The 56,907-nt window shown below is 64.7% G+C and carries 50 protein-coding genes (2 of these 50 only partly in view); 23 read left to right on the forward strand and 27 right to left on the reverse strand.

Translation table 11 applies throughout. The annotated features are described in order from the left end of the window. The 3 genes from aroC to ACIPHN_RS06740 all read right to left on the reverse strand — a co-directional run. Nucleotides 1-1,010: the 5' portion of a chorismate synthase gene (aroC, locus tag ACIPHN_RS06730; protein WP_400434498.1), read on the reverse strand. The gene continues 79 nt to the left of window position 1, outside the view; 1,010 of the gene's 1,089 nt are visible here — the first part of the coding sequence; its start codon is at nt 1,008-1,010; the stop codon falls past the left edge of the window. Nucleotides 1,011-1,103: 93 nt separating this feature from the next. Beyond that, nucleotides 1,104-2,993: an MFS transporter gene (locus ACIPHN_RS06735; RefSeq protein ID WP_400434500.1), complete on the reverse strand. Its 1,890-nt coding sequence runs from the start codon at nt 2,991-2,993 to the stop codon at nt 1,104-1,106. A 168-nt stretch (nt 2,994-3,161) separates the two neighbouring features. Further along, nucleotides 3,162-3,623, reverse strand: coding sequence for a CBS domain-containing protein (locus ACIPHN_RS06740; protein WP_400434502.1), 462 nt, complete (start codon nt 3,621-3,623; stop codon nt 3,162-3,164). 299 nt (nt 3,624-3,922) lie between these two features. Between ACIPHN_RS06740 and ACIPHN_RS06745 the strand changes: the two genes are divergently transcribed. Further along, the gene (locus tag ACIPHN_RS06745) at nt 3,923-4,243 is read left to right on the forward strand and encodes an Mpo1-like protein (protein ID WP_400434504.1); all 321 of its coding nucleotides are present in this window, start codon (nt 3,923-3,925) and stop codon (nt 4,241-4,243) included. A gap of 22 nt (nt 4,244-4,265) precedes the next feature. Here ACIPHN_RS06745 and ACIPHN_RS06750 read toward each other — a convergent pair whose 3' ends face one another. Continuing rightward, nucleotides 4,266-5,642, reverse strand: a complete 1,377-nt coding sequence (locus tag ACIPHN_RS06750) for a YihY family inner membrane protein (RefSeq protein ID WP_400434506.1) — start codon at nt 5,640-5,642, stop codon at nt 4,266-4,268. A gap of 246 nt (nt 5,643-5,888) precedes the next feature. Between ACIPHN_RS06750 and wrbA the strand changes: the two genes are divergently transcribed. The 3 genes from wrbA (at nt 5,889) to ACIPHN_RS06765 (ending at nt 8,383) form a co-directional block, all read left to right on the forward strand. After that, nucleotides 5,889-6,515, forward strand: a complete 627-nt coding sequence (gene wrbA, locus ACIPHN_RS06755; protein WP_400434508.1) for an NAD(P)H:quinone oxidoreductase — start codon at nt 5,889-5,891, stop codon at nt 6,513-6,515. Beyond that, nucleotides 6,512-6,904, forward strand: a complete 393-nt coding sequence (locus tag ACIPHN_RS06760; protein WP_400434510.1) for a DUF2069 domain-containing protein — start codon at nt 6,512-6,514, stop codon at nt 6,902-6,904. Before wrbA ends, ACIPHN_RS06760 begins: the two co-directional genes overlap by 4 nt. 72 nt (nt 6,905-6,976) lie before the next feature. Next, entirely contained in the window at nt 6,977-8,383 is a 1,407-nt protein-coding gene (locus ACIPHN_RS06765) for an FAD-binding oxidoreductase (protein WP_400434675.1), read from the forward strand. A gap of 216 nt (nt 8,384-8,599) precedes the next feature. Here ACIPHN_RS06765 and ACIPHN_RS06770 read toward each other — a convergent pair whose 3' ends face one another. Further along, nucleotides 8,600-10,687, reverse strand: a complete 2,088-nt coding sequence (locus ACIPHN_RS06770; protein ID WP_400434512.1) for a putative bifunctional diguanylate cyclase/phosphodiesterase — start codon at nt 10,685-10,687, stop codon at nt 8,600-8,602. A 331-nt stretch (nt 10,688-11,018) separates the two neighbouring features. On the opposite strand from ACIPHN_RS06770, the gene ACIPHN_RS06775 reads away from it, so the two are divergent. Then, nucleotides 11,019-12,347, forward strand: coding sequence for a phospholipase A (locus ACIPHN_RS06775; RefSeq protein ID WP_400434514.1), 1,329 nt, complete (start codon nt 11,019-11,021; stop codon nt 12,345-12,347). Nucleotides 12,348-12,433: 86 nt separating this feature from the next. On the opposite strand, the gene gorA is transcribed toward ACIPHN_RS06775, so the two are convergent. Beyond that, nucleotides 12,434-13,801, reverse strand: a complete 1,368-nt coding sequence (gorA, locus tag ACIPHN_RS06780) for a glutathione-disulfide reductase (RefSeq protein ID WP_400434516.1) — start codon at nt 13,799-13,801, stop codon at nt 12,434-12,436. A gap of 60 nt (nt 13,802-13,861) precedes the next feature. Then, nucleotides 13,862-15,535: an ABC transporter permease gene (locus tag ACIPHN_RS06785; RefSeq protein WP_400434518.1), complete on the reverse strand. Its 1,674-nt coding sequence runs from the start codon at nt 15,533-15,535 to the stop codon at nt 13,862-13,864. Nucleotides 15,536-15,631: 96 nt separating this feature from the next. Here ACIPHN_RS06785 and ACIPHN_RS06790 point away from each other — a divergent pair, with 96 nt between their 5' ends. Next, nucleotides 15,632-16,786, forward strand: coding sequence for an ABC transporter ATP-binding protein (locus ACIPHN_RS06790; protein ID WP_400434520.1), 1,155 nt, complete (start codon nt 15,632-15,634; stop codon nt 16,784-16,786). Between the two features lie 58 nt (nt 16,787-16,844). Here the strand turns inward: ACIPHN_RS06790 and ACIPHN_RS06795 are convergent, their stop codons facing one another. The 7 genes from ACIPHN_RS06795 to ACIPHN_RS06825 form a co-directional block, all read right to left on the reverse strand. Continuing rightward, entirely contained in the window at nt 16,845-17,075 is a 231-nt protein-coding gene (locus tag ACIPHN_RS06795; RefSeq protein WP_400434522.1) for a hypothetical protein, read from the reverse strand. 152 nt (nt 17,076-17,227) lie between these two features. Continuing rightward, nucleotides 17,228-18,619, reverse strand: a complete 1,392-nt coding sequence (locus ACIPHN_RS06800) for a TAXI family TRAP transporter solute-binding subunit (protein WP_400434524.1) — start codon at nt 18,617-18,619, stop codon at nt 17,228-17,230. 88 nt (nt 18,620-18,707) lie between these two features. Continuing rightward, nucleotides 18,708-19,151 carry a cyanase gene (cynS, locus tag ACIPHN_RS06805; protein WP_400434526.1) on the reverse strand — a complete coding sequence of 148 codons (444 nt, stop codon included), beginning with the start codon at nt 19,149-19,151 and terminating at the stop codon, nt 18,708-18,710. A 118-nt stretch (nt 19,152-19,269) separates the two neighbouring features. After that, nucleotides 19,270-20,031 carry an SDR family NAD(P)-dependent oxidoreductase gene (locus ACIPHN_RS06810; RefSeq protein WP_400434528.1) on the reverse strand — a complete coding sequence of 254 codons (762 nt, stop codon included), beginning with the start codon at nt 20,029-20,031 and terminating at the stop codon, nt 19,270-19,272. Between the two features lie 196 nt (nt 20,032-20,227). Then, nucleotides 20,228-20,947, reverse strand: coding sequence for a FadR/GntR family transcriptional regulator (locus ACIPHN_RS06815; protein ID WP_400434530.1), 720 nt, complete (start codon nt 20,945-20,947; stop codon nt 20,228-20,230). 230 nt (nt 20,948-21,177) lie between these two features. Continuing rightward, nucleotides 21,178-22,506, reverse strand: coding sequence for an MFS transporter (locus tag ACIPHN_RS06820; RefSeq protein ID WP_400434532.1), 1,329 nt, complete (start codon nt 22,504-22,506; stop codon nt 21,178-21,180). A gap of 75 nt (nt 22,507-22,581) precedes the next feature. Continuing rightward, nucleotides 22,582-23,784, reverse strand: coding sequence for a M20 aminoacylase family protein (locus tag ACIPHN_RS06825; protein ID WP_400434534.1), 1,203 nt, complete (start codon nt 23,782-23,784; stop codon nt 22,582-22,584). A 316-nt stretch (nt 23,785-24,100) separates the two neighbouring features. On the opposite strand from ACIPHN_RS06825, the gene ACIPHN_RS06830 reads away from it, so the two are divergent. The 4 genes from ACIPHN_RS06830 (at nt 24,101) to ACIPHN_RS06845 (ending at nt 28,532) form a co-directional block, all read left to right on the forward strand. Further along, complete coding sequence (locus ACIPHN_RS06830; protein ID WP_400434536.1) at nt 24,101-25,090, forward strand: LysR family transcriptional regulator; 990 nt, start codon at nt 24,101-24,103, stop codon at nt 25,088-25,090. Nucleotides 25,091-25,185: 95 nt separating this feature from the next. Continuing rightward, complete coding sequence (locus ACIPHN_RS06835; protein ID WP_400434538.1) at nt 25,186-26,091, forward strand: LysR family transcriptional regulator; 906 nt, start codon at nt 25,186-25,188, stop codon at nt 26,089-26,091. A gap of 216 nt (nt 26,092-26,307) precedes the next feature. Beyond that, nucleotides 26,308-27,123, forward strand: a complete 816-nt coding sequence (locus ACIPHN_RS06840; protein ID WP_400434540.1) for a putative hydro-lyase — start codon at nt 26,308-26,310, stop codon at nt 27,121-27,123. A gap of 164 nt (nt 27,124-27,287) precedes the next feature. Next, nucleotides 27,288-28,532 (forward strand): MFS transporter, encoded by a 1,245-nt coding sequence (locus tag ACIPHN_RS06845; protein ID WP_400434542.1) that lies wholly within the window; start codon nt 27,288-27,290, stop codon nt 28,530-28,532. A 90-nt stretch (nt 28,533-28,622) separates the two neighbouring features. Here the strand turns inward: ACIPHN_RS06845 and ACIPHN_RS06850 are convergent, their stop codons facing one another. After that, nucleotides 28,623-29,576 (reverse strand): aldo/keto reductase, encoded by a 954-nt coding sequence (locus ACIPHN_RS06850; RefSeq protein ID WP_400434544.1) that lies wholly within the window; start codon nt 29,574-29,576, stop codon nt 28,623-28,625. A 154-nt stretch (nt 29,577-29,730) separates the two neighbouring features. Here ACIPHN_RS06850 and ACIPHN_RS06855 point away from each other — a divergent pair, with 154 nt between their 5' ends. From ACIPHN_RS06855 to ACIPHN_RS06865, 3 genes are all read left to right on the forward strand, one after another. Further along, on the forward strand, nt 29,731-30,516 hold the full coding sequence (locus tag ACIPHN_RS06855) for a GntR family transcriptional regulator (RefSeq protein WP_400434546.1): 786 nt from the start codon (nt 29,731-29,733) through the stop codon (nt 30,514-30,516). 215 nt (nt 30,517-30,731) lie between these two features. Continuing rightward, nucleotides 30,732-32,006 (forward strand): oxalate/formate MFS antiporter, encoded by a 1,275-nt coding sequence (oxlT, locus tag ACIPHN_RS06860; protein ID WP_400434548.1) that lies wholly within the window; start codon nt 30,732-30,734, stop codon nt 32,004-32,006. A 256-nt stretch (nt 32,007-32,262) separates the two neighbouring features. Beyond that, the gene (locus ACIPHN_RS06865) at nt 32,263-33,945 is read left to right on the forward strand and encodes a Na+/H+ antiporter (RefSeq protein ID WP_400434550.1); all 1,683 of its coding nucleotides are present in this window, start codon (nt 32,263-32,265) and stop codon (nt 33,943-33,945) included. 98 nt (nt 33,946-34,043) lie between these two features. Here ACIPHN_RS06865 and ACIPHN_RS06870 read toward each other — a convergent pair whose 3' ends face one another. The 6 genes from ACIPHN_RS06870 to ACIPHN_RS06895 form a co-directional block, all read right to left on the reverse strand. Beyond that, nucleotides 34,044-34,313: a hypothetical protein gene (locus tag ACIPHN_RS06870; protein WP_400434552.1), complete on the reverse strand. Its 270-nt coding sequence runs from the start codon at nt 34,311-34,313 to the stop codon at nt 34,044-34,046. 232 nt (nt 34,314-34,545) lie between these two features. After that, nucleotides 34,546-35,352 (reverse strand): ABC transporter substrate-binding protein, encoded by an 807-nt coding sequence (locus ACIPHN_RS06875; protein WP_400434554.1) that lies wholly within the window; start codon nt 35,350-35,352, stop codon nt 34,546-34,548. 25 nt (nt 35,353-35,377) lie between these two features. Further along, nucleotides 35,378-36,151, reverse strand: coding sequence for an ABC transporter permease (locus tag ACIPHN_RS06880; protein ID WP_400434555.1), 774 nt, complete (start codon nt 36,149-36,151; stop codon nt 35,378-35,380). Nucleotides 36,152-36,223: 72 nt separating this feature from the next. Next, nucleotides 36,224-37,225 carry an ABC transporter substrate-binding protein gene (locus ACIPHN_RS06885; RefSeq protein WP_400434557.1) on the reverse strand — a complete coding sequence of 334 codons (1,002 nt, stop codon included), beginning with the start codon at nt 37,223-37,225 and terminating at the stop codon, nt 36,224-36,226. Further along, on the reverse strand, nt 37,222-37,995 hold the full coding sequence (locus tag ACIPHN_RS06890; RefSeq protein WP_400434559.1) for an ABC transporter ATP-binding protein: 774 nt from the start codon (nt 37,993-37,995) through the stop codon (nt 37,222-37,224). The genes ACIPHN_RS06885 and ACIPHN_RS06890 overlap by 4 nt, the downstream gene beginning before the upstream one ends. Before the next feature lie 223 nt (nt 37,996-38,218). After that, a complete protein-coding gene (locus ACIPHN_RS06895; RefSeq protein ID WP_400434561.1) occupies nt 38,219-39,100 on the reverse strand; it encodes an NAD-dependent epimerase/dehydratase family protein in 882 nt (293 codons plus the stop codon). A 36-nt stretch (nt 39,101-39,136) separates the two neighbouring features. On the opposite strand from ACIPHN_RS06895, the gene ACIPHN_RS06900 reads away from it, so the two are divergent. The 3 genes from ACIPHN_RS06900 (at nt 39,137) to ACIPHN_RS06910 (ending at nt 42,343) form a co-directional block, all read left to right on the forward strand. Beyond that, nucleotides 39,137-40,186 (forward strand): CDP-6-deoxy-delta-3,4-glucoseen reductase, encoded by a 1,050-nt coding sequence (locus tag ACIPHN_RS06900; protein ID WP_400434563.1) that lies wholly within the window; start codon nt 39,137-39,139, stop codon nt 40,184-40,186. Between the two features lie 393 nt (nt 40,187-40,579). Next, nucleotides 40,580-41,782, forward strand: a complete 1,203-nt coding sequence (locus ACIPHN_RS06905; protein WP_400434565.1) for an acetylornithine transaminase — start codon at nt 40,580-40,582, stop codon at nt 41,780-41,782. Between the two features lie 27 nt (nt 41,783-41,809). Further along, nucleotides 41,810-42,343, forward strand: a complete 534-nt coding sequence (locus tag ACIPHN_RS06910) for a C40 family peptidase (protein ID WP_400434567.1) — start codon at nt 41,810-41,812, stop codon at nt 42,341-42,343. Here the strand turns inward: ACIPHN_RS06910 and ACIPHN_RS06915 are convergent. Together ACIPHN_RS06915 and ACIPHN_RS06920 are read right to left on the reverse strand one after the other, a co-directional pair. Then, nucleotides 42,340-43,101, reverse strand: a complete 762-nt coding sequence (locus ACIPHN_RS06915; protein WP_400434569.1) for a FadR/GntR family transcriptional regulator — start codon at nt 43,099-43,101, stop codon at nt 42,340-42,342. The genes ACIPHN_RS06910 and ACIPHN_RS06915 overlap by 4 nt on opposite strands. Before the next feature lie 10 nt (nt 43,102-43,111). Continuing rightward, nucleotides 43,112-44,173, reverse strand: coding sequence for an Ldh family oxidoreductase (locus ACIPHN_RS06920; RefSeq protein ID WP_400434571.1), 1,062 nt, complete (start codon nt 44,171-44,173; stop codon nt 43,112-43,114). Between the two features lie 572 nt (nt 44,174-44,745). Here ACIPHN_RS06920 and ACIPHN_RS06925 point away from each other — a divergent pair. The 7 genes from ACIPHN_RS06925 to ACIPHN_RS06955 all read left to right on the forward strand — a co-directional run bounded on the left by ACIPHN_RS06925 (nt 44,746) and on the right by ACIPHN_RS06955 (nt 52,721). After that, nucleotides 44,746-44,967: a hypothetical protein gene (locus ACIPHN_RS06925; protein WP_400434573.1), complete on the forward strand. Its 222-nt coding sequence runs from the start codon at nt 44,746-44,748 to the stop codon at nt 44,965-44,967. 118 nt (nt 44,968-45,085) lie between these two features. Beyond that, entirely contained in the window at nt 45,086-46,816 is a 1,731-nt protein-coding gene (locus ACIPHN_RS06930) for an IlvD/Edd family dehydratase (protein WP_400434575.1), read from the forward strand. A gap of 250 nt (nt 46,817-47,066) precedes the next feature. Beyond that, complete coding sequence (locus ACIPHN_RS06935; protein WP_400434577.1) at nt 47,067-48,026, forward strand: C-terminal binding protein; 960 nt, start codon at nt 47,067-47,069, stop codon at nt 48,024-48,026. A gap of 208 nt (nt 48,027-48,234) precedes the next feature. Further along, complete coding sequence (locus ACIPHN_RS06940; protein WP_400434579.1) at nt 48,235-49,320, forward strand: ABC transporter ATP-binding protein; 1,086 nt, start codon at nt 48,235-48,237, stop codon at nt 49,318-49,320. Between the two features lie 118 nt (nt 49,321-49,438). Beyond that, nucleotides 49,439-50,770 (forward strand): ABC transporter substrate-binding protein, encoded by a 1,332-nt coding sequence (locus tag ACIPHN_RS06945; protein WP_400434581.1) that lies wholly within the window; start codon nt 49,439-49,441, stop codon nt 50,768-50,770. 170 nt (nt 50,771-50,940) lie between these two features. Beyond that, nucleotides 50,941-51,840 carry a carbohydrate ABC transporter permease gene (locus tag ACIPHN_RS06950; RefSeq protein WP_400434583.1) on the forward strand — a complete coding sequence of 300 codons (900 nt, stop codon included), beginning with the start codon at nt 50,941-50,943 and terminating at the stop codon, nt 51,838-51,840. After that, on the forward strand, nt 51,840-52,721 hold the full coding sequence (locus tag ACIPHN_RS06955) for a carbohydrate ABC transporter permease (protein WP_400434585.1): 882 nt from the start codon (nt 51,840-51,842) through the stop codon (nt 52,719-52,721). Before ACIPHN_RS06950 ends, ACIPHN_RS06955 begins: the two co-directional genes overlap by 1 nt. Nucleotides 52,722-52,814: 93 nt before the next feature. On the opposite strand, the gene ACIPHN_RS06960 is transcribed toward ACIPHN_RS06955, so the two are convergent. From ACIPHN_RS06960 to ACIPHN_RS06975, 4 genes are all read right to left on the reverse strand, one after another. Further along, nucleotides 52,815-54,128 carry a c-type cytochrome gene (locus ACIPHN_RS06960; RefSeq protein ID WP_400434587.1) on the reverse strand — a complete coding sequence of 438 codons (1,314 nt, stop codon included), beginning with the start codon at nt 54,126-54,128 and terminating at the stop codon, nt 52,815-52,817. A gap of 11 nt (nt 54,129-54,139) precedes the next feature. Further along, nucleotides 54,140-55,921, reverse strand: a complete 1,782-nt coding sequence (locus ACIPHN_RS06965; protein WP_400434589.1) for a GMC family oxidoreductase — start codon at nt 55,919-55,921, stop codon at nt 54,140-54,142. Nucleotides 55,922-55,923: 2 nt separating this feature from the next. Beyond that, nucleotides 55,924-56,646 carry a gluconate 2-dehydrogenase subunit 3 family protein gene (locus ACIPHN_RS06970; RefSeq protein WP_400434591.1) on the reverse strand — a complete coding sequence of 241 codons (723 nt, stop codon included), beginning with the start codon at nt 56,644-56,646 and terminating at the stop codon, nt 55,924-55,926. Between the two features lie 188 nt (nt 56,647-56,834). Then, nucleotides 56,835-56,907, reverse strand: the final stretch of a protein-coding gene (locus ACIPHN_RS06975; protein WP_400434593.1) for a dienelactone hydrolase family protein. The gene runs 695 nt beyond the window's last position; only the last 73 of its 768 coding nucleotides appear in the window; its start codon lies beyond the right edge, outside the window — the gene reads right to left on this strand; its stop codon occupies nt 56,835-56,837.

Consider the following 56,907-nt stretch of genomic DNA (forward strand, 5'->3'; position numbering starts at 1 on the left):
GCCAGCATGGCTTCGGCAATCGGCGTGGCACGGATGCCCACGCAGGGATCGTGCCGGCCGAAGGTTTCCACCGCGATCGGTTGGCCGTTCTTGTCGATGGACGGGCGCGGCGTGCGGATGCTGGAGGTGGGCTTGATGGCGATCGAAGCCGTGATGTCCTGGCCGGTCGAGATGCCGCCCAGGACGCCGCCGGCATTGTTGCCCACGAAGCCTTCCGGGGTCAGTGCATCGCCATGCTCGCTTCCCTTCTGGGCCACCGAGCGGAAACCGGCACCGATCTCCACGCCCTTGACGGCGTTGATGCCCATCAGTGCATAGGCGATCTCGGCATCGAGCTTGTCGTAGAGCGGTTCGCCCAGGCCGACCGGCACGTTCTGCGCCACCACGTCGATGCGTGCGCCGATGGAGTCGCCATCCTTGCGCAGGGCGTCCATGTAGTCTTCCAGGCGCTCGATGATGCCGGCGTTGGCGGCGAAGAAGGGATTGTTGGGCACATGCTCCCAGGATTCGAAGGGAATCGCGATCTCGCCCAGCTGGCTCATGCAACCCTTGAAGGTGGTGCCGTACTTCTCGAACAGCCACTTCTTGGCGATGGCTGCCGCACCCACTACCGGGGCCGTCAGGCGTGCCGAGGAACGGCCGCCGCCGCGCGGATCGCGGATGCCGTACTTGTGCCAGTAGGTGTAGTCGGCGTGGCCGGGACGGAAGGTGTCGAGGATATTGCCGTAGTCCTTGCTGCGCTGGTCCTGGTTGCGGATCAGCAGTGCAATCGGGGTGCCGGTGGTCTTGCCCTCATAGACGCCGGAGAGGATCTCGACGGTATCGGGTTCCTGGCGCTGGGTCACATGACGCGAGGTGCCGGGGCGGCGGCGATCCAGTTCAGGCTGGATATCGGCCTCCGACAGGGTCATGCCCGGAGGGCAGCCATCGATCACGCAGCCGATGGCCGGGCCGTGGGATTCGCCGAAGGTGGTGACGGTGAAGAGCGTGCCGAAGGTATTGCCGGACATGATGGAATTCGCGAGAAAGACGGGAAAATGCGATTTTACCAGTCTCGGACGCCGCCGACGAGCCGTCGGCGGCGTCCGGCGTCTTGCTCCGCCCTACTTCCAGTCGCCGCGCAGCGCGCGCACTTTTTCCTGCAGGAGTTCGGGGCTGACATCGGCGGGCGCGATGGGCTCGCCCACCACCAGTTCCAGCCGCGAGAACAGGCCACGCCTGAAGGTGCGCGCCACCGGATTGCTGGGGTCGCGCGAGAACAGGCTGCCCCACAGGCCGCGCAATGCCAGCGGCAACACCGGCACCGGGCTGCGCTCGATGATCTTCTGCACGCCGCCCTTGAAGGGATTGAGTTCGCCGTCACGCGTGAGCTTGCCCTCGGGGAAGATGCACACCAGCTCGCCCTCGTGCAGCGCCTGGGCGATATCGATGAAGGCTTTCTCGGTCAGCCACGGATCCTCCTTGACCGGCGCGATGGGAATGGCGCGGGCATTGCGGAAGACCCAGGACAGCAGCGGGATCCTGAAGATCTGGTGATCCATCACGAAACGCACCGGACGCGGGCTGGCCGCCATGATGGCGATCGCATCCACGTAACTGACGTGGTTGCACACCAGCACGCCCGCGCCCTGGTCGCGGATGGCCTGGCCATTGACGATGCGGACCCGGTAGAAGGTATGGATCAGCAACCAGGCCAGGAAGCGGATCAGGAATTCCGGCACCAGCGAGAAGATGTACACCGCCACCACGCCATTCATGATGGCCGTGGCCAGGAAGATCTGCGGGATCGTCAGGCCGGCCTTGAGCAACACCATGGCCACCAGCGCCGAGACCACCATGAACAGCGCATTCATGATGTTCATGCCGGCGATGGTGCGCGACACGTGGGCCGGGTCGCAACGGGTCTGGATGAGCGCGAACAGCGGCACGATGTAGAGGCCGCCGAACAGGCCGATGCCCAGGCAATCGGCCAGGATGCGCCAGCTGCCGCCCTGGCCGAGGAAGCCGGCGATATCCTGCATCGTCCCCGGCGTCACGTAGGCCTGGCTGGCGAAGTACAGCTCCAGCCCGAAGACCGACAGGCCGATGGAGCCGAAGGGCACCAGGCCGATTTCCACCTTGTGGCCGGAAAGCCGCTCGCACAGCAGCGAGCCGACGCCGATGCCGACCGAGAACACCGCCAGCAGCAGCACGAAGACGCTGTGGTCGCCATGCAGGTAGTTCTTCGCATAGACAGGGAACTGCGCCAGCATGATGGCGCCATAGAACCAGAACCAGGAATTGCCCAGCAGCGACAGGAACACCGGCCGGTTGCGACGCGAGAAACCGAGGTTGCGCACGGTCTCGGTGAAGGGGTTCCAGTTGACCTTGAGTTCCGGCGCCGGGGCCGGCGAATGCGGAATGGCCAGGCTGGCCAGCCAGCCCAGCACGGCGATGCCCAGCGTCACGCCGGCCACCAGCTGCAGGCCCCAGGGCTTGTGTACCACCAGCACCGCGCCCAGGATCTCGCCCAGCAGGATGCCCACGAAGGTCCCCATCTCGATCAGGCCATTGCCGCCGATGAGCTCGTCGCGGCGCAGCTGCTGCGGCAGATAGGCATACTTGACCGGGCCGAACAGCGTCGAATGGATGCCCATGCCGATCACCGCCGCCACCAGCAGCCACAGGTGATGGGTCATCCAGCCATAGGCGGCGATGCCCATGATGGCGATTTCCAGCAACTTGACGAAGCGCGCCACGCGGCCCTTTTCCAGCTTGTCGGCCAACTGGCCCGAGGTCGCCGAGAACAGGAAGAAAGGCAGGATGAACAGACCAGGGATGAGGTTGTTGAGCAGCCCCGTTTCCATGCTGGTCCAGGACAGCGCGTCATAGGTGAGAATGGTCAGCAGGGCCGTCTTGAAGACGTTGTCGTTGAGCGCCCCCAGGAACTGGGTCCAGAAGAAGGGAGCGAAACGCCGTTGGGAGAAGAGCGTGAACTGGCTGTTCTTTTGCATGGGCAAATCAGGTCAATGGAAGGTAAGCCGCAGGGTACGCAATTTGGCGCCGGGCAACAATAGGGTCGACGGGCAACAAAAAACCGTTCCGGCGGGAACGGTTCTCTGGGAAGCTGGCCGGGTACCGCCTGCCATGGCGGAACAGTACCCGGATCACATCGTGCGGATTCAGCTGTTGCCTTCGCGCTCTTCCACCTCGGCCGGCCAGTCGCGGATGTAGGCCTTGAGCATCTTGTTCTCGAAGCCCTGCGCATCCAGCACCGCCTTGGCCACGTCGTAGAAGGACATCACGCCCAGCACGGTGCGCGCTTCCATCACCGGCACGTAGCGTGCGTGCTTTTCCAGCATGATGCGACGCACTTCGTTGAGATCGGTATCGGGCGTCACGGTGATGGGCGCGTCGTTCATGTGCTTGCGCACCGTCGAGCCGCCCAGCGCGCCGCCGTTCTTGTGCAGCGTCAGCAGCACTTCGCGGAAGGTCAGCATGCCGACCAGGTCGCCATATTCCATGACCACCAGCGAACCGATGTCTTTCTCGGCCATCGCAGTCACCGCCTCCTGAATCGGGGTTTCCGGCGTGACGGTGAAAAGAATGTTGCCTTTGACCTTGAGGATTTCAGAGACTTTCATGATGTCATCCTAAATTTGTATGAAGCTGTTTTGACTGTAGGCGATGATGCCGGGAAAATCCAATTCACGGGGGCAACAGCATAGCCGATTAACGATGAGCTTGCTGACGCCGGCCTGCAAGCACATGGTACGGGCAAGCATGCGGTTTCGGCAACCGCCAAACACGCTGCTTTGCACTATTTCCGGCGATCATCGCACACCTTCATATTCCATCACTTCACGATATGACGAGATGAACATTGAAGTTGGCCGCAGCGCTGACTAAGCTGAAAGGATCAGGACTTCCCGGAGGCACCGCCATGTCCGCTACCCTGCCCCATCGCCGCTACGCCAGCTTCAGCGATTTCTACCCAGCCTACCTGAGCGAACATTCGCATCGGGCCAACCGGCAGCTGCATTTCCTGGGATCCACGCTGGCTCTGCTGAGCCTGTTGCTGCTGCTGGTCACCCACCAGTGGTGGTGGATTGCGGTGGCCGTGTTCTGCGGCTACGGCTTCGCCTGGGTCGGACATTTCATGGTGGAAAGGAACCAGCCAGCCACCTTCCGCCACCCGCTCTACTCCTTCATGGGGGACTGGGTGATGTACTGGCAGATGCTGACCGGACAGGTCTCCTTCTAGGGACAGGCTCGCCTGCGGCCGCTCAGCGCTCCCACATGCGGCGGCGCTGCTCCAGCGGCACCGCGCCGTAGGGCAGGTCAGCCAGCGCTGCCTCGGCTTCCTGGCGGACCGGTTCGCGTACGCGGCAATAGTCTTCCAGCGACTGCGCCAGCATCGTATTGACCGCCTCGTCCACGCGCGTGACCAGCACATCCTCCTCGCCGGCCTGGGCCAGCACCGCCGGATCGAAGACGAACAAGCGATAGAGCTGCGCCAGCCGGATCGTGGCGGGGTTGGCCACCAGCGTCCAGCGGTCCATGTCATCGGTAATGCGGCGGTTCCAGCCGGCGCGACGCGACGTGTCGGGCTTGACCGAAGCCACCCAGCCGGTCTCGCCCATGCGGGCCAGCAGTTGCTGCAGCTCGCCCAGCCCCAGCTTGGTGGCGCGCCGCATCTCTTCCATGCTGACCACGGCCGATTCGTCGCCGGCACGGGCAGCGTGCAGGCACTTGAGCACCTTCACGGCATCGATGAATTCGGCCCCGGGCGAGGCCACGTGCCACCAGCGCTCGTAGCGCACCACCGGCAAGGCCGCCGCCAGCAGCGCGCCGAACAGGGTGATCATCCACATCATGTAGATCCACACCAGGAAGATCGGCAGCACCGCCACCGTGCCATAGACCATGGTGTAGGTGGGGAACTTGAGGATGTAGACGGCAAAGAGGCGCTTGGCGATTTCCAGCCCGATGCCGGCCAGCACCCCGCCGGCCAGCGCGTCACGCCAGTCCACGGTCTGGTTGGGCACGGTGCTGTAGAGCAGCGTGTAGGCCAGGGTCGAGAACATCAGCGAGACCAGGGTGTAGAAGCTCTCGCCCAGCCAGGGCAGGCTCCTGACCGCCCCGCCGGTGGCGGTGGACAGATAGGAAGTCACGCTGATGGACACCCCGATCAGCAGCGGCCCCAGGGTGATGATGGCCCAGTACACCAGCACCCGCTGCACCAGCGGACGGGACTTCTTGACGCGCCAGATCTGGTTGAACACGCTCTCGATGGTGGACATGGTCAGCACCGAGGTCAGGATCAGCAACACCCCGCCCACGGCCGAGATGCGCGCCGACTTGGCGGCGAACTGGTTCAGGTAGCCCAGGATGGTGTTGGCCACGCCCTTGGGCATGAGGTTCTCGACGAAATAGGCTTCCAGCGAGGCACGGAAGGTCGAGAACAGCGGAAAGGCCGTAAACAGCGCCAGCGCGATGGTCAGCATCGGCACCAGCGAAAGGATGGTGGTGAAGGTCAGGCTGCCGGCCACTTGCGGCAGGCGGTCCTCGCGCAGACGCCGGCCGGCGAAGCGCAGGAGATCGCTACACTGTTCACGGGTCAGGCCACGCATACGGGAAAAGGAAAAACGCAAAGGGGACATCGCTTCGACTTCGATTGCACACAGCGCAGGAAGACTGCTCCCGGCCGGCCAAGGTTCCAGCCGCCCCGGCATTTATCCGCGAGCGACAACTTTCCCGATTATCGCCCAAGCTGGCGACAAAAAGCCGCAAATCCGCGTGTGAATCCGTAAGTTTCGGATTCTTTCAATACATTGCGAAGGAAAAGACCATTGCCTGGCTCTTTTTCCTCATGTCGCCGAGGAAAAAAACGGAAATATAATGCCAGTATGACGACCACTTCTCCCGCCTCCCCCAACGCCACCATCCTGGTGCTGTATTACTCGCGCCATGGCGCCACCCGCAAGCTGGCCGAGCTGATCGCCCAGGGCGTGGAAAGCGTGCCCGGCTGCGACGCACGCCTGCGCACGGTGCCAGCGGTGTCGACCGTGACCGAAGCGGTAGAGCCGGACGTGCCGGCCTCCGGCGCCCCCTACGTGGAAGCCGCCGACCTGCAGGAATGCGACGGCCTGGCGCTGGGCTCGCCCACCCGTTTCGGCAACATGGCCGCGGCCATGAAATACTTCTGGGATGGCACCGCGCCGCAGTGGCTCTCCGGTGCATTGACGGGCAAGCCGGCCTGCGTGTTCACCTCCACCGGCAGCCTGCACGGCGGCCAGGAGTCCACGCTGCTGACCATGATGATCCCATTGCTGCACCACGGCATGCTGCTCTTGGGCCTGCCCTATTCGCATCCCGAACTGATGAATACCCACAGCGGCGGCACGCCCTACGGCGCCAGCCACTGGGCGGGCGTCAACGGCAACCAGCCGCTGTCGGACGACTCGCGGACCCTGGCCATCGCGCTGGGCAAAAGGCTGGCAGAGACCGCCATCAAACTACGGAGACCATCATGAACAGCAGTGCGCGCTATTTCCACCTGGGAGCCTGTTCCAGCCTGATCGCCCTGATCCTGCTTTGCCTGGCGTGGGAACTGGCGCTGGCGCCCTTGCGCCCGGGTGGTTCGTGGATGGTACTGAAGGTGCTGCCGCTGCTGCTGCCCTTGCGCGGCGTACTGAAACGCGATGTCTACACGCTGCAGTGGTCGTCCATGCTGATCCTGGTCTACCTGGCCGAGGGCCTGGTACGCGCCACCAGCGACGCCGTCCATACGTCGGTGCTGCTGGCCTGGGGCGAAGTGGCGCTGACCTGCGTGTACTTCCTGTGCGCCCTGCTCTACCTGCACCCGTTCAAGAAGGCCGCCAAGGAAATCGCCCGCCAGGCGATCCAGAAGGCGTCCCAGTAAGCGCTCCGCTCCCGGTTTCGCGCCATGCGCCCGCCTGGGCGCGTGGCATTGCCTGCCTCCTCCCTCATGCCCATGACCGAATTCCTGCAAGCCTGCCGCGCCGCCATCGGCGCCGCCCATGTCCTCACCGACACCGCTGACACCGCCGGCTACCTGACCGACCAGCGCGGCCGCTATACCGGCCGCGCCGTGGCCGTGCTGCGCCCGGCCGATACCGCCGAGGTGGCCGCCGTGGTGGCGCTGTGCGCGCAATACCAGGTACCTCTGGTGCCACAGGGCGGCAATACCGGCCTGGTGCTGGGCAGCGTGCCCGACCAGCAGGGCAATGCCGCCGTGCTGTCACTGCGCCGGTTGAATCGCATCCGCGCCGTCGATACGGTCAACAACACCATGACAGTGGAAGCCGGCTGCATCCTGCAACACATCCAGGAACAGGCCGCCAGCGCCGACCGGCTGTTCCCGCTGTCACTGGCGGCCGAGGGCAGTTGCACCATCGGCGGCAACCTCTCCACCAATGCCGGCGGCACCGGCGTGCTGCGCTACGGCAATACCCGCGAGCTTTGCCTGGGCCTGGAAGTGGTCACCGCCCAGGGCGATGTCATGAGCAGTCTCAAGGGCTTGCGCAAGGACAATACCGGTTACGACCTGCGTGACCTGTTCATCGGCGCCGAAGGCACCCTGGGCGTGATCACGGCCGCCGTGCTCAAGCTCTTCCCGCAGCCGCGCGCACAGGTCACCGCGCTGGTGGCACTGGATACCCCGGCGCAGGCGCTGCAGCTGCTGCAACAGGCCCAGCAACAATGCGGGCCGGCCCTGACCGGTTTCGAGCTGATGTCCGATATCTGCCTGCGGCTGGTCTGCAAGCACTTCCCCGACCAGCGCCTGCCGTTTGCCCAGCACCATCCGCAATACGTCCTGCTGGAGCTGTCGGACAGCGAATCGGAAGACCACGCCCGCGCCCTCTTCGAAAGCCTGATCGGCGCGGCACTGGAACAATCGCTGGTCAACGATGCCGTCATCGCCGCGTCGCTGGCGCAGTCGCGTGCCCTGTGGGAATTGCGCGAGAACATTTCCATGGCGCAGGCGCACGAAGGCAAGAACATCAAGCACGATATCTCGGTGCCGATCTCGCGCATCGCCGACTTCATCAGCGCCACCGATGCCCTGCTGCAAGCGGCCTCGCCGGGCTGCCGCATGGTCACCTTCGGCCACCTGGGCGATGGCAACCTGCACTACAACGTGTCGCCGCCGGAGGGCGTGGCCGATACCGACTTCATCGGCCAGCAGGCGGCCATCAACCTGGTGGTGCATGACAGCGTGGACCGCTTCGGCGGCTCGATCTCGGCCGAGCATGGCCTGGGAGCCCTGAAACGCGAGGAAATCACGCGCTACAAGTCCCCGGTGGAATTGCAGATGATGCGCGCCATCAAGCTGGCGCTGGATCCGCAACAATTGATGAATCCGGGCAAGGTGCTCTGAGCCGCCGGCCTGACCGACGACAACAAAAAGGGACGGATGCCATACCGGCCATCCGTCCCAACCTCCCCCTCAGGAGTCTGGCGCTATCGTCCCTTGCGGGGCCGATAGCCTATGACTTCATCTTTGCACCAAGTGCGAGGGGGCGATCCGGTGAATAAGCGGCCTTGGCAGTGCCAATTTGAGGGATACCCCTGGCCAGGCCCGCCGCGATGAGATTCAGGCGGCGCTCTTGTGCTGCGCGCGCACGGCCTGCAGGAACAGCTCCGGCGTCATCGGCCGGCCCAGCAGGAAGCCCTGCAGGGCGTCGCAACCCACCGAGGTCAGGAAGTGCTGCTGCTTCTCGGTTTCCACGCCCTCGGCCACGATGCGCAGGTTGAGGGTACGCCCCAGGGCCACGATGGCCGAGACGATGGCGGCATCTTCCGAGCCATCGGTAAGGTCGCGCACGAAACCGCGGTCGATCTTGAGCTCGTTGGCGGGCAGGCGCTTGAGGTAGAGCAGGCTGGAGTAGCCGGTACCGAAGTCGTCGATGGAAATCTCCACCCCCATGTCGGCAATCTGCTGCAGGGTCTGCAGGCTGGCGTGGGTATCGTGCATGGCGGTCGACTCGGTCACTTCCAGGGTCAGGCATTGCGGCGGCAGCTGGTGACGCTCCAGTGTCGAACGTATCGTGTTCAGCAGATGCGGATCGGCGAATTGCAGTGCCGACAGGTTCACCGACATCTTCCAGTCGGTATGTCCCAGATTGAGCCATTCGCGCATCTGGCGACAGGCCTCGTCCAGCACCCAGGCGCCGATTGGAATGATCAGGCCGGAGCGCTCGGCCAGACCGATGAATTCGTCCGGGCCGACCACGCCGCGCACCGGATGCTGCCAGCGCAGCAGCGCTTCGGCGCCCAGCACCGGACCATCCGGCAGGCTGAACTTGGGCTGGTAGACCAGGCGGAACTGCCCGCGCTCCAGTGCCACGCGCAAGTCCTGCAACCATTGCAGCTGGTTGTGGGCGTTGGCGTTCATGGAGGGTTCGAAGAAGTTGTAGCCATTGCGACCGCTGCGCTTGGTGTGATACATCGCCGCATCGGCATTGATCACCAGGTCGTGGCGGGTGCTGCCGTCTTCCGGATAGATGGCGATGCCCACGCTGGCCGAGACGCGCAACTCATGATCATCGACCATGAAGGGCAGATTGACCACCTCCACCACCTTCTCGGCCACGGCCATGGCGTCCTCCGCCTTGCACAGCTCCACCAGGATGACGAACTCGTCGCCGCCCAGGCGCGCCACGGTATCGTGGGCCCGCATGGCGTTGCTGAGGCGACGTCCGACCTCCATCAACAGGCGATCGCCGATATGGTGGCCCAGGGTATCGTTGATGGCCTTGAAGCCATCCAGGTCCATGAACATCAGGGCGAAATGTCCGCTGCTGCGCGCGGCCTTGTTGATGGCCTGGCTCAGGCGGTCTTCCAGCAGGGTGCGGTTGGGCAGCTTGGTGAGCTGGTCATGCAGCACCATCTGCGTCAGTTCCTCGTTGGCTTCGGCCAGCGAACGGGCCAGCTTGGCCGTGCGCGACTCCAGGCGGGCATCCAGCACCGAGGTCAGCAAGGCGATGGTCAGCACCGCCAGCGTCACCACGATGATCAGCACCGCCAGCCAACCCGGCCCGACACCCTCGTTGGCGGCCATGCAGATGGCCCCCTCGCGGAAATTGGCGGCGGCCATGCCGGTGTAGTGCATGCCGACGATGGCCACGCCCATCACCACCGAGGCACCGGCGCGGGCGGCCTTGACGTGGGGGGTGTTCTTGCGCAGGCTGAACGCGATCCACAGGGCCGCCGCCGAGGCCGCGATGGCGATGGCCACCGACGCCAGGAACAGCAGCGGATCGTAATCGATCCCCGGTCGCATGCGCATGGCCGCCATGCCGGTATAGTGCATCCCGGCGATGCCGATCCCCATGAGCACGGCGCTGCCCAGCAGGCGCCGCAGGGGCAGGTCGGGCTGGCTGACGATCCACAGCGCATAGCCCGACACGGCCACGGCGATGATCAGCGACAGGCCGGTGATCCAGGCGTCATAACCCAGTGCGATGGGCAGCCGGAACGCCAGCATGCCGATGAAGTGCATGGCCCAGATCCCCACGCCCATGGCCACGGCGCCCCCTGCCAGCCACAGGCGGGCGGCAGTCGAATGCTGGCTGCTGGTGGTGTTGATGCGCTCGGCCATGTCCAGCGCCGTGTAGGAGGCGAGGATGGCGACCAGCAGCGAGACGACGACCAGGGCAGTGTCGTAGGTTGCACTTAACATGACATTCGCAGATGCGTAGGAAGACCTCGGTTATTCAAAATGTGAGCCAGCGGATCGGCCCCGGCCGAACCCGCTTGCCATACCCGGCATGGAATCGGACTACAAACCGAGCTTATGGGGCGCCACATTCTGCCACAATCAGGAAATACCTGTTATCAGACAGACATGCCATCTGTTGCGTCCATGGTTTCGCCTGCGAGGACGGCAACTTTATCGGCCCGGACCGATCTGTTGGTGCAAGCACAGGACCAAGTCCTCACCCGGATCGGGACTCTGGCGCGGCATGCGCCGCCATGTGCAAGAACGAACAACAATCACGGACCAGGATGCCATGCCCAGCTTACTCCAACACCACCCTTGCCAGCGCGAATTTTTGTTCACTCCCCACCTGCCGCGCCTGTTTGCACTGTGCGCCATCGGCCTGTTGCTGCTGGCCTGCATGCCGGCCCACGCCGGCATTTCCCTGCTGCAGCCACCCAAGCGCGTGGATGCCAGCAAACCGCTGGAATTGACCCTGCTGGTCAGCCAGGACGAGGGGCCATCCCATACCTATGGGTTGCCGCGCAACCTGCTGGTGGCCGTCTCGGCCGACATGATCCCGCCCCGGCAACTGGCCTTGCAGCGGGTGGATGGCGACGACCAGCTCACCCTCGAACCGGGACAGTTCCGCAAGATTCGCTATCGCGGCAACTTGCCTGAGCGCCTGCGCGGCACGGTGCGTATCGAACCCATCGGCATCGATGCCTCCCCGGTCCTGGTGGCGGTGGTGCGCCCCGATCCATCCCTGGGCCCGTTGCCCGCCCCCTCCGGGCTGATCGATACGCCCCTGGCCGATTCATCCAGCCAGGTGGCTCCGGTAGCCCCCTCGGCCACGGTGCTCACGCCCGGCACCGATGCCTCGCCGCTGGAGAGTGCGCCGGCGGCGGAGGATATCCTGTCCAACAATCGTCGCCTGTCCTTCAACGAACCCATGTATTTCACGGTGGGCAATGGCGGCGGCCAGACCAATGCGCGCTTCCAGCTCAGTTTCAAGTTCCGCCTGTTCGTGCCGGAAGACCCGCGCTCGCGTAGCGTGCTGGACAATCTCTACTTCGGCTACACCCAGTTCTCGCTGTGGGACCTGTCGGCGCCGTCGGCGCCCTTCCGCGATACCAGCTATCGCCCCAGCCTCTACTACTACCTGCCCGACCTGGGTGTGCAAAATCGCCTGTTCAGCAGGATAGGCATCGCCACCGGCCTGGAGCATGAATCGAATGGCCGCGATGGTCCGCAGTCGCGCAGCATCAATACCTATTTCATCCAGCCCACGATGAACGTCGGCAACCTCAACGACTATCACCTGACGGTCGCGCCCAAGCTCTACACCTATCTCGGCCCCACCAGCGACAATCCGGATATCGCCGACTATCGCGGCCACCTGGATCTGAAACTGGCCTATGGCAAGCCTGACGGCGCGGAAGTGGCGGCCTTGCTGCGCAAGGGCAAGCTGGGTGGCAAGGGGAGCGTCGAGACCCGGCTCTCCTATCCGCTGTCGCGCCTGCTGCCCGGCACCGCCGGCTACCTGATGATGAGCTACTTCTACGGCTACGGTGAAAGCCTGCTGACCTACAACCAGAAGGACCCGGCGCAATTGCGCATCGGCTACGCCTTGTGGCGGTGATCCCGCGCACTCGCCCTGCCAAACAAAAACGGGGATGCCTGGCATCCCCGTTTTGCATCGTGCACTACCGCACTAACGCGCCCGCATCAGGCCACCGGCGTGCGCAGCGTCACGAACTCCTCGGCCGAGGTCGGATGGATGCCGATGGTGGCATCGAACTGAGCCTTGGTCGCGCCACACTGCAACGCCACGGCAAAGCCCTGGATCACCTCGCCGGCATCGCTGCCGACCATGTGTACACCCAGCACGCGATCGGTCCTGCCATCGACCACCAGCTTCATGAAGGTGCGACCGGTATTGCGCGAGAGCGTGTTCTTGAGCGGCTTGAAATCGGTCTTGAAGATCTTGACCTCGCCCACTTCCTTGCGCGCCTCTTCCTCGCTCAAGCCCACTGTGCCGATATTGGGATGGCTGAACACGGCCGTGGGGATATTGGCATAGGACATGCTGCGCTCGCCCCGTCCGAACAGGCGCGCCACCACCACCATCGCCTCGGCCAGCGCCACCGGCGTCAGTGCCACGCGGTCGATCACGTCGCCCACGGCCAGGATGGACGGCACGCTGCTCTCGAAATCGCCATTGACCTGGACCGCGCCGTTCTTTTCCAGCACGACACCGGCCTGCTCCAGTCCCAGACCAGTAGTGTTGGGGGTACGGCCGGTGGCAAAGAGGACGCACTCGGCCGGCAAGACCTCGCCATTGGTCAGGCGCACGCTCTTGACGCTGTCTTCCGACGCCTGTGCCGCTTCAATGGACTCGATGCTGGCGTTGAAGACCAGCCGGATACCCTGCTTGGCCATCTCGTCAGCCAGATGCACACCGAGGTCGGCATCCATGTTGCGCAACAGCCGCTCGCGCCGGTAGACCAGGGTCACCTCGCTGCCCAGGCCATTGAGGATGGAGGCCAGCTCCACCGCGATATACCCGCCGCCCAGCACCACGGCGCGCTTGGGCAAGGCCTTGAGGTGGAAGAAATCGTCGGAGGTGATGCCCAGCTCGCGACCGGGGACATCAGGCTTCTCGGGCCGGCCGCCGGTCGCCACCAGGATGTGGCGGGCGGTGAAGCGCTGGCCGTCGACGTTGACGGTATGGGCATCCTCCACCGTGGCAAAGCCGCGATGCAGGCTGACATTGGCGCCATCGAGCAGGCGCTGGTAGATGTCGTTCAGGTGCGCGATCTCGCGGTCCTTGTTGGCGATCAGCGTGCTCCAGTCGAAGCTGGGCTTGCCATTGAGGGTCCAGCCGTAACCGGCGGAATCGGCAAAGTCCTCGTGGAAATGTGCGCTGTAGGACATCAGCTTCTTGGGAATGCAACCCACATTGACGCAGGTCCCGCCCAGGTCGCCCTTCTCGGCCAGGCCTACGCGGGCGCCCGTCTGTCCGGCGAAGCGCGCCGCGCGCACGCCACCGGAACCACCGCCGATGGTGAAGAGATCGTAATCGTATTGGCTCATTGTTTCTCCATTTGCATTGCGCGTGACTATGGGGAGGTTGGGGACTACCGCATCCTGTCTTTATGCGGGCGGGACGCCACTTTGCAAGTCCCGGCCACGCTTGCCATCCAGCGCCCGCATGACCAGCAGCACCGGCGCTAAGCCCACCAGCACGATGGACAGCGCCGGCAAGGCCGCCTCGCCCAGCCGCTCATCGCGCGCCAGGTTATGTGCGATCACGGCCAGCGTGTCGGTATCGAAGGGGCGCAGTAGCAGGGTCGCCGGCAATTCCTTGACCACATCGACGAACACCATCAACGCCGCCACCGCCAGCGAACGCCACAGCAGCGGCATGTGGATGCGCCAGGCAATCGCTGCCGGCCTGCTGCCCAGGGTGCACGCGGCTTCATCGAGACTGGCCGGAATGCGGGTATAGCCGGACTCCACCGACTGCACCGCAACCGCCGTGAAGCGTACCAGATACGCATAGATCACGCCCAGCGAGCTGGCCGTGAGCAGCACACCCAGGCCCGCCCCCGGCCACAGCGATTGCAGCCAGGCCACCGGCAACAGGATGCCCACCGCGATCACCGAGCCGGGGATGGCATAGCCCATCCCGGCCAGGCGCGCGGTCAGGCGCAGCAACGCCCCCTGCAGACGCGGCAGGCGGGCGCTGCGCAAGGCCAGGCACAAGGCCAGCGCCAGTGCGATGGCCGCCAATGCGGCCATGCCACCGAAGCGGAAACTGTTCCACACCCAGCCAACATAACGGCCCAGGTCGAAAGCGGCAGCTTGCACGCCCTCGAAGCCGCTCGGCGCGCTGCGGCCCAGTTCACCCCACCACAGCTGTAACAGGATCGCCACCGGCAACAGGAAGCCCAGCAAGACCGGCAAACCACACACCAGCCAGGCCACCAGCGTCTGGCCACGCGAGAGCACTGGCAGGCGCGCCTGCGCGCCGTCATCGCTGCGCCCGCCGCGACTGGCGGCAAAGCGCATGCGGCCCTGCTCGCGGCGCTCCAGCCAGAGCAACACCGCCACGAAGAGCAATAATGCCGAGGCATACTGGGCTGCCGCCAGCCGGTCATCGAGCACCACCCAGGCCTTGTAGATGCCGGTGGTGAAGGTGGTCAGCCCGAAGTAGGCCGACACGCCATAGTCGGCCAGCGTCTCCATCAGTGCCAGCGCCGCCCCCGCCGCCAGGGCCGGACGCGCCAGCGGCAGGGCCACCCGCACGATACGCCCGGACAACGGCTCACCCAGCATGCGGGCCGCTTCCATCAGGTGCGTACCGCGCTCGCTGAGGGCATTGCGGGCCAGCAGATAGGCATAGGGATAGAGCGTGAGCACGAACATGCAGACCGCGCCCGGCAAACCCCGCACATCGAAGCGCAGGCCGGGAAACCAGCCGCGCAGCGTAGCCTGCACCCAGCCGGCGTATTGCAGGAAATCGGTATAGGCATAGGCCGACACATAGGCCGGCATCGCCATGGGTAGCAGCAAGGCCCAGGACAGCCAGCGCTTGCCGCGGAACGTGAACAGGCTCACCGTCACCGCCGTGGCGCCACCCACCACCACCACGCCCAGCGTCACCATCAGCGCCAGCCAGCCCGAGGTGGCCAGGTAACCGGGCAGCACGGTGTGCATCTGCTCGCGCAGGCTGGCGATGCCGGCCGCATCCAGGCCCAGCCAGGCGCCCAGGATACCCAGCAGGGGCAAGGCAATCAGGACAGCGAACAAACCAATGATGTGCATAGAAGAAGTCAGCAGAAGCAGCCAAAAGAAGGGGGATACGAACACATGCGCTACACTGCGCGAATGCGAATTGTAACCATTTCATCGAGCCTGCCCATGTTTCTGGAAGTCGAGCACGTCAGCATCCGCTATCCCCGTACCAGTGTCCCCGCCGTGGACGGGGTGTCGTTTGGCCTGCAGGCAGGCCAGCTTGGGGCGCTGATCGGCCCTTCCGGCAGCGGCAAGACCAGCCTGCTGCGCGCCGTGGCCGGGCTGGAGTCGCCGCAATCGGGGCAGATCAGGCTGGATGGACAAATGCTGGATGGCCGGGGGGCGAGAGTGCCGGCCGAGGCACGTCGCATCGGCATGGTGTTCCAGGATTTTGCGCTGTTCCCGCATCTGGACGTGGCGGCCAACATCGGCTTCGGCCTGCGCGCCTTGGCACGCGCGCAACGCGACCAGGTCGTGGCCGACATGCTGGACCTGGTCGGCCTGCCGGACGCCGCGCGCAAGTATCCGCACCAGCTGTCGGGCGGCCAGCAGCAGCGCATCGCCCTGGCGCGCGCACTGGCGCCGCAACCGCGCCTGTTGCTGCTGGACGAACCGTTTTCCAGCCTGGACGTGGAATTGCGCGAACGACTGGCCCACGATGTACGGGACATCCTCAAGCGCACCGGCACCACGGCGCTGATGGTCACCCACGACCAGATGGAAGCCTTCGCCGTAGCCGACGTGGTAGGCGTGATGCGGCAAGGCCGGCTGGAACAATGGGATAGCCCCACCGTCCTCTACCATCGCCCCGCCACCCACTTCACGGCGGACTTCATCGGCCATGGCGTGCTGCTGCAGGGGGAGGTGCAAGCCAGCGCCGACGCTGCATCGCAAGGGGAAATCGAGGTCAGGACCGCCGCCGGGCTCTTGCGCGGGCTGTCGCCGCAGAGCGGACGGGATGCCGGTGTGGCAGAGGTCGACGTACTGCTACGGGCCGATGACGTGACGCACGACGACGCCTCGCCCTTGCGTGCCCGTGTGGTACGCAAGTCGTTCCGGGGCGCACAATTCCTCTACACCCTGGCACTGGAGAACGGCCAGCAGCTGCTGTCGCTGTTGCCCTCGCAGCACGATCATGCGGTAGGCGAATGGATAGGAATCAGGCTAGAGCCGACGCATCTGGTGACGTTTCCGAGCATGGAATTGTCGTTGGCGGCGGCACCGTCCGTAACGGCAGCGACGGCGGCAACAACTCCGGTGACACCAGCCAGGGCCTGCTGATCCACGCCAGCCACCCGCCCCAGCGCATCCACCACCAGCCAGTCAAGGGCACGCCGCATCAGGCACGCGCCTTGGAGAGCACCAGCAGCCAGCGGCGGAACATCAGCACTTCGAGATGGCCGGGTTCGATGCCGGCGCTGCACTCGATGACCGGGTTGACCCGGTAGCGGCGCACATAGGTGTCGCGGCAGATGAAGATTTCGCGACGGCCCAGGCGAATGGACAGCGAAGACGGGCTGGAAGAAGCAACAGCGAAGCGAGCGTCGGAAGCAAGATCAAAATGTGTCATGGCAGCGATTCCTCTTCTTGTCGATAGGAGGCTTCACTTTAGCACAAACACTGTATGAATAAACAGTATTTTTTATACAGTGATTTGACTGCCATGGCGAGGATACAACAGCCCTCGCCACCCGTCCGCCCGCGTCAGCTCCGGCGTCGCATTCAGGCCACACCCTGCGCCAGGCGGGCGCGCACGAAGCCGATGTGCTCGCGCAACACATAGAACTGGTCGGCAAAGGCCAGCGGCATCTTCATGCGGTTCACGGCGGCTTCGATGTCATCGAGACGCCGCAGGATCTCCAGCTGGTCCTCCGGAGAGTCCCGGGTCAGGCCGCGCTCCAGCGCGATCAGTTCGCCATACCAGCGGTAGATGCGCGAGCGGATGCGCCAGCCATAGAGCATCGGCACCAGGCGGATCCCGGGGATGAGCAGCAGGATCACCGGCAGTACGATCACCACCGCACGGTCCACCAGGCTGGCCATCCAGAATGGCAGGGTACGGTAGAAGAAGGTCTTGCCGGACTTGTAGTAGCGGGCCGCGTCATCACTGATCGGATATTCGTGCTCCAGCGGCGCCGGGAACTCGCCAGCCTTCTGCATCACATTGGCCTTGCCATGCACCTCGCGGGCGGCGGCAATGAGCAGGTCCGAGAGCGCCGGGTGGAGGTCATCCCGCGCCACCAGCTCGGCCGTGGGCGCAATGAGCTGGGTATCGCGGGAGGGCAGGTTGCGCGCCAGGTCGAACACGCCCATGGGCATCTTCAGGGTATTGAGATAACGGAAGCGCCGCACATAGGCCTCCGACTGCGAGAAATCGAGCAGGCGGATGCCGGGGGCGCGCAGCAGCTTGCCCATGGTCGCCACCGAGACCGAATCGCCCATCAGGAAAGCCGCATCGATCTTGCCGCTGGTGAGTGCCTGGGCGGCTTCATCGCCACCGATATTGAGCAGCTGGGTGCTGGCGCCGGTTTCCACGCCATTGGCTTTGAGGAGCGTGGCCGCCAGCACGCTGGAACCACTGCCCTCGCCACCGATGGCGATGCGCTTGCCGGCCAGCTCCGAAAGTTGGCGCAGGGGCGGCACCGGCTTGCCATCCTCGCGCGGCGGCGGCGTGCGGTAGTAGACCGACACCGGCACATAGGAAATACTGCCCAGCGACACCAGCGACGACAGCGCCTCCGCACTGACCGAGCCGGCCAGGCCACCCTGCACGAAGCCGACATCCACGTCCTGGTCGCTATCGGCCAGGCGCTTGAGGTTGTCCAGCGAGCCGCCGGTCTCGACGATGTTGAGCTTGATGCCGTCACGCGCCAGGATGGTGCGATAGCGCTCGGCCACACGCCAGAAATTGCTGTCCTTGGGCCCGGCGGCAATGGTGATGGAAGAGGGCGGCGCCGGCCGGATCAGCCAGATCACCAGCCAGGCCCCCACCAGGATCAGCAACAGGATGGGACCCAGGCTCAGCGCCAGGTCACGCCAGGAAATAGCCACGAAGCGGGCGCGGATCTTGACGGCCGATGGCTTGTAGGCGGAGAGTTTCTTGTCTTTGAGCATGCGCTATTCTAGAACTCATTTCAGCAAACGGCGCGAAATGCATTGCCGTCCGGCGCGCTCTGCCCTCCCCGCCCATCGGTCCAGAAGCTCAATAGGTCTTGTAGGGCAGGAATTTCCCCGACAGCACCACATTGACGCGGTCGCCATTGGGATCGGCCTGGCGCTGGATATCCATCTTGAAATCGATGGCGCTCATGATGCCGTCGCCGAATTCCTCGTGGATCAGCTCCTTGATGGTGCTGCCATAGACGCTGACGATCTCGTACCAGCGGTAGATCAGCGGATCGGTGGGCACCGCCGTGGGCAGCGAGCCCTTGTAGGGGACGATCTGCAGCCACAGGGTTTCCTCGTCGGTGAGCCCGAACATCTCCTGGGTGAGTGCAGCCTGCCTGGCCGTGAGGGTCATCTGGCCCAGCATGGCTGCGGTGGTCCACTCCTTGCTCTGGCCGATACGTTCGGCGATGTCGGCCCAGCTCATCTGTTGCCTGACCTTGGCGGCGATGATCTTCTGGGTGACCTGGTTGCGATCCATATGTGCTCTCCTCGACTCCGTTGATGGGAATAATCATCGGGAGGGCGCCATACGTGCCTGCGCCTGCTCCCGCCGGAGATGGAGCAAGCGCTGTGCCAGAGCCAAGAGTACCGGGGGATCAGGGCATGTACTGCCCGCCGTTGACCTCGATGATCTGCCCGGTCACGTAACCCGACATCTGCTCGGAGGCCAGGTAGAGGAAGGCGCCGCTGCATTCGTCCGGCTCGCCGATGCGTCCCATGGGGATGGTCTTGCGGAAGGCTTCGAGCTGCTCCGGCGTGGTGAAGCGCTCCTGGAAGGGCGTCATGATGACGCCCGGCGCCACCGCATTGACGCGGATCTTGTCGGCCAGCAATTCCTTGGCCATGCCGCGCGTGATGGTGCTGACGAAGCCCTTGGACGCCGCATAGATCAGCGCACCCGGCCCGCCGCCATGGCGTGCTGCCACCGACGTCACATTGATGATGTTGCCGCCACCCTGGCCCCGCATGACCGGGATCACCGCGCGGGTGAAGGCCACCACCGAACGGGCATTGATGTTGATGATGTCATCGAAGAGCTCATCGCTGACCTGTTCCAGCGGCGCGCGCTTGACCAGGCTGCCGGCATTGTTGATGAGCACGTCGATACGCCCCAGCTGTTCGACCGCGCTGGCGACGGCGCGGTTGATGGCCGCGCTGTCGCGCACATCGGCGCCGATGGTGATGGCCTTGCTGCCGGTAATGCGCACATCGGCCGCGACCAGTTCGGCCTCCTTGGCCGAGCTGTTGTAGTGCACCACCACGTGGGCGCTCCGGGCGCCGAAGGCACGCGCGGCGGCCGCGCCGATACCGGTGCTCGCACCGCTGATGAAGACGACTTTTCCTGCCAGATCCAGCATGCTGTTCTCCTGTCGATGAAAGGGTTGATCATTCATGCTCCGGCTTGGCTAGGGGCGGCCCTGCGCGCCCGACCGGTATCGCGTCTTGTGAGGATGGGGCGCCGCACGCCAGATCGCCTGCGGCTGTACTGCCACGCCGCCGTTGTGGAATGCCGCCGGGATGACCCGGACAGCAACGGCGACGCTTGCTGCCTGATCAGTCGTGAACCGATTCGTCGCGGTTGCGGCCAGCGCTGCGATAGGCATCGCGCACGTGCAGCAAGTGACTGCGCATGGCCTCGGAGGCCTTGTGCGGATCGCGCGCCTTGAGCGCATCGAGGATCTCGCGGTGGTCCTGCAGGCTGCGTTCCAGTGTGGCCGGGATGCGCGAGGTAATGGAGCGGCTCTTCTTGCCCAGCATGTAGAGGCTGCCGGCGATGCTCTGCAGGAAGGGATTGTTGCAAGCCTCGATGATGGCTTCATGGAATTCCACGTCGGCAGCGGCAAAGGCCGCCGGGTCCGACAGCAGACGGGCCTCGTCCTCCACATTGCGCACCAGGCGGTCCAGCTCGGCATCATCCATATGGGTGGCCGCCAGCGCCGCCACCCCGGTCTCGATGATGAGGCGCGCATCGAAGAGCGACTCCAGCGTGCCGGGGTTGAGGTCGATGATCATTTCCAGCGGCTCCAGCAGCTCGCGCGTTTCCAGCGAACTGACGAAGGTCCCCTCGCCCTGGCGGATGCGCAGCAGGCCCAGCAGCGCCAGCCCGCGAATGGCCTCACGCACGGCCGGACGCCCCACCCCCAGCATGGCCGCCAGCTCGCGCTCGGGCGGCAGTTGCTGGTCGGGTTTCAACAGGCCGCTGCGGATCATGGTCAGCAAACGCTGCGCGACCTGTTCGGAAATCGATTTCTGGACGATGGGATCAAAAGACATGCTGTCGGGGTGGATACGTAGAAGCCAAGGAGATGCGCCATTGCCAGCCAGGCAAGCGAGTGCCGGACCGCGGCCGCGATCGGAAAGGTAAGACCAATGGCTGAGGAGGATAGGTATCCGGGCGGGAAGTGTCAAGCGGCAGGAAAAGCGGCGGGAAATTTGGTGCGGCGCGCAAGAAAATCATGCACGCAAAAAAAAACGGGCCGACAGGCCCGCTCCCACAAAATTGGTCAATCCAGCTTCCGCCCCGCCGTCTCCCGCACCATGGCAATGGCCACCAGCGACACCAGTCCGGTACCGATGACATACCAGGCCGGGCCGAGGTTGGAGCCGGTCGCCTTCATCAGCCAGGTGGCGATGAACTGCGAGAAGCCTCCGAAGATCGACACGCCCAGTCCGTAGCACAGGGCCAGGCCGGTGGCGCGTACCCGCCGGGGGAACAACTCCGACATCATGACCACGCTGGAGACCGAGGTGAACACCATCGGAATCACCATCACCGTCACCGCGGTGAACAGGCCCAGGCCGCTGCGCAGGTGGTCCATCAGCATGAAGGCCGGGAACACCAGCACGATCAGCGCCAGGCGCGACCAGGTCGCCACGGGCTTGCGACCGAGGCGGTCGGAGAGGATGCCGGCCGGCGCGCACAGCAGCAATTGCAGCAGGCCCGCCACCCAGGATGCCCACAGCGCCAGCGAGAACGGCATGTGCAGGATGGCCTTGGCGTAGGTGGTGATGTAGTGCATCACGATGTAGTTGGCCGAGGTACCGCCGATGACGATGGCCGTCCCCAGCAGCAGCGGCGCGCGATGCGCGCGCAGGATCTCGCCCAGTGCGCCCGGCGCGTGCTTGGCCCGGGCGCCGGCCTGCGGCGCCTCTTCGACCTCACCGGTCTCCTCCAGGAAGCGGCGGATGTAATTGCCGATCGGCACCAGCAGCAGGCCCACCACGAAAGGCAGCCGCCAGCCCCAGCCCTCCAGCTGTTCGGTCGACAGCGCATAGGTCAGCAGCAGCCCCACGCCGGAACCCACCAGCGTGCTCAGCGCCTGGCTGAACAACTGCCAGCTGCTGTAGAAACCGCGGGTGCTGTCATCGGCGTATTCCAGCAGCATCGAGGTCGAGGCGCCCACTTCGCCGCCCACCGCAAAACCCTGGATCATGCGACCGGCGATCATCAGCAGCGGCGCGGCCAGGCCGATCTGGGCATAGGTCGGTGCTACGATGAAGATGGCCGAGCCCAGCGCCATCAGCCACAGGCTCATGGTCATGGCCGGCTTGCGACCACGACGGTCGGCGAACTGGCCCATGATGATGCCGCCCAGCGGACGCATCAGGAAACCCACGCCGAAGGTCGCCAGCGACATCATCAGCGATGCCCATTCCGAACTGCTGGGGAAGAACTGGCGGCCGATGATGGCGGCGAAGTAGGTATAGATCGAGAAGTCGAAGAACTCCAGGCCATTGCCGATGGTAATGGCGGCGATCTTCTTGGCCTTGGAAACCGGTGCCGCGGTAGCACCCTGTCCGGCGACGGCGGCGGTGGGACTGTTGCTGTTCATGATGTCGGAAATATGGATGGTCTATTGTGATTGATATACGGCGCCCGCACCGGGCGCCGGTCTCCCCGCGTGGACTCAGTCCTGCAGCGGCGCATCCGACAGGAAGCGCTGCGCCAGCTTGACCCAGTAGCTGGCCGCCACCGGCAGGATGCTGTCGTTGAAGTCGTAGCGCGGGTTGTGCACCATGCAGCCGCCGACCTCGCCTTCGCCATTGCCGATGATCATGTAGCAGCCCGGACATTGTTCCAGCATGAACGAGAAATCCTCGCTGCCGGTCAACTGCTGCACGTTGCCGATGAAGGCTTCCTCGCCCAGCCAGTCGCGCACCACGCCTTCGGCGAAGGCGGTCATGCCGGCATCGTTCTGCAGGGCCGGATAGCGCCAGTGGTAATCGACCTCGGCGCGCGCGCCCATGGCCTGGGCCTGGGTCTGTGCCAGCTCGGTGATGCGCTGGCGCAGCAGCGCCCGCACCTCGGGCGAATAGGCGCGCACCGACAGGCGCAGTTCGACACTCTCGGCGATCACATTGGGCGCATTGCCGCCATTGATCGCACCGACTGTCACCACCGCCATCTGGCGCGGATCGACATTGCGCGCGACCACGCTCTGCAAGGCCACCACCAGGTAGGACGCCACCAGCACAGCATCGACCGTGATATGCGGCATGGAGCCATGGCCGCCATTGCCGATGATCTTGATGATGACCGTGTCGGAAGAGGCCATGAAGGCGCCCGGCAGCGTGCCGAACTTGCCCACCGGGTAACCGGGCATGTTGTGGAAGGCGAACACGCCATCACAGGGGAAGAGCTCGAAGAGGCCATCCTCGACCATCTTGCGCGCGCCGCCCAGGCCCTCTTCGGCGGGCTGGAAGATCAGGTGCAGGGTGCCGTCGAAGTCGGTGTCCTTCAATTCGCGCGCGGCGGCCAGCAGGCTGGCGGTGTGGCCATCATGGCCGCAGGCATGCATGGCGCCGCCATGCTGGCTGGCATAGGGCAGGCCGGTCTGCTCGTGGATGGGCAAGGCATCCATGTCGGCCCGCAGGCCCAGGCGGCGCGCGCCGCTGCCCTTCTTCAGGGTACCGACCACGCCGGTGCCGCCCAGGCCGCGATGCACCGCATAGCCCCATTCGGCCAGCCGGGTCGCCACCAGCTCGCTGGTGGCGTGCTCCTCATAGGCCAGCTCGGGATGGGCGTGCAGATGGTGACGCACGGCGACGCTGTCCTGCAGGTGTTGCAGGATGCCGGGCAGCAGTTGCGAAGTGTTCGGGTTGCTTGTCATTGCTTGTCTCTGGGTTGCTGGCGACGCCCCTGCCGGGCCCTGCCATGGAGGATCACCACCTTGCAGCATGCGTACCAACGTGCTGCCGGCGGGCGGTCCAGGACGTCGGGCGGGCTATCGCGGGGCGGGAAACCGTCGTCCCCTTCTGGCCGCAACACCGCGCCTGTCCTGGCGTGGCAAGTCTGACGGCAATCCCGCGCGCCGTCGCGTCAAACGCCGGTTGACATGAAAACACCCGGTTGAATGGAAAAAAGGATGCGCAATCACCCTGCACCGTTTATGCTCGCCGCTGACCTCTTGTTGAGCACCGATGGCCATGTCGCGTCCGCCCGAACTCAAGCTGCAGCAGCTGCAATACCTGATCGCCATCACCGAGCATGGCGGCCTGCGCTCGGCGGCACAGGCGCTCAATGTCACGGCCGCGGCCGTCAGCAAGGGTCTGCAGGAACTGGAAAACACCGCCGGCACCCGTCTCCTGGAGCGCCAGGCCCAGGGCCTGCAACTCACCCCGGCCGGCCGCAAGCTGCTCACGCGCGCCCGCCTGATCCAGTCCGAGGTCGACCTGGCCATGCAGGAACTGGGCACGGCGCGCGCCAGTACGCGTATCCGTTTTACCGTGGGCGTCACACCCTGGATCTCGCTGACCCTGCTCACGCCGACCATGCTGCGCTTCGCCCAGACGCGGCCCGATGTCAGTCTGCGCATCTTCGATGTCTTCGGCTCCGACTACGCCGCCCTGCGCGACGGCAGCATGGACCTGGCCATCGGCCTGGCCCCGCCCGAGGAAGGCGCGGCCGAACTGGCGGCGCGCCCCCTGTTTTCCTACGAACACGCAATCGCCTGCCGCCGCGGCCATCCCCTGCAGCAGGCCCGCCACCTGGAAGAACTGGCCGGGCAGTCCTGGCTGGTCAGCCACGAGATCGGCCAGTACAAGCCGCCGCTGCGCGACTTCTTCCTGGCGCACTACGGCGACACGCCTTCGGCCGGATCCGGCAGTGGACAGATACACCAGTACCGCTCGCTGCACATGATGGAACTGATCTGCAACAGCGACCTGCTCTCCGTCGTGCCCTGGCCGGTGATCGAGGCCAGCCGCCAGCACTATCCGGTCGAGGCGCTCACGCTCAAGGAAAGACTGCCGGCCAGCACCACTTGCTATGTCACGCGCAGGAATGCGCCGCTCAATGGCTGCGTCGGCGACTTCGTCGACGCCATGATGCATGTGCTCACCGACACGACCATGCGCGAGCGCTTCCTGCACCCGCGCGTGCTGCGTTCGCTGGATGTGATCGCGCAACGCCAGTAGCGCCGCGCGTGGCAAGGACATTGTTGCGCGCGTACCGGTTCTGGTAGGCTAGGCGCGATTGCCGTCGCCGACCGCCAACCGTCATCCACCCATCCATGAACCTGCGCTTCGTAGAGGCCTTCCACTGGGCCGCCTCGCTCAAGAGCATCACCCGCGCCGCGGAAAAACTCCACATCACCCAATCCACCATGTCCAGCCGCATCGCTTCGCTGGAGGAAGAACTGGGTGTGGTCCTGCTGGACCGGCGCGAGAAGCAGTTCCGCCTCACCGTGGCCGGCCAGCGCTTCCAGCTGCTGGCCGAGAAGCTGTTGTCGCTGCAGCGGCAGATCAAGCAGGAACTGGGCGGCAGCACGGCGGGTCCGATGGCGCTGCGCATCGGCAGCATCGAGTCGGTGGTGCATAGCTGGCTGCCCGGATGGCTCAAGGAAATCCGCAGCCAGTATCCCGATTTCGCGCTGGAACTCACGGTGGAGACCTCACCGGTGCTGATGGAACAGATCCGCCGTGGCGCCCAGGATCTGGTCTTCACCTCCATCGTCGGCAGCGACACCGCCGTGCGTTCGCGCCTGATGGCCTCGATGGAAATGGTGTTCGTGGGCCATCGCGACACCCACAAGAACCGCACCTATCGCCTGGCCGAACTGGCCGAGGGCGACCTCATCACCTTCCAGCGCGGCTCCCGGCCACATCAGGGGCTGCTGCAACTGTTCGAGGAATCGGGCTTGCCCATGCCGCGGGTGCATGCGATCTCCTCGATCTCGGCCATGGTGCAACTGGTGGAAGGCGGCTTCGGCGTGGCCACCCTGCCCCGCGCCTCGGTACGTGAGTTGACCCGCCGCCTGCCGCTGCGCATCCTGCGTTGCGAGGCCACGCTGCCGCCGCTGCAGATCCACGCCAGCTATCGCGAGGATCCTGGTTCCAGCCTGGCCGAACTGGTGCTGGAATCGGCGCTGGCCTTTGCGCGACGCACCCAGGGCAAGCAGCGTGGTCAGGACATGTGATGTACTGCGCACCATGTTGGCGCAGATCATGGAGATACGCTGCCCCCTGCCCTGGCACGGAAATCGCTAAAAGAAATTTCCACTGTCGTCATCGAAAAAATCGATAACAAAAGATATAAATTTTTTGTTGGACGCTGTCCCCACGCACTCCTAACATCGGTCCCATACCACTCACAAAGCCCGCGCCGCACCAGGCCGGGCGCACCGGAGACCGAGATGCCAGACGCCCTTTCCCAGCACCGACCCGTATCGCTGTCGGCCGATTCCAGCGCCCTCGAAGTCCGCCTGGCTGCGCGCCATGATGGCTACACCGGCCACACCAGCGGCGTAGCCAGCGCCCACGTCCAGGTCAACCTGGCGATCCTGCCGGCAGCCCTGGCCGCGGACTTCCGCCGCTTCTGCGAACTGAACCCGGTACCCTGTCCGCTGCTGGCGGTGTCCGAACCGGGCTCGCCAGCCCTGCCGGCGCTGGGCCTGGACCTGGACGTGCGCACCGACGTGCCGCGCTATCACCTCTGGCGCCACGGCGAGCGTGTGGCCGAGGTCAGCGACCTGCGCGATTGCTGGCGCGATGACCTGGTGACTTTCGCGCTGGGCTGTTCCTTCTCCTTCGAACATGCGCTGCTGGCGGCCGGCATTCCGCTGCGCCATGTGAGCGAGGGCCGCAATGTGGCGATGTATCGCACCAGTATCCCGACCCAGGCGGTCGGTGTGTTCGCCGGCCCCACCGTGGTATCGATGCGCCCGCTCAAGGCCGCCGATGCGATCCGCGCCGTGCAGATCACCGCGCGCACGCCGCAGGTGCATGGCGCCCCCATCCATATCGGCGACCCGCGACTGATCGGCATCGCCGATATCGATCGCCCCGATTATGGCGATGCGGTGGCCATCCATGACGACGAACTGCCGGTGTTCTGGGCCTGCGGCGTGACCCCCCAGGCCGCCATCGTCGCGGCCCGGCCCGAATTCTGCATTACCCATGCACCGGGCTACATGCTGGTGACCGACAAGCTCAACAGCGAACTGCTCTAGGCGCGGGGCAGCGGGCCATTGGGGCAATCGGCCCTTCACCGCAACACCACCCTGTTCTACCATCCATGGTCACCGGTACGCGCCGCTGGCCCGGAGATGGCGCACGTCAATGATTTAGTCAGTGATTTACCAATCTATTACTCACTTACAAACCGGGGATCATCATGTGGCTGCAAGAAACAACGACATCCGAGCGGCGCACGCTCACGGCAACCTTCACCGGCTACGCGGTGGATGGCTTCGATTACATGATCTATACCTTCCTCATCCCCACGCTGCTGGCGGCCTGGAGCATGAGTCGCGCCGAAGCCGGCTATATCGCCACCGGGGCGCTGCTGACCTCGGCCGTGGGCGGCTGGCTGGCCGGCATCCTGGCCGACCGCTATGGCCGGGTGCGGGTGCTGCAGTGGACCGTGCTGTGGTTCGCCCTCTTCACCTTCCTCTCGGGCTTCACCACGTCCTTCGGCCAGCTCTTCTTCACCCGTGCCATGCAGGGCTTCGGCATGGGCGGTGAATGGGCGGTGGGCTCGGTGCTGATCGCCGAGACCATCGCCGCACGCCATCGCGGCAAGGCCTCCGGCCTGGTGCAGAGCAGCTGGGCGGTGGGCTGGGCGGCGTCGGCGCTGGCCTTCTGGGGTGTCTATGCGGTGCTGCCGCCGGAGATGGCGTGGAAGGTACTGTTCTGGATCGGCGTGCTGCCGGCCCTGTTGACGCTCTACATCCGTCGCGCCATCAGCGAGCCAGCTGTCTACCTGGCCGCCCAGGCGAAGATGCGCCAGAGCGGACAGTCCAGCAACTTCCTGCGCATCTTCCACCGCGACCTGCTGCGCACGACCATCCTGGCCAGCCTGCTGGCGACCGGCATGCAGGGCGCCTACTACTCGGTGACCACCTGGCTGCCGACCTTCCTCAAGACCGAGCGCCACCTCTCGGTGCTGGGCACCAGTACCTACTTGCTGGTGTTGATCGGCGGTTCCTTCTGTGGCTACCTGACCAGTGCCTGGCTCTCCGACACCATCGGCCGCCGTCGCTGCTTCATGCTCTTCGCCGCCATGGGCATCGTGCTGGTCCTGGGCTATACGCAGATGGCCATCACCGATGGCTGGATGCTGCTGCTGGGCTTCGTGCTGGGCTTCTTCCTCTCGGGCATCTTCTCCGGCATGGGCGCCTATCTCTCGGAGCTGTTCCCCAGCGATGTGCGTGGTTCGGGCCAGGGCTTCTGCTACAACTTCGGTCGCGCCATCGGCGCAATCTGCCCGGCGCTGGTGGGCTATCTCAGCAACAGCATGCCGCTGGGTCAGACCATCGGCTGGATCGCCGCCGCCTGTTATGCCCTGGTGATCGTGGCCTGCCTGGCCCTGCCCGAGACACGCGGCAAGGAGCTGGAGGCGGCCGTGGCAGTCTCCTGAGCACATCGCACTCCCCAATGACAACAGGCCGGCAAGATGCCGGCCTGTTGCATTGTGCCTTCCGCCGATCCGGTCGGCAGGCATCGAGGCTCAATAGGCGCTGGCCTGGTCCAGCAGGCTGATGTCGTCAGCACCCAGTTGCAGTCGGGTGGCGGCGACCAGGGCATCAAGCTGGGCCAGCGAGGTGGCGCTGGCAATCGGCGCGGTCACGCTGGGACGGGCAATCAGCCAGGCCAGTGCCACCGAAGCAGGCGTGCTGGCGCGACGCTCGGCCACCGTGTCCAGCGCCGCCAGGATCTTCAGGCCGCGCTCGTTGAGATAGCCCTTGACCCGGCCACCACGCGCGGCACTCTTGCCCAGGTCGGCCTCGCTGCGGTACTTGCCGCTCAGGAAACCGCTGGCCAGCGAATAGAAACCGATCACGCCCACGCCATGCTCCAGGCAATACGGCTCCAGCTTGCGCTCGAAGTCTTCGCGCGCGATCAGGCTGTATTCCGGCTGCAGCGTCTGGTACAGCGGCAGGCCCAGTTGCTGGCCGACCTGGCGTGCCTGGGCCAGGCGATCGGCATCATAGTTGGAGGCACCGATGATGCGCACCTTGCCGGCCCTGACCAGGTCACCGTAGGCCTCCAGGGTTTCCTCGAAGGGCGTGCTGCGATCGTCGTCGTGCGACTGGTAGAGATCGATGTAGTCGGTCTGCAGGCGGCGCAGCGAATCTTCCACGGCGCGCTGGATATAGGCTTTCTTCAGGCCCACGCGGCCCTCGCCCATGTCCTTGCCGACCTTGGTGGCGATGACCACCTTGTCGCGCCGGCCGCCCTGGGCCAGCCATTTGCCGATGATGGTCTCGGATTCGCCACCCTGGTTGCCGGGCACCCAGCGCGAATAGACGTCGGCGGTGTCGATCAGGTTCAGGCCGGACTCGACGAACTTGTCGAGGATGGAGAAGGAGGTCTTCTCGTCGATGCTCCAGCCGAAGACGTTGCCGCCAAAGGCCAGCGGGGCCACTGCAATATCGGATTTGCCAAGCTTGCGTTGTTGCATCGGGTGCTCCTTGTCATGATGGTCGGAAACAGTGGCGACCATTGTAGACGCGGCCCGCAAACTCTGCTGGCGGCCATCTTCCAACCAGGGCCGACAGCGCGTTAAGATAGTCGCCACGTCATTCATGCAGCACACCTGCCCGTCCGCCATCCTCATGAAGCCCCGCATCGCCTCCACCGAACTGGCCCAGCGCCGCGCCGGCAAGCTGACCGACACCGTGTATGCCAGCCTGCGCGACGACATCTACGCCTTTCGCCTGCTGCCCGGTGACCGCTTCGCCGAGAATGACGTGGCCGAACGCCTGCAGGTCTCTCGCACGCCCGTGCGGGAAGCGCTCATGCGGCTGCAGAGCGAGGGACTGGTGCGTGGCCATTTCCGCAACGGCTGGGAAGTCGTGCCGATCGACCTGGCGCGCTTCGCCTCGCTCTATGAATTGCGCGAAATGCTGGAACTGCACGCGGTACGCAAGCTGTGTTCCCCGCGCATCGCGCCCGAGCACCGTCAGCAACTGGTCGCGACACAGGGCGCCATCTGGCAGTGCGCCGCCACCGACCGCTTGCCCGATGGCCTGGCCGTGGCGGCCCTGGATGAAGGCTTCCATGCGGCGCTGGTGCAGGCAGCGGGCAATGGCGAAGCCGACAGCGTCTATCGCCAGTTGACGGACCAGCTACGCATCATGCGTCGACTCGATTTCGCCTATGGCGACTGCATCGACGACACCTACGCCGAGCACTGCGCCATCCTGGACGCCATCGCCGGCGCCAACGCCGACCTGGCCACAGCCCTGATCGCCCGCCACATCGAGGACAGCCACACCGTGGTCGAGCGCCTCGCCATCACCCGCCTGGAACAGGTGCGCGCCGAGTCGGTGCAGGCCGCACCGCCGCAAGGCAATCTGGCCCCCACCGGAGCACCGGCGCGACGCAAGCGCTTCGGTTGATCAAGGTGGGCGGCTCCCCCCTGCCGCCTCTCTCTCCCTCTGTCTGAACCTGTAGCGGACTGTTTTTCCGCATGCGCGCTTGCCGCCAGGCAAATGGCATGAAAGCTGCTTTTGTGAGCGCAGGATTTATGCATACATAAATTCAGGCACGCGGCCCGCTGCCTCATCCGGCAGTACCTGGCCTCCCCATCCGGCTTTCTGTACAGGAGAAACGCATGACCACCCTCACCCAAACCGCCCCGGCGAGCACGCAGGGCTTGCTGCGCAACCGCTGGTTCCAGTTGCTGGTCGGCCTGATCTGCATGATGGCCATCTCCAGCCCGCAATATGTCTGGACCCTGTTCACCAAGCCGCTCATGGCCAAGCTGGGCGTGCCGCTGTCGGAACTGCAGATCACCTTCTCCATGCTGATCGTGCTGCAGACCTTCTTCTCGCCCTTCCAGGGCAGCCTGATCGAGCGCTTCGGCGCGCGTCGCCTGATCGCCATCGGCACCTTCATGTCCGGCCTGTCGTGGATCCTGGCGGCGCAGGCCTCCACTATCGGCATGTTCTACCTGGCCTACGGTCTGGTGGGGGGGCTGGGCACCGGCATCGTCTATGTCGGCGTGGTCGGCCAGATGGTGCGCTGGTTCCCGGACCGGCGCGGCTTCGCCGTGGGCATGGTGGCGGCCGGCTATGGCATGGGCGCGATCCTGACCACCTTCCCGATTTCGGCCTCGCTGGCCGGTGCCGGACTGGAAAGCACCCTCTGGCAGTTCGGCCTGGTGTTTGCGGCGATCGGCGTGATCGCCTCGCAGGCCCTGCGCTCGCCGGACGCCAGCCACGCCGCCGCCATGCCGGCCCCGGCGATTGCCGCCAGCACGCATGACCTGGCACCGCGTCAGATGCTGCGCACCCCGCTGTTCTGGCTGATGTTCGCGATGATGACCATGATGTCGACCTCGGGCCTGATGGTGACCTCGCAGATGGCCACCTTCGCCCGCGACTTCGGGGTCGCCAACGTGATGGTGTTCGGCCTGGCCGCGCTGCCGCTGGCCCTGACCATCGACCGCCTCACCAATGGCCTGACCCGCCCCTTCTTCGGCTGGATCTCAGACCGCTATGGCCGCGAGAACACCATGTTCTTCGCCTTCGCCCTGGAAGGTGTGGCCATGGCGCTGTGGCTGGCCACGCGGGAAAACGCGGTGCTGTTCGTGCTGCTGTCGGGCGTGGTGTTTTTCGGCTGGGGAGAAATCTTTTCGCTCTTCCCCTCCACCCTCACCGATACCTTCGGCACCCGCAACGCCACCGCCAACTATGGCTGGCTGTATATCTCGCAAGGCATCGGCTCCATCTTCGGCGGCCCGCTGGCGGCGATGATGCACGAGAAGACCGGCAGCTGGCATCCGGTGTTCGGCACCGCCATCACGCTGGACATCCTGACCGCCTGTCTGGCGCTGATGGTCCTCAAACCCTGGCGCGCGCGCTACCTGGCCAAGGTCACAGGCTGAGATTCCCAGCGTTCGACCGCTGAACCACGATGCCGCCCGGTGCCACGCCGGGTGGCATTTTCTTTTGCCGGCATCAGGCCGCTTCGCGCTAGAGCGACGGGCACTGCCCTCCTGCCGTATACTTCCCCATCTCCTGCATAAGCTTGCAAGCCATCTGCAACCGGCTTGCAAGCCTCTGTAACTCCCCAGCAACTCAGTGCGGCCTGCCGGTCTGACCCTCCTGCGCCTCATCACAAGAACACATTACCGCTGCCTCATGGAAATCGTCTTTACCGTCCTGATCCTGCTGCTAGCCGTCGCCGTCTCCGGCGTGGTGGCGCGCCTGATGCCCTTCAAGCTGCCCCTGCCGCTGTTCCAGATCGCCCTGGGGGCGGTGCTGGCACTGCCCCTGTTCGGCCTGCGCATCAGCTTCGATCCGGATCTGTTCCTGCTGCTGTTCATCCCGCCACTGCTCTTCACCGACGGCTGGCGCATGCCCAAGCGCGAGTTCTTCCGGCTGGCGCGGCCCATCCTGGCACTGGCCCTGGGGCTGGTGCTGTTCACGGTGATCGGGGTGGGTTACTTCATCCACTGGATGATCCCGGTCATCTCGCTGCCCTCGGCCTTTGCACTGGCCGCCGTGCTCTCGCCCACCGATGCGGTGGCGGTCTCTTCCATCGTGGGCAAGGGGCGGCTGCCGGCGTCCATGCAGCACGTGCTGGAGGGCGAGGCGCTGATGAACGACGCCTCCGGCCTGGTGGCCTTCAAGTTCGCCGTCGCCGCCGTGATCACCGGCAGCTTCTCGCTGGTAGATGCCAGCCTGTCCTTCGTGCTGATCTCGGTGGGCGGCATTGCGGTGGGCCTGATCGTGGCCTGGGGCTTCGGGCTGATCCGGCGCAAGATCATCGAATGGGCCGGCGACGAACCAGGCATCCAGGTGGTGTTGCTGCTGCTGATTCCGTTTACGGCCTATATCTTCGCCGAACACTTTGGTCTGTCCGGCATCCTCGCGGCGGTGGCGGCCGGCATGCTCATGCCCTATATCGAAACGGCCGGCGGCGAATCGGCGGCCACCCGCATCCAGGGCCACAGCATCATGACCATGCTGGAATTCGTCTTCAACGGCATGTCCTTCCTGCTGCTGGGTCTGCAATTGCCAGGCATCGTCAGCCTGGCCCACGTGGATGCAAAAATGGCCGGCAACGTGCCGGTGTGGCATCTGTTCGTCTACATCCTGGCCATCACGGTGGCGCTGATCGTGCTGCGCTTCGTGTGGGTCTGGATCAACCTGCGCATGCGCCGCTTCGCCTCGGCCCTGCGCGGCCAGAGCGGACGCAATCGTCGCTTCGACCTGCGCCTCATCAGCATCACGGCGCTCTCAGGCGTGCGCGGCGCCATCACGCTGGCCGGCGTGATGTCGATCCCGCTGCTGCTGAGCGAACACAAGCCCTTCCCGGCCCGCGACCTGCTGATCTTCCTGGCCACCGGGGTGATCGTGTGCTCGCTGCTGTTCGGCAGTTTCCTGCTGCCGTGGCTGCTCAAGGACCTGCAACTCGACGCCGAGGTCAAGCGTCGCCGTGCCGAGGAAATGATGGCGCGCCTGCGCCTGTCGGAGGCCGCCGTGCGCAGCATCGAGACGGCCCAGGAGCGCCTCGGCGGCAGCCTCGATGAAACCGACCTGGCGCTGCTGACCGAAGTCAGCGGCAGCCTCTTGGCGACCTATCGGATGCGCATGAATGCCGAGAGCGACTCCGAAGATACCCAGCGCGCCGCCAACCGCTTCAAGCAGTTCGAGCGCGAGCTGCGCCTGGAAGCGATCCGCGCCGAGCGCCTGGAGGTGCACTACCTGCGCGCCGAACAACGCATCAACGACGAGACCTTCCTGATGCTGATCAACCAGATCGACATGGCCGAGACCTGGCTCCTGGGTTCATTGAATGCCTCGAACCAGCATCACTGAGAACGCTCCCTCACGGTCGCGCAAGCAGGAACGACAAAGGCCCGCAGCGCCAACCAGCGCTACGGGCCTTGGAAGAAACCGGGATGACAGGGAAAGGATCAGGCCGTCGAATTGACGGTGGTGCCGATGATCTCGCCGGTGGAATTGCGCGAAGCCTGCTCGCGGCGGTTGCGGTCCTGGCTGGCGGTCTCGGCGCGGGTCTGGTCGGCCTGGATCTCCTGCTGGCGCTGGATCTCGGCCTTGGCCGCAGCCGCCGCTTCATCGGCGCGACGGACGGTGACCGGGTCGGTGGCCTTGCCGGTGGCGGTCGAGTTACCGTTGGGGTCGGAGATGACGGCGTTGACGGCGGAGGCGATATCGATGGGCATGATGTACTCCCTGTTACTGTTGCGCTGACTTGGCTGAAGTGAGTCGATGATCCAGGAACCGGATCGCGGCATGGATACCGCTATGTTACGCCGATTGTCGTGCCATGCCATGCCTGAACCCGACCATCTGAAAAAAAATTCAGCCTCCGTGGTATCCGCGCCTGATCAGGCTGACAAGAACATGGCAGGAAGACATTACGGCATGACAATTCCTTGGCGCCATGTCATGAGCTTAGTGGCAATCCGGCACGTTCTGGTCCAGGTAGACCTCGAAGGCGACGTTGTTGACCCACTTCTTGATGGCATTGCGCCAGAACGCATCGTTCCACCTGCCGGCCAGCTGCTGCAATCTGGCCAGCTCGCCGGCATCGGCACCACGTACCTGGAGCACCAGTTCCTGGCGGCTCTCCGGCGCCAGCTGGGCCGAGAACTTCTTCCACTCGGGCAGCGTGAGCAGGGTCTTCATGAGGGTGTCGTCATGCACGGCGGCATCGCACTGGCCGGTGCGTACCGCCAGCAGGGAGTCGGCCGGCGCCGGCATCACCTTCTCGATGGCACCGTAGCGCGCCGCCAGGCTGTCCACGTATGGCGAACCGGCTGAAACGCACACGGTGCGCCCCTTGAGGTCAGCCCACTTCCTGATGGTCGTGTCGGTGCGCATGATAGCCATGCCGCCCGCGCTGTAGCCGGTGGGAATACGGATCGTATCGGGTGGCAGCAACTGCCCCGCCCCGTTGCGCGTAAAGACCAGTGCCGCACGCATGCCGGCCACGGCCCTGGGGGCGGCGCGGTCGTCGGCATTGGTCTGGAGATCGGGCTTGGCAGCGAGTTGCGCGGCCAGGTCGTCGGCCAGGACGGTGGCGATGTTCTCCGGCGTACGGAATTTCATGCCGGCCTTGTAGAGCGGCGGTACGTGATCCAGGCCGATACGCACCTGGCCGCTGCGCCTGGCCTCGTCCAGTACGCCGGCCTGCGCCGCGCCCGCCAGCAGGCATGCCTGGAGCAGCAGCAACATGCGATGCAGGGGGCGGGTTGTCATGGTCATGTCCGCAGCCGGAAACTTGTCAGACGTATTGGTAACGCAGCAGGCGGTGCTTCAGGTTCTCCAGGATCACCTGGTCGATCAGCGCGGCCAGGATGGCGATGGTCAGGATATTGGCCATCACGCCGACCATGTCGGCAGTCTCGCCCGAGTAGGCCAGGGTACGGCCCAGGCCCTTGCCGAAGCCTACCAGCATTTCCGCCGAGATCAGCGCGCGCCAGGCATTGCCGAAGGCCAGCTGGGCGCCGGTGATCAGCTCCGGCATCACCGCCGGCAGGTAGACCCGGCGCAGCATGGACAGGCGCGACGCGCCCATCACCCGCGCCGCCGACACATGCACCTGCTGCACGCTCTCGGTGGCATTCATCACCGACAGTGCCGCCGGGAAGAAGGCGGCAATGGCGACCACCACCACCATGGGCAGGTTGCCGAAGCCCATCAGGATCAGGAACAGCGGCACCCAGGCAATCGAGGGAATCGACTGCAGGATCACGATGGCCGACTTCAGCACTTCACGGAAGAAGAACAGCACCGCGCCCACCAGGCCAAAGCCTATCCCCAGCAGCAGCGCCGAGCCATAGCCCAGACCCAGGCGATAGAGGCTGCCGAACAGGGCCAGGCGGAAATTGCTGGATTGCACCTCGTCCCACAGGCGCGCCACCACCTCCGGCACGCCCGGCATCAGGAAGGACGGCAACGACCAGGCCGCGATCTGCCACATCAGGAGGATGAAGACGATGGCCACGGCCATGGCCAGCTTCTTGCGATAACCGGTAACGCGACGCACAGAGCTCATAGGACTAATAAAAGACGATGGCCGGAGCAGGTCCGGCCAGGTAAAAAAACTAATATTCCGCCCGCACGCGCATCACAGCTTGCGCGCGTTCTGCCAGGACAGATCGGTGATGGAATTCACATCGAAGGGCTTGCCGTCGCGGGTCTTCAGCGATCCCTGCGATTGCAGGATATCGGCGATTTCCTGCATGCGGTCCTGGTCCTTCTTGCTGATCTTGGGGGTGAAGGTCTGGCTCTTGATGGCGTCGCGGATCACGTCTTCGCGCAGCATCTCACCGTGCTTCAGGGTCTTCAGGGTCGGCTCGGCGATGAAGTAGCCGGCGATCAGCTTGGAGGCATCGGCGGGCTTCTTCTGCAGCAGGGTGATGGCATCGCGCTGGGCATCGAGCGACTTCCAGACGGCATCACGACGCTTCTTCAGGGTCTCGCCCGAGGTGATGACCACCATGCAGGGGAAGGGCCAGACTTCGCCGATTTCATAGACCTGCTTGACCGGCGCGATCAGTTGCGCGATGCGCGCCTGCGGCTCGAACAGGAAGGCCGCATCGACCCGCTTGCCCACCAGCGACTGCACCGCCACCTGCGGCGAGACGCCCATCACGTTGACGTCATCGGGCTTGATGCCGGCATCACGCAGCACCACCCCCTTGAGCACGGTGTCAGCGGTGCTGCCCTCGGCTTGCGAGGCCAGGGTCTTGCCCTTCAGGTCGGCCACCTTGTTGATGCCGGAGTCCTCGCGCGCCACCAGGGCGTGGTAACCCAGCTGGGCGCCACCCACCACCTTCAGGTCGGCGCCCTTGGAGGCCCAGGCCACGGCATTGGAGAAGCCGAACACGCCGCTATCGAGCTGACCGCCGACGATGGCCTTGACCAGATCGGTGCCGGACTTGAACTCGATCAGTTCCACATCCAGGCCATACTTCTTGTAGAGGCCGGCTTCATAGGCGGCCATGGCTTGCGCATCGTCCATGACGCGCAGGTAGCCGATCTTGAATTTTTCCAGGGCAAAGGCATTGCCGGTGAAGGCCAGTGCGGCGGCTGCGACGGCCGGCGCCAGGATACGTGCGAGTTTCATACTCCAACCCCTTCCAGGTTTTTGGCAAAATCATCCTGCTCGGCATGGATGCCCAGCAGGCAGAGGATCTCGCGGCGGATGGCCGCGAATTCGGACAGGTCATGCGTCTTGTCGTGATGCACCAGGTTGAACTCCTTCAGGACCTTGGCTGGACGCGGGCTGAACACGAAGATGCGGTCGGCCAGGAACAGCGCCTCGTCCACATCGTGCGTCACCAGCACCACGGTCGGGCCCTGCTGGCGGATCAGGTCGCGCAGGGCATCCTGCAGGGTCATGCGGGTGAGCGCGTCGAGCGCGCCGAAGGGCTCGTCCAGCAGCAGCGCCCGGGGCTCGGAGATGAAGGCCCGCGCCAGGGCCGCGCGCTGGCGCATGCCGCCCGAGACCTGGTGCGGATAGTAGTGTTCGAAGCCCTTGAGCTTGACGTTGTTGAGCCAGGTGCGCGCCTGCTCGGCGGCGGCCTTCTTGTCGACCTTCTGGAATTCCAGCGCCAGCGCCACGTTCTGCTCCAGCGTCAGCCAGGGGTAGAGGGCGTTTTCCTGGAACATCAGGGTCCGTTCGGGATGCGGGCTGCGAATGGCCTGGCCATCGCCGCTGACGCTGCCGCTGCTGGGCTTTTCCAGGCCGGCGGCCATGTGCAGCAGCGTGGACTTGCCGCAACCGGAGGGGCCGACCAACGCGACCAGCTCACCGGATTCGATGTCGCGGGTGAATTCCTCGATCACGTGCAGGTCGCCGAAGCGCTTGGCGACGTTGTTGAAAGATAGCTTCATGTGGTCCTGCGGCAGTGGCCGCGCACGATTGAATGTTGAATCAGCGAGCGTGTCGGGACGGGACAGATCTGACTGCACGTCCGCGCCCTCAGTACGGATCCCCTTGGATCCCCTTTTATCCAGGGACGCACTGTACTGTTGCCAGCTATGCATAACAACTACTTAAAAATCGTATGCTTATGCGATTTTCGAATAAGAATGACGCGCAAAATGCATAAAGACGTCAGGTTTTCGTCAGCTGCCATTCCGACAGCAGGGCCTGTACCTCCGGATAGCGCAGCCGCACGCCCAGTTCCTGCTTGATACGGGCATTGTCCAGCCGGCGCGACTCCGACATGAAGGACAGCATCATCGGCGAGACGCTTCGTTCCAGCTCGGCACGCGGCAGCCTGGGCGGGCGCGACAGGCCGGCGGCATCGGCCACGGCATCGAAGTAGTCGGCCATCTTGAGCTCGCTGTCGTCCACGGCGTGATAGATGCGATTGGGCGCGCCCTGACGCAACGCCGCCAGCGCCACGCGGGCCAGGTCATCGGCGTGGATGTGGTTGGTATGCACGTCGTCGCCGGCGGCCAGGGCCGGCAAGCCCTTGTGCAGGCGCTCCAGCGGCAGGCGGTCGGCGGCGTAGATGCCGGGCACGCGCAGGATGGACAGGCGGCCGTGGCGACGCCGCGCCCAGGCCCGCAGCACGGTTTCGGCATCGACCCGACGCACGGCGCGGGCGTTCTGCGGATGGACGCGACGGGTCTCGTCAAATCTTGCGCCAGCGCAATCTCCGTACACGCCGGTGGTGCTGATGTAAACCAGGCGCGCGCCCTCGGGTAAAATGGCGGCCAAATTGCGGGTACGGCGGTCGATATGCCCTGTCGACTGCGGCGGCGCCAGATGCACGATGGTGGGTGCCAGGCGCGCCAGACGGCCCAGGGTATGGGGCGCGTCGAGGTCGGCCACGATGGGGATGGCGCCAGCGGCGCGCAGTTCGGCGCAGCGCTGCGGGTTGCTGGTCACGGCCAGCACGCGGTAGCGCGGCAGCAGCAGCGGCAACAGCCGCAGCCCCACATCGCCGCATCCCAGGATCAGTACACGGGGCAAGCCCAGTTTTTTCACGGTTATCAATCCTTATCAGTCCAGAAGCAGAATTGTATGAGTTTCCAAGTCACAGTCCAGCCCAGCGGTCGTCAATTTACCTGCGATGCAGGCGAAACCATCCTGTCGGCCGCCATCCGCGCCGGCGTCGGCCTGCCCTATGGCTGCAAGAACGGCGCTTGCAGCTCCTGCAAGGGCAAGCTGGTGTCCGGCCAGGTCGAGCACGGCCCGCACCAGGAGCGCGCCCTGTCGGCGCATGATGAACAGGTCGGCTATTCCCTGTTCTGCTGCGCCCATCCCAAGAGCGACGTCACCATCGAGGCCCGCGAAGTGGCCGGCGTGGGTGAATTCCCGGTGCGCAAGCTGCCGGTGCGCGTAGCCGCCCTGGAGAAGGTGGCCGCGGACGTCATCATCCTCTCGCTGCAACTGCCGGCCAACGACCGCCTGCAATACAAGGCCGGCCAGTATGTGGAATTCCTGCTGCGCGACGGCAAGCGCCGTAGCTACAGCATGGCCAGCGCGCCGCACCAGGACGGCCCCATGAGCCTGCACATCCGCCATCTGCCCGGCGGCCTGTTCACCGATCAGGTCTTCACCACCCTGAAGGAACGCGACATCCTGCGCATCGAAGGCCCGCTGGGGACCTTCTTCCTGCGCGAGGACTCCGACAAGCCCATCATCCTGCTGGCCTCCGGCACCGGCTTTGCGCCCATCAAGGCCATCGTCGAGCAGCTGGAACATGCCGGCTCCAAGCGTCCGGTCACGCTGTACTGGGGCGGTCGCCGTCCGCAGGACCTGTACATGAACGCCCTGTGCGAACAGTGGGCGCAGACCCTGCCAGGCTTTACCTATGTCCCGGTGGTGTCGGATGCCCAGCCGGAAGACAACTGGTCCGGTCGCACCGGCTTCGTCCACCGTGCCGTGATGGCGGACTTCCCCGACCTGTCGGGCCACCAGGTCTATGCCTGTGGCGCACCCATCGTGGTCGAATCGGCCCAGCGCGAGTTCAGCGCCCAGTGCCAGCTGCCGGAAGACGAGTTCTACGCCGACTCCTTCACCTCCGAAGCCGACCTGGCCCAGGCGACACCGGCCACACCGGCGGCCTGAGGCGGGTCACACGCGACCAAGGCTGTCATGGCGGCGTCATGCGCATTTGCGAAGATGCCCGCCAGCCTTGAGCCGCGCGGCCTGGCGAGATGCGATGCAAATGCAACGACGCCCCGGCGATAGTGGCCGTAAGGGAAATTTCTTTTTGACGCTATGCGCAAAACGTCCTAATATTGACCGCATGATCGCCAACGCCACATTTTTACGACGTCGCAGCCAACCTGAAGAAGGTTTGCTGCTGTGCGCGTGAAGTGAAACGAATCGCGAAGCCACAGGCAAACCCTGTGGCTTTTTTTTATCCGCCATCTGGGTCTGTCGTGCGCTTTCCGCGAGCCGGTCTGCCCCGCACCACTCCCATCCATCCCAACACCATTTTGCTGCAGGAGCCTATCGATGCAATACAACCAGTCCGACGCCAACAAGCTGATGTACGTCACCAACCGCCCCGAGCTGGTCTTCACCGAGGGTCAGGGCATGTGGCTGACCGACCATAACGGCAAGCGCTACCTGGATTACCTGCAAGGCTGGGCGGTCAACACCCTGGGTCACGCCCCGCAATGCATCGCCGACGCCCTGGCCGCACAGAGCAAGAAACTGATCAACCCGTCGCCGGCCTTCTACAACGAACCCTCCATCGAACTGGCCAAGCTGCTGACGGCCAATTCGGTCTTCGACCGCGTCTTCTTCGCCAACAGCGGCGGCGAAGCCAACGAAGGCGCCATCAAGCTGGCACGCAAGTGGGGCAAGAAGAACCCGGCCGCCGATGGTTCCTCGCGCTTCGAGATCATCACCTTCAAGCACAGCTTCCACGGCCGTACCATCGCCACCATGTCGGCCAGCGGCAAGGATGGCTGGGACACCATGTTCGCCCCGCAGGTGCCGGGCTTCCCCAAGGCCATCCTCAATGACCTGGCCAGCGTGGAAGCGCTGATCGGCGAGCACACCGTGGCCGTGATGCTGGAGCCGGTGCAGGGCGAAGGCGGCGTCATCCCCGCCTCCAAGGAATTCATGCAGGGCCTGCGTCGCCTGACCAAGGAAAAGAACCTGCTGCTGATCGTGGACGAAGTGCAGAGCGGCATGGGCCGTACCGGCCAGCTGTTCGCCTACCAGCACTCCGGCATCGAACCCGACATCATGACCCTGGCCAAGGGCATCGGCGGCGGCGTGCCGCTGGCGGCCCTGCTGGCGCGCGAGGAAATCGCCTGCTTCGAAGCCGGTGAACAAGGCGGCACCTACAACGGCAACCCGCTGATGACCGCCGTGGGCGTGGCCGTGCTCAAGGAACTGTTGAAGCCCGGCTTCATGGAAGGTGTGCGCGAGCGCGGCCAGTACCTGCGTCAGCGTTCGCTGGAAATCTCCGAGAAGTACGGCTTCGAAGGCGAGCGTGGCGAAGGCCTCCTGCGCGCCATGCAGCTGGGTCGCGACATCGGCCCGCAGATCGTCGAAGCTGCCCGTAACCTGGAACCGGTGGGCCTGCTGCTCAATTCGCCGCGTCCCAACCTGTTGCGCTTCATGCCTGCCCTGAACGTGACCAAGGAAGAAATCGACCAGATGTTTGCAATGCTGGAAGACGTCCTGGCCAAGCTCGGGAAGTAAGCGATGAGGGGGCGAGTACGGAATCCCATGATCGCGATGGCCTGGCGGCCATCGTCCCTGTCTTCCGTAGCGGCCGTGGGTGCTGCGCTGGTGCTGGCAGCCTGCGGCACCTCGCCCACCGCGCCCCCGATCGAACGGCTGCCCGGTGCCCCGCAATCGCAGGCACCGGCGCTGCCGGCCACCGACAATGGCAATGAAGTGGCCATCTATGCGCTCTCGCTGATCGATACCGGCTACCGCTTCGGTGGCAAAAACCCCTCGGCCGGCCTGGATTGCAGCGGCATGGTCAGCTATATCTTCGGCAAGGCCGCCAACTACCGCATCAGCGGCAGCGCCGCCGACATCGCCCGCCGTGGCCGCCAGATCGATCCCTCGCAGCTGCGGGCCGGCGACCTGGTGTTCTTCAATACCCAGAACCGTCCCTTCTCGCATGTGGGCATCTACCTCGGCGACGGACGTTTCGTGCATGCGCCCTCCACCAATGGCCGGGTGCACATCACGCGCATGGACAATCCCTACTTCTCGCAGCGCTTCGAGATGGCGCGCAGCTACTTCAACTAATCCTCCAGCTTGTCCGTACCGCGCTTGCGCGGCCTGGCCTCCTGTTGCTGACGATCGCCGTACTGGCGGATCAGATTGGCGCTGTAGCGGGTAAAGGCGATGTCCATGTGCCGCCGCATCGCCGCGCGCGCGGCTTCGGGATTGCGCTCGCGCAGCGCCTGCATGATCAGGCCGTGTTCTTCAATCGCTTCCTGCCACACCCGGGTGCCGTCGAAATGGCTGTGCAGGCGCTTGAACAGCGGCCCCAGACGGGCATCGAAGAGTTGCGTCACCAGCCCCACCAGCACACTGTTGCCGGTCGCCTCGGCCAGCCGGATATGGAACAGCCGGTCCGCCTCCAGCGGATTGATGCCAGCCTCGGCATGCGCGACCATCAGCGCGAAGGCCTGCTCCACCGCTGCGATCTGCTGCTTGCTGCCATACTGGGCGGCGGCATAGGCCACCTCCCCTTCGATCATCTCGCGCGCCCGGATCAGTTCCAGCGGCCCTTCCTCGCTGGAGAGATCGATGCGCCGCTCCATCGCCGCGGGGGGACAGACATAGATGCCCGAACCCATGCGCACCTCGATATGCCCCTCCACTTCCAGCGCGATCAGGGCTTCGCGCAGCGAGGGCCGGCTCACGCCCATTTGCAGGGCCAGGTCGCGCTCGGAGGGCAGGCGCGAGCCAACCGCGAATTCGCCGTCCACGATCAGCTTGCGCAACTGGTCGCTGATCTGCCGGTAAAGCCGCTGGGGTTCGATGGCTTCGATGGGCATGGTATGGGTCTCAGGTGAGCGCCGCCGGGAAATCCAGTCCATAACCCGCAGCGGCCTCGCGCAGCATGGGCGCGATGGTCGGATGCAGGGCCACGCCTTGCGCCAGTTGCTCGGCGCGGCGCTGCATGCCCCGGTCTCCCGGCATGCGCACCTGGCCTACGCCGGGGCGCGGTGGATTGTCGCGGCAGGATTGCGCGATATGGTCCATCTGGCGCAGGAAGTCCTTTTCGCCACCGAAGGCCGAGGGATCGTAGAGCGACATGAACACGGTGGCCCCCCAGCCCGCTGGCGGATCGGCGCGGCCAAAGCCGGACAGGCCGCCGGTGAGCGCCTCGATCAGCACCGCCATGCCAAAGCCCTTGTGGCCAGCCGACAAGCCACCCAGCGGCAGGATGGTGCCCGGCGGCGTAGCCGCCAGCACGGCCGGATCGCGGCTGGGATTGCCCGCGCCGTCGATAAGCCACTCTTCCTCGAATTGCTTGCCGGCCTTGTGCAGGCGGTTGCTCATGCCATTGGTGGTGATCGAGGCCGAGATATCGACCAGGAAAGGCGTGCCCGAGGTCGGGATGCCGGCGGCTATCGGATTGGGCGTGAACACGGCGCGGGTGCCGCCGAACGGCGCCACGCTCTGCACGGCCGGATCGGAACTGGCCAGGATCATCATGAAGCCCTCCTGCGTGGCGCGCAGCAGGTAGGCGGCCAGGCAGGCGATGTGATGGCTGTGGTGGATGGTCAGCGAGGCCGTGCCATAGTCACGCGCCTTGGGGATCAGGGCATCGATGCCCTGGTGCACCAGCCACGGCCCCGGCAGGCGGCGGCCATCCCAGGCCAGCGCGGCGGCGCGTTCGGAGAGCACCTCGGGCTGCCCGGTCTTGGTCATGGCGCCCTTCTCCAGCTCCTTCACGTAGGGCGCCAGGAGCGCCAGGCCGTGGGTATCGTGGCCCAGCAGGTCGCCATCGACCAGGGTGGCGGCCACGCTGTCGGCCTTGTCGGCCTCCAGGCCGGCCTTCTGCAACAGGGTGGTGGCGAACAGACGCAGGGCGTCGGCGGAAAAGCGTTCGGCTACAGCCATGGAAACAACCTTCCTTTCGGGAACAGGAATGGGGGATGGGAATACGGCAAATCGGAAATCGGGAAGCGGTCTCTTGTCTCCGTTCTTGTCGGTATCTTGTCGGTGCATTCCGGTTTTCTCCGTCCCAGGCCTTTGTCAGCCATCAGGGAAACCGGTAATGTGGTCAGACCAGCTTGATTTAGAATTTCATATCAGATCGCAGGTGTCAAGGATGAAAGCTTCGCGTCAAACAATTCATCAATCACGCGCCGCAGCAAATTTCCGCCCCCTGACATCCCCCGCAAAGCCTTGCCCCGCCTGGGTCCTGGCCGATCTTGACCAAAAGGGCAATGTTGCACCAGCGACACCGCTGCCGCATCGGCAAACTCCCCGGAAAAAGCTGTCCCGCGATCTGGTATTACCACTTGACCAAACAAATCCGCCTGCAATAGACTCGCAGCCAATCGAACAAGTCACGTCGCATCAGCGGCCAGGCCAGCGTCACAAGACCGGCCCGGCTGCCAGCAGAACGGACGGCACAGACCCCGGTCGCTCCCCCTACGGTGGCGGCCCCAGGCAACGGAGACATTCCCTTGACATACGCAGCGATGAGTGCGAAGGGCAGGACCAGCGAGGGCTGGGCGCATAGCGCCGCAGCCGCCTCGGCCTCCAGCGTGCGCGCACGCCGCGCGCTGCATCGTGCTTCGTCGTTCGGGTCCCTGCTGGCCTTCCTGCTGATCGATTTTTCCCGCTATTTCTTTGACCAGGGCGACAGTCAACGCGCCCACCCGCGCGCATTCCCACTGACGGCCTGAGGCCGCTGGTGCGCATGCGCGCCTGGCAACACTGAACAGCACCGCAGGCGCCGTCGCCTGCGGCACATGGATTTGCGCGGACGCTGCCGGCACTGGCGCGCCCGCTGGGGAAACACACATGACTGACGACACCAAGAAACTCACCCGCCGCAGCCAGGCCTGGTTTGGCCGCCAGGACCGCGACGGTTTCATCTACCGCTCCTGGGTCAAGAACCGTGGCGTCCCGCACGACCAGTTCGATGGCCGTCCCGTGATCGGCATCTGCAATACCTATTCCGAACTCACGCCCTGCAACTCGCACTTCCGCGCCCTGGCCGAACAGGTCAAGATCGGCATCTGGGAAGCCGGCGGCTTCCCGCTGGAGTTCCCGGTGATGTCGCTGGGCGAGACCCTGCTGCGTCCCACCGCCATGCTCTACCGCAATCTCGCCAGCATGGACGTGGAAGAATCGATCCGCGCCAATCCGCTGGACGGCGTGGTGCTGCTGATGGGCTGCGACAAGACCACCCCGGCCCTGCTGATGGGTGCGGCCTCGGTGGACGTGCCGACCATCGGCGTCTCCGGCGGCCCCATGTTGTCGGGCAAGTACCGCGGTCGCGAACTGGGCTCGGGCACGGGTGTCTGGCAGATGTCGGAGGATGTGCGCGGCGGCAAGATGACCCAGGAAGAATTCTTCGAAGCCGAGAGCTGCATGCACCGCTCGCACGGTCACTGCATGACCATGGGCACCGCTTCCACCATGGCCAGCATGGTCGAGGCGCTGGGCGTGGGCCTGCCGCACAATGCCGCCATTCCCGCCGTGGATGCGCGCCGCAACGTGCTGGCCCGCAGTGCCGGCCGTCGCATCGTCGACATGGTCAAGGAAGACCTGGTGCTCTCCAAGATCCTGACCCGCCAGGCCTTCGAGAATGCGATTCGCGTCAATGCCGCCATCGGTGGTTCCACCAACGCGGTGATCCACTTGCTGGCCATCGCCGGCCGTATCGGCATCAAGCTGGACCTCAAGGACTGGGATGACATCGGCCAGCAACTGCCCTGCCTGGTGGACCTGCAACCATCGGGCAAATTCCTGATGGAAGACTTCTACTACGCCGGCGGCCTGCCAGCCGTGATCCGCCAGCTGGAAAGCGTGATCGACAAGACCGCCCTGACCGCCAACGGCCAGACCCTGTGGGAGAACTGCAAGGATGCGCCGAACTGGAATGCCGAAGTGATCCGCTCCTTCGACGAACCCTTCAAGGAAGCCGCCGGCATCGCCATCCTCAAGGGCAATCTGGCGCCGGACGGTGCCGTCATCAAGCCCTCGGCGGCCACCCCCGAACTGCTCAAGCATCGCGGCCGCGCCGTGGTCTTCGAAAACAGCGACGACCTGCACAAGCGCATCGACGACGAGAACCTGGATGTCGACGAGACCTGCGTGCTGGTGCTCAAGAACTGCGGCCCCAAGGGCTACCCCGGCATGGGCGAAGCGGGCAACATGCCGCTGCCACCGAAGATTTTGCGCAAGGGTATCACCGACATGGTGCGGGTGTCGGACGCCCGCATGAGCGGCACCGCCTACGGCACCGTGGTCTTGCACGTAGCCCCGGAAGCGGCTGCCGGCGGCCCGCTGGCGCTGGTGCAGAACGGCGACTTCATCGAACTCGATGTGGAAGCACGCCGCCTGCACCTGGACATCAGCGACGAAGAGCTGGAACGTCGCCGCGCCGCCTGGCAGAAGCCGGAACCACATTCCCAACGTGGCTGGGTCAAGCTCTACGTGGACCATGTGCAGCAGGCCAACCTCGGCGCCGACCTCGATTTCCTGGTCGGCAAGAGCGGCGCCTATGTGCCCAAGGATAACCACTGACGGCAAGCGCATAGATAGCAGCATAGACAGCAGCATCGGCAGTACCTCCGCGCGCTCCCGGGCGCGCGGGCATCAAACCCCTTTTGGATGAATCACGGCTGGATCGGACACCGCAACAACAGAAACAGAAACAACATCAGCATCTGCATCAGTCGTACCCGGGCGCGCCGGACAGCCACACAACAGGCGGCGGCGCGCCAGGAAGTAATTGCATCACGGTGGACCGAGACAACCATCATGGAGACGAGCAATGAAAGTACTGATTACCGATTACGATTTTCCCGACGTGGACCTGGAACTGGCGCTCTACAAGGCGGCCGGCGTCGAGGTCGTGACCGCGCAATGCCGCACCGAGGATGACGTCATCGCCGCATCGGCCGGTTGCCAGGGCCTGCTGGTGCAATATGCACCGGTGACGGCCAAGGTGTTCGCGGCGCGTCCCGAGATCCGCATCGCCAGCCGCTACGGCGCCGGCTTCGACACCATCAACACCGCCGACGCGGCACGCCACGGCGTATGGGTCGCCAATTCGCCCGACTATGGCGTGGGCGAGGTCGCCACCCATGCGCTGGCCATGGCACTGGACCTGATCCGCAACATCACCGTCTATGACCGCGCCGTGAAGGCCGGTGAATGGCACTACACCACGGCCGGCATCATCCCGCGCGCCTCTGATCTCACCATCGGCATCATCGGCCTGGGTCGCATCGGCAAGCGCATGGCGCATATCTCGCGCAATCTCTTCAAGCGCGTGATCGCCTATGACCCCTACATCATCGATGGCGACTTCCCGGCCTATGTCGAGCGTGTTGGCCGCGAAGACCTGTTCCGCCAGGCCGACGTGGTCTCGCTGCACACGCCGCTCAACGACGATACGCGCAACATGATCAACGCCGAGCTGCTTGGCCTGCTCAAGCCGCAAAGCTACCTGGTCAACTCGGCGCGGGGTGGCCTGGTCGATATCGATGCCCTGCTGGCCGCGCTCGACCAGGGCAGCCTCAAGGGCGCCGCGCTGGACGTGCTGCCGGTGGAGCCACCGCAGACCGCCTCGGCTATCGTCCAGCATCCGCGTGTGCTATTGTCGCCGCACGCGGCATTCTTCTCGGATGTCGCCGCGCGCGAGCTGCGCCGCAAGGCAGCCCAGAACCTGATCGACTGGGATCGCCAAGGCCGGCCGTCCTACGTGGTCGTCGAAGGCAAGAACAAATAATCAATAACGCCCGGTAACGGGACGCCAACGCAGCACCCTCGCCGGCCAGCCAGCCGGCGATGCATCAGTGTAGAAAAAAGGGGACGCCACAGATCCCCGCATGCCCGGTCCGGGCGTGATCAACAAAGTGCACAAAGCACGTTGTGTCTGGCTCCGCATGGAACCGGTTCCGCAGCGTCGATACGAGGATACACACGAGGAGCATTTGATGGCATCAGTACAGATCCGCGCAGTCAAGAAACAGTTCGGCAGCACCCAGATCATCCGGGGCGTCGATATCGATATCGCCGATGGCGAATTCACGGTCTTAGTCGGCCCTTCGGGCTGCGGCAAGTCGACACTGCTGCGCATGCTGGCCGGGCTGGAGGAAATCACCGGCGGCGAGATCCTCATCGGCGGCACCGTGGTCAACAACGTCCAGCCCAAGGACCGCGACATCGCCATGGTGTTCCAGAACTACGCGCTCTACCCGCACATGACGGTACGCGACAACATGGCCTTCTCGCTCACGCTGGCCAAGAAGGACAAGTCCTTCGTGGAAGAACGCGTCAAGAAGGCCGCCGACATCCTCGGCCTGAACCAGCTGCTGGAGCGCTATCCGCGCCAGCTCTCCGGCGGCCAGCGCCAGCGCGTGGCCATGGGCCGCGCCATCGTGCGTGATCCGCAGGTGTTCCTCTTCGACGAGCCGCTCTCCAACCTCGACGCCAAGCTGCGCGTGCAGATGCGCACCGAGATCAAGGAACTGCACCAGCGCCTGAAGACCACCTCCATCTACGTCACCCACGACCAGATCGAAGCCATGACCATGGCCGACCAGATCGTGGTCATGCGCGATGGCCTGGTGGAACAGCGCGGCCGTCCGCTGGACCTGTACGACCACCCCGCCAACCTGTTCGTGGCCGGCTTCATCGGCTCGCCGGCGATGAACTTCATCCCGGGCATCTTGCGCAAGAACGCCGCCGGCGCCGAGGTCGAGTTCGCCGACGGCACCCGCGTGCCCGCCCCCTACGGCAATGCACTGCAAGGCAGCGACGGCCAGAAGGTGACCTATGGCGTGCGCCCCGAACATCTCTCCATCGGCGCGGCCGGAGCAGGCATCACCACCAAGGTCATCGTGGTCGAACCCACCGGGGCCGACACGGAAGTGTTCAGCCGTTTCGGCGAGAGCCACCTGACCTCGATCTTCCGCGAACGCCACAATTTCAGTGCCGGCGACACCATCCACCTGGTCCCCGACCACAGCCGCACGCACCTCTTCGACGCCGAGTCTGGCAAGTCGCTGGCGGCGCGCTAGGCACGGCACTTCATCGCATCAGCAACACCAAGGCAACACAGCATCGCAGCATCAGAACAACAAGAGTCATCCGCAACACAGCGGTCCAATTCCACTTTCAACCGAAGGAGTAGGAGACATGAGCAAGCTGACAAGACGCGACTTCCTGGTAAGCAGTGCCGCCGCCGCAGCGGCCTCCGGCATGGGCATGAATGCCTTTGCCGCCGGTCCGGGCGCCGCCGGTGCCGACAGCATCAAGTACCCGATCGAACAAGGCGCGACCCTGCGCGTGCTGCGCTGGAAGCGCTTCGTGCAGGGTGACGAAGACCTGTGGAATGCCAACGTCAAGAAGTTCACCGAACTGACCGGCGTGGCCGTGCGCACCGACAGCGAAGGCTGGGAAGACGTGCGTCCCAAGTCGGCCGTGGCTGCCAACGTGGGCAGCGGTCCCGACATCGTGCTGGGCTGGTTCGACGACCCGCAGCAATATCCGACCAAGCTGATCGACATGACCGACCTGGCCGACTCGCTGGGCAAGCGCTATGGCGGCTGGTACGACGTCTGCCGCAAGTACGGCACCAAGGACGGCAAGTGGATCGCCCTGCCGCTGGGCGTGATCGGCAATGCCCTGGTCTATCGCGAAAGCCAGATCAAGGCGGCCGGCTTCGACGCCATCCCCAAGGACACCGCCGGCTTCCTCAAGCTGTGCCAGGCACTGAAGGCCAAGAACACCCCGGTCGGCTTCGCCCTGGGCAAGGCCGTGGGTGACGCCAACAACTGGGCGCACTGGCTGTTGTGGTCGCACGGCGGCAAGCTGGTGGACAAGAGCGGCAAGGTCTCGATCAACTCGCCCGAGACCCGCGCCGCGCTGGAATACGCCAAGCAGCTGTATGCCACCTTCGTGCCCGGCACCCTGTCCTGGCAGGATCCGTCCAACAACAAGGCCTACCTGGACGGCCAGATCAGCCTGACCGCCAACGGCATCTCGGTGTACTACGCGGCCAAGAACTCGCCCGACCCCAAGCTGCAGGAAATCGGCAAGGATACCCAGCACGCGCACTTCCCCATCGGCCCGGCCGGCAAGCCCACCGAGCTGATGCAGATCACGCAGATGATGGTGTTCAAGCACACCAAGTTCCCCAATGCTGCCAAGGCCTTCGTGCAGTTCATGTTCGAGCCGGACCAGTACAACCCATGGATGAAGGCTTCCATCGGCTACGTCAGCCAGCCGCTGAAGGCCTACGAGAAGAACCCGATCTGGACCGAAGACCCCAAGGCGACCGTCTACCGCGACTCGGCCGGGCTGATGCTGGACCACGGCCACGAAGGCCCGCTGGGACAAGCCTCGGCAGCCTGCATGGCGGACTACGTGGTGGTGGACATGGTGGCCGAGGCAGCCTCCGGCGCCAAGACCGTCCAGCAGGCCATCGACCGCGCTGCAGAACGCGCCAAGCGCTACTACAAGGCTTGATGCCGGCGGCATGATGTCCGGACGGCGCCGCGCCGGGTTCCCTCGGGACAGCGGGCAAGGGGCAGGTTGTCAGGGCCTGCCGACCTGGCACGGCGACGTCCGGGCATCACAAGAAGCGATCACCGTATCGGCCGCGGGCCTGTCCTGCGGCCATTTCATCGAGGCAAATCATGCTATCCCGATTCCTGAACAACCGTAACGTACTGGGCATGCTGTTCATGGCCCCGGCCGTGATCCTGCTGGTGGTGTTCCTCACCTACCCGCTGGGATTGGGCATCTGGCTGGGCTTCACCGACACCAAGATCGGTGGCGAAGGCAGCTTCGTCGGCCTGGACAACTACACCTACCTGGCCGGCGATTCGCTGGCGCTGCTGTCGCTGTTCAATACCGTGTTCTACACGGTCAGCGCCAGCATCCTCAAGTTCGCCCTGGGCCTGTGGCTGGCCATCCTGCTCAACAAGAACGTGCCGCTGAAGACCTTCTTCCGCGCCATCGTGCTGTTGCCCTGGATCGTGCCCACCGCCCTCTCGGCGCTGGCCTTCTGGTGGCTGTATGACGCGCAGTTCTCCGTCATCAGCTGGGCCCTGCACAAGATGGGCCTGATCGACAGCTACATCGACTTCCTGGGCGACCCGTGGAATGCGCGCTGGTCCACCGTCTTCGCCAACGTCTGGCGCGGCATCCCCTTCGTGGCGATCTCGTTGCTGGCGGGCCTGCAGACCATCTCGCCCTCGCTCTATGAGGCCGCGGCCATCGACGGCGCCACGCCCTGGCAGCAGTTCCGCCACGTCACCCTGCCGCTGCTGACCCCCATCATCGCGGTGGTGATGACTTTCTCGGTGCTGTTCACCTTCACCGACTTCCAGCTGATCTACGTGCTGACCCGCGGCGGTCCGCTGAACGCTACCCACCTGATGGCCACGCTGTCGTTCCAGCGGGCGATTCCGGGCGGTGCGCTGGGCGAAGGCGCGGCGCTGGCAACCTACATGATTCCCTTCCTGCTGGCAGCCATCATGTTCTCGTACTTCGGCCTGCAACGTCGCGGCTGGCAACAAGGAGGTGACAAATAATGGCCAAGAAAAAAGACGACCAGATGGAAACCCAGGGCATGGATTTCCTGCAATCGACCCCGCGTCGCTGGGTGACGATCTACATCCCGCTCTTGATCTTCCTGTTCGTATTGCTGTTCCCGTTCTACTGGATGGTGATCACCGCCTTCAAGCCGGACAATGAACTGCTCTCGCAATCGGGCAACCCGTTCTGGGTGATTGCCCCGACGCTGGCGCACTTCAAGAAGCTGCTGTTCGACACCCAGTACCCGGCCTGGCTGTTGAATACCGTGATCGTGTCGGTGGTCTCCACCTTCGCCTCGCTGGCGGCCAGCGTCTTTGCGGCCTATGCGATCGAGCGGCTGCGCTTCCAGGGGGCCAAGCAGGTCGGCCTGGGCATCTTCCTGGCCTACCTGATCCCGCCCTCGATCCTGTTCATCCCGCTGGCGGCGATCGTGTTCAAGCTGGGCCTGTTCGATACGCGCTGGGCGCTGATCCTGACCTACCCGACCTTCCTGATCCCGTTCTGCACGTGGCTGTTGATGGGTTACTTCCGCTCTATCCCGTATGAGCTGGAAGAATGCGCGCTGATCGACGGCGCCACGCGCTGGGAGATCCTGGTCAAGATCATCCTGCCGCTGGCGGTGCCGGGCCTGATCTCGGCGGGCATCTTCGCCTTCACGCTGTCGTGGAACGAGTTCATCTATGCGCTGACCTTCATTTCCTCCTCGGAGGTGAAGACGGTGCCGGTGGGGATCGTCACCGAACTGGTGGAAGGCGACGTCTACCACTGGGGCGCGCTGATGGCCGGCGCCCTGCTGGGCTCGCTGCCGGTGGCGGTGGTGTATTCGTTCTTCGTCGAGTATTACGTGTCGGGGATGACCGGGGCGGTGAAGGAGTAAAGCGCCGGAGCCGGTAGCGTCGCCCCAAAACAAAAACCCGGCGTCCTCGCGGACGCCGGGTTTTTCATTGCCGGTGACGGACGGATTGCCGTGTTACTGCTTGGCCAGCGGTACCACACCCGCCTCCACCGTCTTCTTCTCCGGCACCTGCTTGCGCACCTTGGCCACGTCAGACGCACTCACCGCCGACGCCTGGTTACCCCAGCTGCTGCGGATGAAGGTGACCACGTCGGCCACTTCCTGATCCGACAGGCGGCTGGCGAAGCCCGGCATGGCGAACTGCGTGGGCGCCTTGTGGGTCCAGGGCATCTCCGCGCCTTGCAGCACGATGCGGATCAGCGAGGCCGGGTTCTCGGCGTTGACCGTGGGCGACAGCGCCAGCGTCGGGAAGGTCTCGTCGTAACCCTTGCCGCTGCTGCGGTGGCAGGCCGCGCAGTTGTTCAGGAAGGCCATCGCTCCCGGACTCTGGTCGCTACCCTTGCGCAAGGCCTGGTGGGTCTTGTCGTCGTAGGCCAGGGCCGGCGTGCCGTCCTTGACCGGCTTCAGGGACTTCAGGTACTTGGCCATGGCCGACAGGTCTTCATCGGTCATGTGCTGGGTACTTTCCGCCACCACTTCAGCCATGCCGCCAAAGGCTGCAGAATGGCTGTTACGGCCGGTCTTGAGGAAGGCCACGATGTCGGCCTCGGTCCAGTTGCCCAAACCGTCACGGGCATCACCACGCAGGTTGTTGGCCAGATAGCCGTCGATCACACCACCCGAGAGGAACTGGGTGCTGTCGTCGCTCAGGGCCTTCTCCTGCATGCCGATGCCGCGCGGGGTGTGGCAGGCGCCGCAGTGACCCAGTCCTTCGACCAGATACTGGCCGCGCAGCAGCGGGCTGTTGTCCGCCACGCCATCCACGGCCACGGCAGGGGCGAACACCTTGCGCCAGATCGACAACGGCCAGCGCATCGACAACGGCCAGACGATGTCCACGCCATGGTTCGGCGTCGGCTCGGCCTTCACGCCATTCATGAAGTAGGCATACAGCGCCTTCACATCAGCCGGCTTGACCTTGGCGTAGGACGGATACGGCATGGCCGGGTACAGCGACGCGCCATCCTTGCGGATGCCGTGGCGCAGCGCGCGGTCGAAATCCTCCTCGCTGTAGTTGCCGATGCCGTTGTCCTTGTCCGGCGTGATGTTGGACGAGTACACCCGACCGATCGGCGTATCGATGGACAAGCCACCGGCAAAGGGCTTGCCGCCCTTGGCGGTGTGGCAGGCCACGCAGTCGCCGGCCTTGGCCAGGTACTCGCCACGCTGTACCAGTTGCTGGTCCGCGGACGCATTCTGCGCCGATGCCAGGGCAGCGGACAGCGTCATGATTGCCGCGCCAGCGGCGATGAAATAATGCTTGATCATGGTCGTTATCCTTATGCCTGAACCAGCGGGCCGGGGTTTTTCAGATACTGCTCGCGGATCGCCTTGGCCGAGTGATAGGCCAGCGCCGTGACCAGGCCGGTCGGGTTGTAGCCCATGTTCTGCGGGAAGGCGCAGGCCCCATACACGAACACGTTGGGGACATCCCAGCTTTGCAGATACTTGTTGACCACGCTGTTCTTGGGCGTGGTGCCCATGATCGCGCCACCGGTCAGGTGGGTCGACTGGTAGACGCGCGTGTCCCAGGACGAACCGGTCTTGCGGATGGCCTTGACCACCTTTTCCGGGTTCATCGCCTGGCCGACCTTTTCCATCTGGTCGCCGATGTAGGTCAGCATCTTGCCTTCGTTTTCCTTCCAGTTCAGGGTCATGCGCAACAGCGGCTGGCCGTTGGCATCCTTGTAGGTCGGGTCCAGCGACAGGTAGCAGTCGCGATAGGACATCACCGAACCGGAGATGCCGATGGTGAGGGTGCGCTGGTAGGCGTCCTGCACGCTGGCCTTCCATTCGGAGCCCCAGTTGGGGACCTTCTCGCCCGGCATGGTGCCGGCCTGCTTGATGGGACGACCGCCGTAGCGCACGTGACGGATCGAGGCGCCGCCGATGAAGCCCAGCGGACCGTGGTCGAACTGGTCGGCGTTGAGGTCATCCATGCCCACGCCGCCGGCACCGGTGCCGATGAAGGGGTTGAACTGGGTGCCCTTGGGCATGACCACGTTGATGCCGCCGTTGTACTGGTAGGCGAAGTTCTTGCCCACCACGCCTTCGCCGCTGATCGGGTCATACGGCTTGCCGATGCCGGACAGCAGCAGCAGGCGCACGTTGTGGGTCTGGAAGGCGGTCAGCAGCACCAGGTCGGCGGGCTGTTCCACTTCGCGACCCTGGGCGTCGATGTAGGTGACGCCGGTGGCGCGCTTGCCGGTGGCATCCAGGTTGACCTTGATCACCTGGGCCTTGGTACGCACCTCGAAGTTCTTGCGCTTCAACAGCACCGGCAGGATGGTGGTCTGCGGCGAGGCCTTGGAGTACATGTAGCAACCGTAGTTTTCGCAGAAGCCGCAGTAGTTACAGGGGCCGATGCGCACACCGTACGGGTTGGTAAAGGGTTGCGAGGCGTTGGCCGCGGGTGCCGGATACGGGTGGTAGCCGACATCGCGCATGGCCTTCTCGACCAGCGAAGCGCTGTACTGGTATTGCAGCGGCGGGGTCGGGAATTCGTCGGTGCGCTCGCCTTCCAGCGGGTTGCCGCCGGGGACGATCTTGCCCTTGAGGTTGCCGGCCTTGCCGGACACTGCCATGACTTTCTCGGAGAAGTCGTAGAACGGCTCCAGCTCCTTGTAGGTCACGCCGTGATCCTGGATGGTCATGTCCTCGGGGATGAATTTCTTGCCGTACTTCTGCTCGTGGTGGCTGCGCATTTCCAGCTCTTCGGGCAGGTTGCGGTACATCATGCCGTTCCAGTGGAAACCGGCACCGCCCACGCCATCACCCAGCAGGAAGGAACCGTGCTGGCGATAAGGCACGGCCACATCGGCCACGCCATAGCGAATGGTCACGGTCTCGCGCGAGAGATCCTGGAACAGCGCGCCACGCACCGAGTACTTCAGCTCGTCCACGGCCTTGGGATAGGGCGTGTCGGTATTGGTGTCGCGCATGTCGCCGCGTTCCAGCGCCAGCACGCTCAGGCCGGCCTCGGTGAGTTCCATGCCCATGATGGAACCGGTCCATCCCAGGCCGACCATCACCACATCTACTTTGTCTTTTTTGATAGCCATGATCAGCCCTTTTCTCCCAGAATCGACACAGGGCCGTATGGATATTTCACGTTGTATTGATCAACCCAGTCAGCGTAGTCGGCACGCGCACCCGGGAAGCCGACCATCTTCCAGCCACCCATCTTCTGGTTGCCGCCGTACATCGGATCAGCGAAATAGCCTTCCTTGGTATTGCCCAGCATGAAGCCGAAGAAGGTCTTGGCCGGCACGGTCTCGAACTGGACCTTGCCGCCTTCCATCATCTTCAGGACTTCCAGTTGCTTGGCCTTGTCGAGTTCGGCGAAGACCTTGCCGTGGTTCTTGCTGCACCAGTCGTTACAGGCGGCGATACCCTGGCGATAGATGTCGCGCGGCACCAGCGAGAGCTGATAGCCCAGTTCGGGCACGCTGTCGGGGTGGAAGGGGCCTTGCATGTACCACAGCTTGCCGGCGCCATAGGGCGTTTCCATCTGGCGGTCGATGAACTCGGGCACACCGGTTTCCAGGGCACCGGCGCCATACTGATCGGACGGGATGAGGTGGTCGACGGCGGCATTGATGAATGCCCATTCGGCCGCGTTGAAGTAGGTGGGGGTGTAGGCGCGGGGCTTGCCCGGCTCACTGCTATCGGCGATTGCCTGCTGGCTGACTGCGACTGCGGTGGCGCCGCCTAGCGTGGAAGCTGCTGGGACGATGGCCAATACCTGACGCAGGAAACGCCGCCTCGGCTCTTTATCTTGTGACATGACTATCCTTTGGACGGTGGGTGATGACGAGGAAACTACCCGGGCAGGACGGCCTTGCTGGTCGCGGGGATGCGACTACCCCTGCGACCAGCATGGACGCCTGCCTCTTCTTGTTATGGTGATGCGCCCTGCCCGCCGGCTCCTGGCGCCGGCGGGCAAGACAAACTGAATCGGACAACGCAGCAGCCTTAGGCCAATACCTCGCCGAAGAAGGCCTGCAGGGCCACCGCGGCGCGTTGCGCTGTCTGGCGGTGGTAATAG

This window comes from Herbaspirillum sp. NPDC087042 (assembly GCF_044745245.1).
Classification (GTDB): Bacteria; Pseudomonadota; Gammaproteobacteria; order Burkholderiales; family Burkholderiaceae_D; genus Herbaspirillum.

What these genes read in the sequence shown, in the direction of transcription:
- ACIPHN_RS06915 (WP_400434569.1), bottom strand. Translation starts at nt 43,101, where the DNA reads ATGCCCATCGAAGCCATCGAACCCCAGCGGCTTTACCGGCAGATCAGC.
- ACIPHN_RS06745 (WP_400434504.1), top strand. Translation starts at nt 3,923, where the DNA reads ATGTCCGCTACCCTGCCCCATCGCCGCTACGCCAGCTTCAGCGATTTC.
- ACIPHN_RS06910 (WP_400434567.1), top strand. Translation starts at nt 41,810, where the DNA reads ATGATCGCGATGGCCTGGCGGCCATCGTCCCTGTCTTCCGTAGCGGCC.
- ACIPHN_RS06900 (WP_400434563.1), top strand. Translation starts at nt 39,137, where the DNA reads ATGAGTTTCCAAGTCACAGTCCAGCCCAGCGGTCGTCAATTTACCTGC.
- oxlT (WP_400434548.1), top strand. Translation starts at nt 30,732, where the DNA reads ATGACCACCCTCACCCAAACCGCCCCGGCGAGCACGCAGGGCTTGCTG.
- ACIPHN_RS06870 (WP_400434552.1), bottom strand. Translation starts at nt 34,313, where the DNA reads ATGCCCATCGATATCGCCTCCGCCGTCAACGCCGTCATCTCCGACCCC.
- ACIPHN_RS06970 (WP_400434591.1), bottom strand. Translation starts at nt 56,646, where the DNA reads ATGTCACAAGATAAAGAGCCGAGGCGGCGTTTCCTGCGTCAGGTATTG.
- ACIPHN_RS06880 (WP_400434555.1), bottom strand. Translation starts at nt 36,151, where the DNA reads ATGAGCTCTGTGCGTCGCGTTACCGGTTATCGCAAGAAGCTGGCCATG.
- ACIPHN_RS06820 (WP_400434532.1), bottom strand. Translation starts at nt 22,506, where the DNA reads ATGAACAGCAACAGTCCCACCGCCGCCGTCGCCGGACAGGGTGCTACC.
- ACIPHN_RS06960 (WP_400434587.1), bottom strand. Translation starts at nt 54,128, where the DNA reads ATGATCAAGCATTATTTCATCGCCGCTGGCGCGGCAATCATGACGCTG.
- ACIPHN_RS06905 (WP_400434565.1), top strand. Translation starts at nt 40,580, where the DNA reads ATGCAATACAACCAGTCCGACGCCAACAAGCTGATGTACGTCACCAAC.
- gorA (WP_400434516.1), bottom strand. Translation starts at nt 13,801, where the DNA reads ATGAGCCAATACGATTACGATCTCTTCACCATCGGCGGTGGTTCCGGT.
- ACIPHN_RS06830 (WP_400434536.1), top strand. Translation starts at nt 24,101, where the DNA reads ATGTCGCGTCCGCCCGAACTCAAGCTGCAGCAGCTGCAATACCTGATC.
- ACIPHN_RS06930 (WP_400434575.1), top strand. Translation starts at nt 45,086, where the DNA reads ATGACTGACGACACCAAGAAACTCACCCGCCGCAGCCAGGCCTGGTTT.
- ACIPHN_RS06865 (WP_400434550.1), top strand. Translation starts at nt 32,263, where the DNA reads ATGGAAATCGTCTTTACCGTCCTGATCCTGCTGCTAGCCGTCGCCGTC.
- ACIPHN_RS06950 (WP_400434583.1), top strand. Translation starts at nt 50,941, where the DNA reads ATGCTATCCCGATTCCTGAACAACCGTAACGTACTGGGCATGCTGTTC.
- ACIPHN_RS06840 (WP_400434540.1), top strand. Translation starts at nt 26,308, where the DNA reads ATGCCAGACGCCCTTTCCCAGCACCGACCCGTATCGCTGTCGGCCGAT.
- ACIPHN_RS06770 (WP_400434512.1), bottom strand. Translation starts at nt 10,687, where the DNA reads ATGTTAAGTGCAACCTACGACACTGCCCTGGTCGTCGTCTCGCTGCTG.
- ACIPHN_RS06885 (WP_400434557.1), bottom strand. Translation starts at nt 37,225, where the DNA reads ATGAAACTCGCACGTATCCTGGCGCCGGCCGTCGCAGCCGCCGCACTG.
- ACIPHN_RS06945 (WP_400434581.1), top strand. Translation starts at nt 49,439, where the DNA reads ATGAGCAAGCTGACAAGACGCGACTTCCTGGTAAGCAGTGCCGCCGCC.
- ACIPHN_RS06800 (WP_400434524.1), bottom strand. Translation starts at nt 18,619, where the DNA reads ATGCTCAAAGACAAGAAACTCTCCGCCTACAAGCCATCGGCCGTCAAG.
- ACIPHN_RS06810 (WP_400434528.1), bottom strand. Translation starts at nt 20,031, where the DNA reads ATGCTGGATCTGGCAGGAAAAGTCGTCTTCATCAGCGGTGCGAGCACC.
- ACIPHN_RS06750 (WP_400434506.1), bottom strand. Translation starts at nt 5,642, where the DNA reads ATGTCCCCTTTGCGTTTTTCCTTTTCCCGTATGCGTGGCCTGACCCGT.
- ACIPHN_RS06835 (WP_400434538.1), top strand. Translation starts at nt 25,186, where the DNA reads ATGAACCTGCGCTTCGTAGAGGCCTTCCACTGGGCCGCCTCGCTCAAG.
- ACIPHN_RS06935 (WP_400434577.1), top strand. Translation starts at nt 47,067, where the DNA reads ATGAAAGTACTGATTACCGATTACGATTTTCCCGACGTGGACCTGGAA.
- ACIPHN_RS06760 (WP_400434510.1), top strand. Translation starts at nt 6,512, where the DNA reads ATGAACAGCAGTGCGCGCTATTTCCACCTGGGAGCCTGTTCCAGCCTG.
- ACIPHN_RS06850 (WP_400434544.1), bottom strand. Translation starts at nt 29,576, where the DNA reads ATGCAACAACGCAAGCTTGGCAAATCCGATATTGCAGTGGCCCCGCTG.
- ACIPHN_RS06955 (WP_400434585.1), top strand. Translation starts at nt 51,840, where the DNA reads ATGGCCAAGAAAAAAGACGACCAGATGGAAACCCAGGGCATGGATTTC.
- ACIPHN_RS06965 (WP_400434589.1), bottom strand. Translation starts at nt 55,921, where the DNA reads ATGGCTATCAAAAAAGACAAAGTAGATGTGGTGATGGTCGGCCTGGGA.
- ACIPHN_RS06775 (WP_400434514.1), top strand. Translation starts at nt 11,019, where the DNA reads ATGCCCAGCTTACTCCAACACCACCCTTGCCAGCGCGAATTTTTGTTC.
- ACIPHN_RS06825 (WP_400434534.1), bottom strand. Translation starts at nt 23,784, where the DNA reads ATGACAAGCAACCCGAACACTTCGCAACTGCTGCCCGGCATCCTGCAA.
- cynS (WP_400434526.1), bottom strand. Translation starts at nt 19,151, where the DNA reads ATGGATCGCAACCAGGTCACCCAGAAGATCATCGCCGCCAAGGTCAGG.
- ACIPHN_RS06940 (WP_400434579.1), top strand. Translation starts at nt 48,235, where the DNA reads ATGGCATCAGTACAGATCCGCGCAGTCAAGAAACAGTTCGGCAGCACC.
- wrbA (WP_400434508.1), top strand. Translation starts at nt 5,889, where the DNA reads ATGACGACCACTTCTCCCGCCTCCCCCAACGCCACCATCCTGGTGCTG.
- ACIPHN_RS06845 (WP_400434542.1), top strand. Translation starts at nt 27,288, where the DNA reads ATGTGGCTGCAAGAAACAACGACATCCGAGCGGCGCACGCTCACGGCA.
- ACIPHN_RS06785 (WP_400434518.1), bottom strand. Translation starts at nt 15,535, where the DNA reads ATGCACATCATTGGTTTGTTCGCTGTCCTGATTGCCTTGCCCCTGCTG.
- ACIPHN_RS06920 (WP_400434571.1), bottom strand. Translation starts at nt 44,173, where the DNA reads ATGGCTGTAGCCGAACGCTTTTCCGCCGACGCCCTGCGTCTGTTCGCC.
- ACIPHN_RS06890 (WP_400434559.1), bottom strand. Translation starts at nt 37,995, where the DNA reads ATGAAGCTATCTTTCAACAACGTCGCCAAGCGCTTCGGCGACCTGCAC.
- ACIPHN_RS06815 (WP_400434530.1), bottom strand. Translation starts at nt 20,947, where the DNA reads ATGTCTTTTGATCCCATCGTCCAGAAATCGATTTCCGAACAGGTCGCG.
- ACIPHN_RS06735 (WP_400434500.1), bottom strand. Translation starts at nt 2,993, where the DNA reads ATGCAAAAGAACAGCCAGTTCACGCTCTTCTCCCAACGGCGTTTCGCT.
- ACIPHN_RS06765 (WP_400434675.1), top strand. Translation starts at nt 6,977, where the DNA reads ATGACCGAATTCCTGCAAGCCTGCCGCGCCGCCATCGGCGCCGCCCAT.
- ACIPHN_RS06740 (WP_400434502.1), bottom strand. Translation starts at nt 3,623, where the DNA reads ATGAAAGTCTCTGAAATCCTCAAGGTCAAAGGCAACATTCTTTTCACC.
- ACIPHN_RS06795 (WP_400434522.1), bottom strand. Translation starts at nt 17,075, where the DNA reads ATGACACATTTTGATCTTGCTTCCGACGCTCGCTTCGCTGTTGCTTCT.
- ACIPHN_RS06855 (WP_400434546.1), top strand. Translation starts at nt 29,731, where the DNA reads ATGAAGCCCCGCATCGCCTCCACCGAACTGGCCCAGCGCCGCGCCGGC.
- ACIPHN_RS06790 (WP_400434520.1), top strand. Translation starts at nt 15,632, where the DNA reads ATGTTTCTGGAAGTCGAGCACGTCAGCATCCGCTATCCCCGTACCAGT.
- ACIPHN_RS06875 (WP_400434554.1), bottom strand. Translation starts at nt 35,352, where the DNA reads ATGACAACCCGCCCCCTGCATCGCATGTTGCTGCTGCTCCAGGCATGC.